This window comes from Sorangium sp. So ce295 (assembly GCF_051527405.1).
Classification (GTDB): domain Bacteria; phylum Myxococcota_A; class Polyangia; order Polyangiales; family Polyangiaceae; genus Sorangium; species Sorangium cellulosum_B.
In genome coordinates this window covers 2,012,890-2,070,560 of the sequence record NZ_CP150324.1, presented here as the reverse complement: position 1 = coordinate 2,070,560, position 57,671 = coordinate 2,012,890, and the positions used below count along the sequence as shown (strand labels likewise).

At 71.3% G+C, this 57,671-nt stretch carries 48 protein-coding genes (2 of these 48 only partly in view); 20 read left to right on the top strand and 28 right to left on the bottom strand.

Going from position 1 to position 57,671, the window contains the following annotated elements:
- The 8 genes from WMF11_RS07915 to WMF11_RS07880 all read left to right on the top strand — a co-directional run.
- Nucleotides 1–48, top strand: the 3' end of a protein-coding gene (locus WMF11_RS07915; protein ID WP_437977015.1) for an RDD family protein. Its footprint begins 522 nt before the window's first position; 48 of the gene's 570 nt are visible here — the last part of the coding sequence; the start codon falls outside the window, past its left edge; the stop codon is at nt 46–48.
- Nucleotides 49–64: 16 nt separating this feature from the next.
- Nucleotides 65–925: an RDD family protein gene (locus WMF11_RS07910; protein ID WP_437977014.1), complete on the top strand. Its 861-nt coding sequence runs from the start codon at nt 65–67 to the stop codon at nt 923–925.
- Nucleotides 922–1,902 carry a stage II sporulation protein M gene (locus WMF11_RS07905; RefSeq protein ID WP_437977013.1) on the top strand — a complete coding sequence of 327 codons (981 nt, stop codon included), beginning with the start codon at nt 922–924 and terminating at the stop codon, nt 1,900–1,902. Before WMF11_RS07910 ends, WMF11_RS07905 begins: the two co-directional genes overlap by 4 nt.
- Nucleotides 1,899–2,696, top strand: a complete 798-nt coding sequence (locus WMF11_RS07900) for a hypothetical protein (protein WP_437977012.1) — start codon at nt 1,899–1,901, stop codon at nt 2,694–2,696. Before WMF11_RS07905 ends, WMF11_RS07900 begins: the two co-directional genes overlap by 4 nt.
- Nucleotides 2,693–4,768: a DUF4350 domain-containing protein gene (locus tag WMF11_RS07895; RefSeq protein ID WP_437977011.1), complete on the top strand. Its 2,076-nt coding sequence runs from the start codon at nt 2,693–2,695 to the stop codon at nt 4,766–4,768. Before WMF11_RS07900 ends, WMF11_RS07895 begins: the two co-directional genes overlap by 4 nt.
- Complete coding sequence (locus tag WMF11_RS07890) at nt 4,765–5,730, top strand: AAA family ATPase (RefSeq protein WP_437977010.1); 966 nt, start codon at nt 4,765–4,767, stop codon at nt 5,728–5,730. The genes WMF11_RS07895 and WMF11_RS07890 overlap by 4 nt, the downstream gene beginning before the upstream one ends.
- A 5-nt stretch (nt 5,731–5,735) precedes the next feature.
- On the top strand, nt 5,736–7,031 hold the full coding sequence (locus WMF11_RS07885; protein ID WP_437977009.1) for a DUF58 domain-containing protein: 1,296 nt from the start codon (nt 5,736–5,738) through the stop codon (nt 7,029–7,031).
- A 149-nt stretch (nt 7,032–7,180) separates the two neighbouring features.
- Entirely contained in the window at nt 7,181–8,749 is a 1,569-nt protein-coding gene (locus WMF11_RS07880) for an AbgT family transporter (protein WP_437977008.1), read from the top strand.
- Between the two features lie 35 nt (nt 8,750–8,784).
- On the opposite strand, the gene WMF11_RS07875 is transcribed toward WMF11_RS07880, so the two are convergent.
- Complete coding sequence (locus tag WMF11_RS07875; protein WP_437977007.1) at nt 8,785–8,973, bottom strand: hypothetical protein; 189 nt, start codon at nt 8,971–8,973, stop codon at nt 8,785–8,787.
- Between the two features lie 641 nt (nt 8,974–9,614).
- On the opposite strand from WMF11_RS07875, the gene WMF11_RS07870 reads away from it, so the two are divergent.
- A complete protein-coding gene (locus tag WMF11_RS07870) occupies nt 9,615–10,238 on the top strand; it encodes a sugar O-acetyltransferase (protein ID WP_437977006.1) in 624 nt (207 codons plus the stop codon).
- A gap of 10 nt (nt 10,239–10,248) precedes the next feature.
- Complete coding sequence (locus WMF11_RS07865) at nt 10,249–10,824, top strand: TetR/AcrR family transcriptional regulator (RefSeq protein ID WP_437744853.1); 576 nt, start codon at nt 10,249–10,251, stop codon at nt 10,822–10,824.
- Nucleotides 10,825–10,866: 42 nt separating this feature from the next.
- Here the strand turns inward: WMF11_RS07865 and WMF11_RS07860 are convergent, their stop codons facing one another.
- The 3 genes from WMF11_RS07860 to WMF11_RS07850 all read right to left on the bottom strand — a co-directional run bounded on the left by WMF11_RS07860 (nt 10,867) and on the right by WMF11_RS07850 (nt 14,575).
- Nucleotides 10,867–11,985 (bottom strand): DUF4185 domain-containing protein, encoded by a 1,119-nt coding sequence (locus WMF11_RS07860; RefSeq protein WP_437977005.1) that lies wholly within the window; start codon nt 11,983–11,985, stop codon nt 10,867–10,869.
- 153 nt (nt 11,986–12,138) lie between these two features.
- Entirely contained in the window at nt 12,139–13,626 is a 1,488-nt protein-coding gene (locus tag WMF11_RS07855) for a sensor histidine kinase (RefSeq protein WP_437977004.1), read from the bottom strand.
- A 478-nt stretch (nt 13,627–14,104) separates the two neighbouring features.
- Nucleotides 14,105–14,575, bottom strand: a complete 471-nt coding sequence (locus tag WMF11_RS07850; RefSeq protein ID WP_437977003.1) for a GNAT family N-acetyltransferase — start codon at nt 14,573–14,575, stop codon at nt 14,105–14,107.
- Nucleotides 14,576–14,654: 79 nt separating this feature from the next.
- On the opposite strand from WMF11_RS07850, the gene WMF11_RS07845 reads away from it, so the two are divergent.
- The 4 genes from WMF11_RS07845 (at nt 14,655) to WMF11_RS07830 (ending at nt 19,989) form a co-directional block, all read left to right on the top strand.
- A complete protein-coding gene (locus WMF11_RS07845; RefSeq protein ID WP_437979290.1) occupies nt 14,655–15,428 on the top strand; it encodes an endonuclease/exonuclease/phosphatase family protein in 774 nt (257 codons plus the stop codon).
- 295 nt (nt 15,429–15,723) lie between these two features.
- A complete protein-coding gene (locus WMF11_RS07840; RefSeq protein ID WP_437977002.1) occupies nt 15,724–17,370 on the top strand; it encodes a serine/threonine-protein kinase in 1,647 nt (548 codons plus the stop codon).
- 137 nt (nt 17,371–17,507) lie between these two features.
- The gene (locus WMF11_RS07835) at nt 17,508–19,205 is read left to right on the top strand and encodes a rhomboid family intramembrane serine protease (protein WP_437977001.1); all 1,698 of its coding nucleotides are present in this window, start codon (nt 17,508–17,510) and stop codon (nt 19,203–19,205) included.
- 73 nt (nt 19,206–19,278) lie between these two features.
- On the top strand, nt 19,279–19,989 hold the full coding sequence (locus tag WMF11_RS07830) for a GNAT family N-acetyltransferase (protein WP_437977000.1): 711 nt from the start codon (nt 19,279–19,281) through the stop codon (nt 19,987–19,989).
- 204 nt (nt 19,990–20,193) lie between these two features.
- On the opposite strand, the gene WMF11_RS07825 is transcribed toward WMF11_RS07830, so the two are convergent.
- Nucleotides 20,194–21,516: a DUF6896 domain-containing protein gene (locus WMF11_RS07825; RefSeq protein ID WP_437979289.1), complete on the bottom strand. Its 1,323-nt coding sequence runs from the start codon at nt 21,514–21,516 to the stop codon at nt 20,194–20,196.
- A 132-nt stretch (nt 21,517–21,648) separates the two neighbouring features.
- Nucleotides 21,649–21,993 (bottom strand): hypothetical protein, encoded by a 345-nt coding sequence (locus tag WMF11_RS07820; protein WP_437907801.1) that lies wholly within the window; start codon nt 21,991–21,993, stop codon nt 21,649–21,651.
- A 224-nt stretch (nt 21,994–22,217) separates the two neighbouring features.
- Here WMF11_RS07820 and WMF11_RS07815 point away from each other — a divergent pair, with 224 nt between their 5' ends.
- From WMF11_RS07815 to WMF11_RS07805, 3 genes are all read left to right on the top strand, one after another.
- Nucleotides 22,218–22,928: a DsbA family oxidoreductase gene (locus WMF11_RS07815; RefSeq protein WP_437976999.1), complete on the top strand. Its 711-nt coding sequence runs from the start codon at nt 22,218–22,220 to the stop codon at nt 22,926–22,928.
- 30 nt (nt 22,929–22,958) lie between these two features.
- Nucleotides 22,959–23,870 (top strand): ribosome biogenesis GTPase YlqF, encoded by a 912-nt coding sequence (ylqF, locus tag WMF11_RS07810; RefSeq protein ID WP_437976998.1) that lies wholly within the window; start codon nt 22,959–22,961, stop codon nt 23,868–23,870.
- A gap of 180 nt (nt 23,871–24,050) precedes the next feature.
- Nucleotides 24,051–24,974, top strand: coding sequence for a DUF808 domain-containing protein (locus WMF11_RS07805; protein ID WP_437907797.1), 924 nt, complete (start codon nt 24,051–24,053; stop codon nt 24,972–24,974).
- Between the two features lie 72 nt (nt 24,975–25,046).
- Here WMF11_RS07805 and WMF11_RS07800 read toward each other — a convergent pair whose 3' ends face one another.
- From WMF11_RS07800 to WMF11_RS07780, 5 genes are all read right to left on the bottom strand, one after another.
- Nucleotides 25,047–25,493 carry a DUF3037 domain-containing protein gene (locus WMF11_RS07800; RefSeq protein WP_437976997.1) on the bottom strand — a complete coding sequence of 149 codons (447 nt, stop codon included), beginning with the start codon at nt 25,491–25,493 and terminating at the stop codon, nt 25,047–25,049.
- Nucleotides 25,471–26,331 carry a HipA family kinase gene (locus tag WMF11_RS07795; protein WP_437976996.1) on the bottom strand — a complete coding sequence of 287 codons (861 nt, stop codon included), beginning with the start codon at nt 26,329–26,331 and terminating at the stop codon, nt 25,471–25,473. The genes WMF11_RS07800 and WMF11_RS07795 overlap by 23 nt, the downstream gene beginning before the upstream one ends.
- Nucleotides 26,332–26,626: 295 nt before the next feature.
- On the bottom strand, nt 26,627–27,700 hold the full coding sequence (locus WMF11_RS07790) for a hypothetical protein (RefSeq protein WP_437976995.1): 1,074 nt from the start codon (nt 27,698–27,700) through the stop codon (nt 26,627–26,629).
- 308 nt (nt 27,701–28,008) lie between these two features.
- On the bottom strand, nt 28,009–28,173 hold the full coding sequence (locus WMF11_RS07785; RefSeq protein WP_437979288.1) for a hypothetical protein: 165 nt from the start codon (nt 28,171–28,173) through the stop codon (nt 28,009–28,011).
- A 370-nt stretch (nt 28,174–28,543) separates the two neighbouring features.
- Entirely contained in the window at nt 28,544–30,940 is a 2,397-nt protein-coding gene (locus WMF11_RS07780) for a Kelch repeat-containing protein (protein WP_437976994.1), read from the bottom strand.
- A gap of 66 nt (nt 30,941–31,006) precedes the next feature.
- Between WMF11_RS07780 and WMF11_RS07775 the strand changes: the two genes are divergently transcribed.
- Nucleotides 31,007–31,246: a hypothetical protein gene (locus tag WMF11_RS07775; protein WP_437976993.1), complete on the top strand. Its 240-nt coding sequence runs from the start codon at nt 31,007–31,009 to the stop codon at nt 31,244–31,246.
- Nucleotides 31,247–31,883: 637 nt separating this feature from the next.
- Here WMF11_RS07775 and WMF11_RS07770 read toward each other — a convergent pair.
- The 17 genes from WMF11_RS07770 to kdpF all read right to left on the bottom strand — a co-directional run bounded on the left by WMF11_RS07770 (nt 31,884) and on the right by kdpF (nt 54,444).
- Nucleotides 31,884–32,429, bottom strand: coding sequence for a dihydrofolate reductase family protein (locus WMF11_RS07770; protein WP_437976992.1), 546 nt, complete (start codon nt 32,427–32,429; stop codon nt 31,884–31,886).
- 246 nt (nt 32,430–32,675) lie between these two features.
- A complete protein-coding gene (locus WMF11_RS07765; protein ID WP_437976991.1) occupies nt 32,676–33,977 on the bottom strand; it encodes a hypothetical protein in 1,302 nt (433 codons plus the stop codon).
- A 563-nt stretch (nt 33,978–34,540) separates the two neighbouring features.
- Nucleotides 34,541–35,689, bottom strand: a complete 1,149-nt coding sequence (locus tag WMF11_RS07760; protein WP_437976990.1) for a hypothetical protein — start codon at nt 35,687–35,689, stop codon at nt 34,541–34,543.
- Between the two features lie 373 nt (nt 35,690–36,062).
- Nucleotides 36,063–36,533: a hypothetical protein gene (locus WMF11_RS07755; RefSeq protein WP_437907787.1), complete on the bottom strand. Its 471-nt coding sequence runs from the start codon at nt 36,531–36,533 to the stop codon at nt 36,063–36,065.
- Nucleotides 36,534–36,543: 10 nt separating this feature from the next.
- Complete coding sequence (locus tag WMF11_RS07750; protein WP_437907786.1) at nt 36,544–37,746, bottom strand: MFS transporter; 1,203 nt, start codon at nt 37,744–37,746, stop codon at nt 36,544–36,546.
- Between the two features lie 45 nt (nt 37,747–37,791).
- Nucleotides 37,792–39,045, bottom strand: a complete 1,254-nt coding sequence (locus tag WMF11_RS07745) for an outer membrane protein assembly factor BamB family protein (RefSeq protein WP_437976989.1) — start codon at nt 39,043–39,045, stop codon at nt 37,792–37,794.
- A gap of 29 nt (nt 39,046–39,074) precedes the next feature.
- Nucleotides 39,075–40,298 carry a DNA polymerase IV gene (locus WMF11_RS07740; RefSeq protein WP_437907784.1) on the bottom strand — a complete coding sequence of 408 codons (1,224 nt, stop codon included), beginning with the start codon at nt 40,296–40,298 and terminating at the stop codon, nt 39,075–39,077.
- A 116-nt stretch (nt 40,299–40,414) separates the two neighbouring features.
- Nucleotides 40,415–41,467, bottom strand: coding sequence for an FG-GAP repeat domain-containing protein (locus WMF11_RS07735; protein ID WP_437976988.1), 1,053 nt, complete (start codon nt 41,465–41,467; stop codon nt 40,415–40,417).
- A 323-nt stretch (nt 41,468–41,790) separates the two neighbouring features.
- On the bottom strand, nt 41,791–42,939 hold the full coding sequence (locus WMF11_RS07730) for a hypothetical protein (protein ID WP_437976987.1): 1,149 nt from the start codon (nt 42,937–42,939) through the stop codon (nt 41,791–41,793).
- 140 nt (nt 42,940–43,079) lie between these two features.
- Complete coding sequence (locus WMF11_RS07725) at nt 43,080–44,267, bottom strand: hypothetical protein (protein WP_437976986.1); 1,188 nt, start codon at nt 44,265–44,267, stop codon at nt 43,080–43,082.
- A complete protein-coding gene (locus tag WMF11_RS07720; protein WP_437976985.1) occupies nt 44,264–44,863 on the bottom strand; it encodes a hypothetical protein in 600 nt (199 codons plus the stop codon). The genes WMF11_RS07725 and WMF11_RS07720 overlap by 4 nt, the downstream gene beginning before the upstream one ends.
- Nucleotides 44,864–46,364: 1,501 nt before the next feature.
- Nucleotides 46,365–47,069 carry a response regulator gene (locus tag WMF11_RS07715; protein WP_437976984.1) on the bottom strand — a complete coding sequence of 235 codons (705 nt, stop codon included), beginning with the start codon at nt 47,067–47,069 and terminating at the stop codon, nt 46,365–46,367.
- Nucleotides 47,070–47,085: 16 nt separating this feature from the next.
- Entirely contained in the window at nt 47,086–49,818 is a 2,733-nt protein-coding gene (locus WMF11_RS07710) for a DUF4118 domain-containing protein (RefSeq protein WP_437976983.1), read from the bottom strand.
- A gap of 12 nt (nt 49,819–49,830) precedes the next feature.
- Nucleotides 49,831–50,403 carry a potassium-transporting ATPase subunit KdpC gene (gene kdpC, locus WMF11_RS07705; protein WP_437976982.1) on the bottom strand — a complete coding sequence of 191 codons (573 nt, stop codon included), beginning with the start codon at nt 50,401–50,403 and terminating at the stop codon, nt 49,831–49,833.
- 20 nt (nt 50,404–50,423) lie between these two features.
- Nucleotides 50,424–52,616 carry a potassium-transporting ATPase subunit KdpB gene (kdpB, locus tag WMF11_RS07700; protein WP_437976981.1) on the bottom strand — a complete coding sequence of 731 codons (2,193 nt, stop codon included), beginning with the start codon at nt 52,614–52,616 and terminating at the stop codon, nt 50,424–50,426.
- Nucleotides 52,613–54,355: a potassium-transporting ATPase subunit KdpA gene (gene kdpA, locus WMF11_RS07695; protein WP_437976980.1), complete on the bottom strand. Its 1,743-nt coding sequence runs from the start codon at nt 54,353–54,355 to the stop codon at nt 52,613–52,615. The genes kdpB and kdpA overlap by 4 nt, the downstream gene beginning before the upstream one ends.
- The gene (gene kdpF / locus WMF11_RS07690) at nt 54,352–54,444 is read right to left on the bottom strand and encodes a K(+)-transporting ATPase subunit F (protein WP_437907772.1); all 93 of its coding nucleotides are present in this window, start codon (nt 54,442–54,444) and stop codon (nt 54,352–54,354) included. Before kdpF ends, kdpA begins: the two co-directional genes overlap by 4 nt.
- A gap of 341 nt (nt 54,445–54,785) precedes the next feature.
- Here kdpF and WMF11_RS07685 point away from each other — a divergent pair, with 341 nt between their 5' ends.
- Nucleotides 54,786–56,207: a hypothetical protein gene (locus WMF11_RS07685; RefSeq protein WP_437976979.1), complete on the top strand. Its 1,422-nt coding sequence runs from the start codon at nt 54,786–54,788 to the stop codon at nt 56,205–56,207.
- Nucleotides 56,208–56,607: 400 nt separating this feature from the next.
- Nucleotides 56,608–57,671, top strand: partial view of an FG-GAP repeat domain-containing protein gene (locus tag WMF11_RS07680; protein WP_437976978.1) — the 5' portion only. The gene runs 10 nt beyond the window's last position; 1,064 of the gene's 1,074 nt are visible here — the first part of the coding sequence; it begins with the start codon at nt 56,608–56,610; its stop codon lies off the right edge, out of view.

Sequence of the window (57,671 nt, the reverse complement as noted above, 5' to 3'; positions counted from 1 at the left end):
ATCGCCGGCACCAAGGTCGTCGTCGCCCCGCCCAGGGCGGGCTCCTGATCGCCCTCCTCGCCGCATGATCCACCGCGAGACGCTCCGCGAGCCGCTCGACACGAGCGCCGAGATCGAGACGCCGGAGCACGTGCGGTTCCGCCACCAGATCGCGGGCCCGGCGCGGCGCGCGCTCGCGTACCTCATCGATCTGCTGGTGCGCGGCGTCATCGTCTTCGCGATCGGGATGCTCGCCGCGGTCGGCGGCGTCGCCGTGGGGCCAGCGCTGCGCGGGGCGTCGACGGGCTTCGTGCTGCTGGTCCTCTTCGCGATCGAGTGGGGGTATTATGTCTTCTTCGAGACCCTCTGGGGCGGCTGCACGCCCGGCAAGCGCGCCCTCTCGCTGCGCGTCGTCACCGACGGCGGCCAGCCGCTCCGCTTCGGGGACAGCCTGCTGCGCAACCTGCTGCGCGCCGCGGATCTCCTCCCCCCGTTCATCGATCCGCTCTCGTTCCTCGGCACGTACGCGGTCGGCCTCGCCGTCATGGGCCGTGATCCGCGCTTCCGCCGCCTCGGCGATCTCGTGGGCGGCACCCTCGTGATCGTCGAGGCGCGCCACACGGTCGCCGGCCCGCTCGTCCTCCGGCCGCCGCCGAGCCCCGCGGAGCTCTCGAGCCTGCCCGCGCGCCTCCCGCTCTCCGGCGAGGAGCTCGACGCCATCGAGCTCTTCCTCCGCCGCCTCGATCGCCTCTCGCCCGCGCGCGCGAGCGAGCTCGCGGAGATGACCGCGCCCGTGTTCGCGCGGCGCATGGGCGTCCGCTACAAGGACGCTACCCGCTTCCTCGGCGTCCTCCACCACCGCGCGCACGCGCACCGCGGCGGCCAGGAGGAGGCCGCGAGCGCCCCCAAGCCCCGCCGCAAGCGCAAGAAGGAGGTGAGCGCGTGATCGGCGCCCGCTCCCAGGACGAGTTCGTCGCGGCCCGCAGGCCGGACTGGCAGGAGCTCGATGGCCTCCTGCTCCACGACAGCGGCTCGCTCGCGAAGAAGGACGGCGCCGCCATCTCGCGCCTCGCCGCGCTCTACCGCTCGCTCTGCACCGATCTGATGCGCGCGCGCGCGGCGCGCTACACGCCCGATCTCACCGCGTACCTCGACGCGCTCGCCGCGCGCGCGCACGCGGCGCTCTACGGCGCGGAGCCCTTCCGCCTCCCCGACATCGTCTCCTTCTTCACCCGCGATTTCCCGCGCGCATTGCGCGCGAACGGCCGCTTCTTCGCGATCGCCTGCGCGCTCTTCTTCCTCCCCTCGCTCGTCGGCATCGCGGGCGCGCTCGCCTCCGACGAGTTCGCCACCCACGTGCTCCCGAGCCCGGTGCTCCAGGGCATGGCCCAGATGTACAGCGAGGGCCTCAATGGGCGCGACACGGGCACCGACACGGGCATGGCGGGGTTCTACGTCTTCAACAACGTCGGCATCGCCTTCCGCTGCTTCGCCACCGGCGTGCTCTTCGGCGCGGGCAGCATCTTCTTCCTCATCTACAACGGCCTCTTCACCGGCACCGTCGTCGGCCACGTGATGAGCGTGGGCCACGGCGGCAACATCTGGACGTTCATGTGCAGCCACGCGCCCTTCGAGCTCACCGCGATCGTGATCGCCGGCGGCGCGGGGCTCGAGATGGGCTACGCGCTCGTCGAGACGCGCGGCCGCACGCGCGTCGGCTCGCTGCGCCGCGCGGCGCCGTCGATCGTGCGCCAGATCCTCGGCGCGGCGGCGATGCTGCTGATCGCCGCGGGGATCGAGGGCTTCTGGTCCCCCTCGGGGCTCCCCCCGCCGGTGAAGTGGGCGGCCTCGGGCGTCTTCTCGCTGCTCATCGTCCTCTACCTCGCGCTCGCGGGTCGCCCCGCGAAGGAGGCCTCGCGATGAACCTCGGCGCCTCCGCGATCGTGCTGCGCCCGCGCCCGCTCTCCGAGATCCTCGATCTCGCCTGCCGCCTCTCCATGTCGCTCGCGCTCGGCCTCTACGCGCGGCTCTCGGCGATCCTCTTCCTCCCGATGCTCGCCGGCTGCCTCGCGCTGCGGTATGCGGCGGGCTGGTCGTGGCTCGCGGTGTGGGGCGTCGCGATCGCGCTCGGCGGCGTCGCGCAGGGCGTGTTCACGGTCGCGGTGGGGCGCCTGCTCTTCTCGGAGGAGCTCGGCGCGGGCCAGGTGCTCCGCCTGTTCAGGGCGCGCCTCTGGTCGTACCTGTGGATGCTCTTCTTGAGCCGCCTCCTGCTCGCCGCGGCCGCGCTCCCGATGTTCCTCGGCCTCCCCCTCGCCTGGCCGCGCCTCGTCTTCGTGCACGAGGCCAGCTTGCTCGAGGCCGCGGACGCCGGCGACGCCATCCAGCGCAGCAGCCGCTTCGTCAGCGGCCGCGTCGCCGCGGTCCTGGGCGCGCTGATCGCGCTGCTCCTCGCGCAGGCCGGCGTCGCGCTCACGGCGGAGCTGCTCGGCCAGTCGCTCGTCGACGCGATCCTCCAGCTCGGCAAGCCGTTCGGCGCGCTCGTCGACGACGGCGGCTCGCCCTTCGCGCTCGCGGGCTTCTTCGCGGGCATCCCGTACGTCGCGACCGCGCGCTTCCTCCACTACATCGACGCGCGCACGCGCGCCGACGGCTGGGACATCCAGCTCCGCTTCCTCGCGATCGCCGCGCGCGAAGGCGAGAAGAGGGCCGCCGCGTGAGCCGCCGCGCGCGCCTCTTCGCCGCCCTCGTCGCGCTCTCCGCCGGCGCGCCGCTCGCGCGGGACGCCCGGGCGGAGGACGTGGAAGAGAATGTTCACTGGGACGTGCGCGACGTCCTCGAGGACGATCGCTACCGCTTCTGCCACGAGGACGACTACCCGCTCACGCCCGAGGAGCACGCGTGGTGCCCGATCATCGCCGGATCGAGCGACGTGTGCCCGGAGCTCCCCGCCGCGTGCAAGCTGCCCCCGGTCGAGGTCTCGCGATCGGCCGGGTCCGGCCGCGGCGGCCGCGGCGGCCGGGACGCGTCCGGCAAACACCCCGCGGGCGGCGCGCCGACCGATCGCGGCCCGACCGAGGACGAGCGCCGCCGCCCCTGGCCCGACATGCGCGTCGATCTCTCGGGGATGAGCTTCTTCGCGTCGGTGCTCTTCATCGGCCTGCTCGTCGTCTTCTTCGGGGGGGTGATCCACGCGCTGCTGAAGAACCTGCTCCGCGATCGCGCGCCCGCCGACGAGGCCAAGGAGGAGAGGGCGCCCGTGCGCGGCCCCACGCCCGAGGAGACGGCGCGGCGCGAGGTCGAGACCGATGTGCAGCGCCTGCTCGCGCGCGCGCGCAGCCACGCGGCCCGCGGCGACCACGCGCGCGCGATCGACGACGCGTACGCCGCGCTCCTGCGCCGCCTCGACGGGGATGGTCTCATCGAGATCCACCCCTCTCGCACGAACGGCGACTACGTGCGCAGCCTGCGCGAGCGGCCCGATCTCAAGGTCGCGATGCGATCGATCGTGCGCGACGTGGAGGGCGTGCAGTTCGGCGTCACGCCGCCCTCCGAGCCGATCTTCCGCGCGGTGATGGACCGCGTCGTCCCGCTCGTGAGCCGCGCGCTCGCGCTCGCGCTCGCCGCCTTCGGCCTCTCCGCCGCGCTCTCCTGCACGCCGCACGGCGGCGGCGACGAGGGCGGCGGCGATCGGTCGCCCTCGGGCACCCAGGCGGTGCTCGAGGTGCTCAAGGAGCAGGGCTTCAAGGCGCGGCGCCGCGGCGAGGCGCTCACGGCGCCCGATCGCGCGCTCGCGCTGGTGGTGCTGCCGGGCGCGGCGATCGACGACGCGACGTGGAAGGACCTGTTCGCGTGGGTGAGCGACAAGGGCGGCACGCTCTTCCTCGCCGGGCTCCCGCGCCTTCCCGACGAGGTCGAGCTCGGCCTGCGCGTGGCCCAGGACGCCGAGACGTCGACGGCTCTCGCCGCGGACTGGTCGCGCGGGCTCCGCGCCTCGCTCCCGCCCGGCAAGCGCCTCGTCGAGGCGAACGGCGACGAGCCCGAGGACCTCTACATGATCTTCCGGGGCGAATCGTCCTCGACCGCGGGCGTCGTCCGCCGCCTCGGCGAGGGCAAGGTCGTCGTCGTCGCGGACGATCGCCTCGTGTCGAACGTCTCGCTCGCGGCCCCCGACAACGCGCAGCTCTTCCTTGATCTGCTCCGGTTCGCGCCGTACGCGACCGAGGTCGAGATCGTCGACGAGTGGACCGGCGTCGGCGCCGAGACGCCCTTCGAGGCCGTGCGCGAGGCGAACCTCTGGCCCGTGATCGCGCAGCTCTTCCTGCTCCTCGCGCTGCTCTACCTCTGGAAGGGCAGCGCCTTCGCGCGCCTCCGCGATCCGCCCGCCGCGGGCCGGCGCGCCTTCGCCGATCACGCGCGCGCGCTCGGCCTCGCCTACCGGCGCGCGCGCGCCTCGCGCCACGCCGCGGGCCTCTACGCGAGCTGGGCGCTCGATCGCCTGCGCGAGCGCGTGCACAAGTCCGGCCGGCGGGGCCTCATCCCGCTCGCCGAGGCGATCGCCGCCCGCACCGGCCGCCCCGAGGCCGAGGTGATGCGCGTGCTGGTCGAGGCCTCCGGCGCCCGCGAGGACGCCGCGCCCGCCTCGTCGCTCCGCGGGCCCGAGAGCGCGCGCGGCGCGCGGCCCTCGCCTCGCGCGCGCGACGGCGCCGCCGCCGATCTCGAGCTCGTGCGCGAGCTCCAGGGCTTCCTCGACGCGACCGGTCAGCGAACCTCCGATCGAAAGACGACATGAACCCGATTGAACTCCGCGATCGCTTCGATCTCCTCCGCCGCGAGGCCGGCAAGGTGCTCCTCGGCCAGGACGATCTCATCCTGCACACGCTCGTCGCCGTCCTCGCCGGCGGTCACGTGCTCATCGAGGGCGTGCCCGGCCTCGGCAAGACGCTGCTCGTGCGCACCCTCGGGCACGTGCTCGGCGCCACGTTCAAGCGCATCCAGTTCACGCCCGATCTGATGCCGAGCGACGTCACCGGCGGCAACGTCTTCAACCAGAAGGAGGACCGCTTCGTCTTCCACGAGGGGCCGATCTTCACGCAGCTCCTCCTCGCCGACGAGATCAACCGCGCGCCCGCCAAGACGCAGAGCGCGCTGCTCGAGGCGATGCAGGATCTCGCGGTCACCTCCGACGGCATCACGCGCGCGCTGCCGGATCCGTTCTTCGTCATCGCCACGCAGAACCCCATCGAGTCGCAGGGCACCTACCCGCTCCCCGAGGCCCAGCTCGATCGCTTCTTGATCCAGGTCAACGTCAAGCACCCCTCGCAGGCGGTCGAGCGGCTGATCCTCAAGAACCACGTCAACGGCTTCCACGCGGCGCGCCTCGATCGCTTCGAGATCCAGCGCATCGCCACCGCCGCCGAGCTCGTGGAGATGCGCGAGGGGCTCGCGCAGATCCGCGTGGACGACGGCATCATCGAGTACATCGCCGACATCGTCGGCCGGAGCCGCGTGCACCGCTCGGTCTACCTCGGCGCCTCGCCGCGCGCGTCGATCGGCCTGCTCGCGGTCGCGCGCGCCATGGCCGCGAGCGAGGGCCGCGAGTACGTCATCCCCGACGACGTGAAGGCGCTCGCGCCCGCGATCCTGCGCCACCGGCTCATCCTGCACCCCGACGCCGAGATCGAGGGCGTGAGCGCCGACGACTGCGTCGACGACATCCTCCGCGAGGCCAAGGTGCCGAAGACGGCGGCCTGAGCGCGATGATCCCCTCGCGCGCCCTCGTGCTGCTCGCGATCGTGCCCCTCGGGCTCGCGGTGGCGACGCTCGTCGATCGCACGCTGCTCCTGCCCATGCTCGCCGCGGACGCGGGCATCGCGCTCTGGGCCGCGATCGACGCGCTCCTCGCGCGCAGGCCGCTCGTGACGGTGAAGCGCCACGCCCCCGCGGTGCTCTCCATCGGGCGCCTCAACCTGATCACGCTCGAGATCCGCTCGCTCTCGCGCCGCAAGCTGTCGATCGAGGTCGCCGACGATCTCTTCGATCACGCCGAGAGCGACGACCTGCCCGTGAAGCTCGAGCTCCCGCCCAGGGAGCGCGCGACGGCCCGCTACCACGTGCGCCCCACCCGCCGCGGCGCGCACACGATCGGCGATCACCACGTGCGCTACCTCTCGCCGTTCGGCCTCTGGATCCGGCAGGTCACGGTGCCGGCCGAGACGCCGGTCAAGGTGTACCCCGACGTGCAGGCCGTGCGCACCTTCGAGCTCATGGCGCGCCAGGATCGCGATCCGTCGGCGCTGCGCGCCTCGCGCAAGCGCGGCGGCGAGAGCGAGTTCGAGCGCCTGCGCGAGTACCGCCGCGGCGACGAGTTCCGCTCCATCGACTGGAAGGCGACCGCGCGGCAGAAGAAGATCATCAGCCGGGAGTACCAGCTCGAGAGCAACCAGAACCTCCTCTTCCTCCTCGACGCGGGCCGCCTGATGACCGCGCAGACGCAGGGGCTCTCGCTCTTCGATCACGCGCTCAACGCGAGCTTGATGCTCTCGCACGTCGCCGCGCGCGGCGGCGACCGCGTGGGCCTGCTCGCCTTCGCCGACGGCATCAAGAGCTACGCGCCCCCGGTGAGCGGCGCGGGCGCGGCCAAGCACGTGCTCTCCGCGGGCTATGACCTCTACCCCGAGCTCGTCGAGACCAACTACGGCGCGGCGTTCCAGCACGTGGGCCTGCGCGTGCGCAAGCGGAGCCTGATCGTGCTCTTCACGCAGGTCGTCGACGACGTCGCCGCGAGCGAGCTGCTCCGCCTGATGCGCGGGGTGATGCCGCGCCACCTCCCGCTCATGGTGCTGCTGCGGGACGTGGAGATCGACGCGCTGGTCGAGGGCGGCGACGCCGACCCGTACACGCGCGGCGCCGCCGCCGAGCTCTCGAGCTTCCGCGATCGGCTCGTGCGCGACCTCAAGAACCAGGGCGCGCTGGTGCTCGACGTCGCGCCCGGGCAGCTCACCGGGCAGCTCATCAACCGGTATCTCGAGATCAAAGCGCGCCATTTGCTCTGATCTGCGGGGCGGCCCTCGCGCCGATCGCTGCTCCAGCAGCGATCGGCGCTGATCCATTGCTCCTGCACGAGCACACCGGCGCCGGCCCGAGCGACCGATCACGGTTCAGCGCGTCACGCTTCGCGGGGAGATCGCTTTAAGATGAGCGCATGCCCAGCGAGCAACCCGAGCAGTCCCCTCCCCTGCCCCGCGCCGAGCTCCGCGGGGCGAGCCGCGTCCTCGACGCGCTGGAGCGCGCCGGCAACAAGCTGCCTGATCCGGCGGTGCTCTTCGTCCTGCTGGCCGCCGTGGTCGTGGTCCTCTCCGCGGCGCTCGCGACGCTCCAGTTCAGCGAGATCGACCCGCGCACGAAGCAGCCGCTCGTGGTCCACAGCCAGCTCTCGGGCAAGGCCATCACCGAGTTCCTCTCGACCATGGTGCAGACGTTCACGGGCTTCCCGCCGCTCGGCGTGGTGCTCGTGGCCCTGCTCGGGGTCGGCATCGCCGAGCGCTCGGGGTTCATCAACGCCGGCCTGAAGAAGGTCCTCGCCGTCACGCCGAGGGTGCTGCTCACGCCGATGCTGATCCTCGTGGCCATCGCGAGCCACACCGCGGCGGACGCGGGGTACGTGCTCGTCATCCCGCTCGGCGGCGTCATCTTCCAGGCCGCCGGCCGGCACCCGCTCGCGGGCATCGCCGCGGCGTTCGCGGGCGTGTCGGGCGGCTTCAGCGCGAACTTCATCCCGTCGAGCCTCGACCCGCTGCTGCAGGGCCTCACGCAGGCCGGCGCGAGCATCCTCGACCCGAAGCGCACCGTGAACCCGCTCTGCAACTGGTTCTTCTGCAGCGCCTCCTGCCTCGTGATCGTCGCGGTCGGCTGGTACATCACCGACCGCGTGATCGAGCCGCGCGTCGCCCGGACGCCCGTGGACGCCGCGCCCGAGGCGGAGCAGCGCATGACGGCGGCGCTCACGCCCCGCGAGGCGCGCGCGCTCTGGCTGGCCCTCGCGTCGATGGCGGCCGGGGTCGCGCTGCTGGTCGCGGCGAGCGCGCCCGCCTCGTCGCCGCTGCGCGCGCCGAGCGGGCAGCTCACGGTCAGCGGCGCGCCGCTCATGAGCGCGATCGTGCCGCTCATCTTCCTCTTCTTCCTCGTCCCGGGGCTCGTCTACGGCTATGCGGCCGGCGCGTTCACGAGCCACCGCGACGTCATCGACGGCATGAGCAAGACGATGAGCACGATGGCCTATTACCTGGTCATGGCCTTCTTCGCCGCGCAGTTCATCTACCTCTTCAACCGCTCGAACCTCGGCGCGCTCCTCGCGCTGAAGGGCGCCGCGGGGCTGCAAGCACTGGCGCTCCCGAGCGCGGTGACCATCGTGGGCGTGATCCTGCTCACGGCGCTCACCAACATCCTCATCGGATCCGCGTCGGCGAAATGGGCGCTGCTCGCCCCGATCCTCGTGCCGATGCTCATGTCGCTCGGCATCTCGCCGGAGCTCACGCAGGCGGCGTACCGGATCGGGGACTCGACGACGAACATCATCTCGCCGCTGATGGTGTATTTCCCGCTCGTGGTGGTCTTCTGCCAGAAGTACGTGAAGGGCACGGGGATCGGCACGCTGGTTGCGCTGATGGTCCCTTACTCGGTGAGCTTCCTCGTCGCCTGGACGCTGTTCCTGCTCGCGTACTGGCAGCTCGGGCTCCCGCTCGGGCTGGACGCGCCCTATGTCTACCCCTGATGAATCCGGCGCGTTGAAGCGGCGAGGGAGCGCCCTCACGGGCAACCGCCGCCCGGACAGGTGTTGCAGGTGACGGTGATGCCGCCCGAGGAATCGTCGACGCGGCACGCGGGACAGCCCGGGTCGGCACATTCGCAGGTGACAGGGCCAGCTCCGCAGGGATTGGCGATGCACGTCCCGAAGAAGGCGCCGCCCTGGATCACCGAGCAGATCTGGCCGGGCATGCACTCCTGGCTGCCGGTACAGGGAAACGCGGCGCAGGGTCGCGTCTCGAGCGTCCACCCCGATGCCAGGCAGGTCGCGACCGTACGCTGGCCGTCTTCGCAATCGCCATAGAAACACGAGGGGCCGTTTTGCTGCCGGCACTCCGCCTCGGGCACCGGAATGGTCTCCGGGCAAAGCGCGGTCGGAGGCGGTCCGCCGGCGCCGCTGGTGGTCGTGCCGCCGGTCTGCGAGCCACCCGTGCTCGCGCCGCCCGAGCCGCCGCCGCCATCCAAGCTGCCACCGGATCCAGACGTCGCTCCGGCCCCCGCGCCTCCGCTGCCCCCCGATCCGCTTTCGGCGTTGGAGCTCTCTCCGCCACAGCCATGGAGCGCGGCGAGCACCAGCACAAAGCTACCACGAGCATGAATAAATGCGGTTTTTGACATGGGCACAGCGATTAACAAGCCGTGTACCAGGCGGCCAATTGCACGGGAATCCGAGCAGCTCGTGGCCCTCCTGTGCCCGCTGACCCGATCCAGACGCCAGAGGATGCCGACGTCGTGGCACACCCGTGCGCTGCTCGTGTGAGCGAGCGCCGCGCCCACAGGCTCGTCCGGCGCCCATGTGGACACCCGTTCCTATAGAGTGTACACTCGTCCATATGTCGACGCCTCACGATCCCCGGTCCATGCGCGAGCGGATGCTCGCTGGCGACCTCTACATCGCCGACGATCCCGAGATCGCCGAGCAGAGCGCGGCCGCGCTCGATCTCATGGCGGCCTACAACGCGACGTCGCCCCGGCAGCGCCCGCTGCGCCGCCGCTTGCTGGAGCAGCTGCTCGGCGCGATCGGCGAGGGCACCGAGATCCGCCCGCCGTTCTACGTGGACTACGGCTCGCGCATCACCATCGGGGCGCGCTGCTTCGCGAACTTCGGGCTGGTCGCGCTCGACGTCGCGCCGATCACGATCGGCGACGACGTGCAGATGGGCCCGAACGTGCAGCTGCTGACGCCGACCCACCCGGTGGAGCCCGAGCCCCGGCGGCAGAAATGGGAGGCGGCGAAGCCCATCACGATCGGGAACAACGTGTGGCTCGGCGGCGGCGCCATCGTGCTTCCGGGGGTGACGATCGGCGACAACACCGTGGTCGGCGCGGGCTCCGTCGTGACGCGCGACCTGCCGGCCAACGTGATCGCGGTCGGGAACCCCGCCCGCGTGATCCGCGCGCTCGACGTCGCGCACGCCGCGGGCGCCGCGCAGGCGCCGGGCGGGGCGCGAGGGTGACGGAGGCGCGATGAGCGCCGCCAGGGCGAGGCGCGCCGCCCCCGCGCGGCGGGCCCGCCGCCACGACCCAGGGCGCCGGGAGCGGCTCCTGGCGACCGCGCTCGACGTGATCGCCGAGCAGGGCGTCGCCGGCGCGTCCCACCGCTCGATCGCCCGGGCCGCCGACGTGCCGCTCGGCTCGACCACGTACCACTTCGCCTCGATCGACGAGCTGCTCGCCGCGGCGTTCACCCGGCACGCGGACGACATGGCTACCCGCTTCGAGGAGCAGATGCGCGCTGCGTGCGACCGCGGGGCCGCGGTCGAGCTCCTCGTCGAGCACCTCACCACGGCCCTGCTCGGCTCGGAGCGCGACCTGGTGCTCAGCGTCGAGCTCTATGTCGCCGCCGCCCGGAGGCCCGCGCTGCGCGCCGTCACCCAGGCCTGGATGCTGCGGAGCCGGCGCGCGCTGGAGCTCCACTTCGACCCGGTGACCGCGCGGGAGCTCGACGCGCTGATCGAGGGCCTCGTGCTGCACAGCGCCCTGTCGACGGATCCCATGGCGCCCGAGCAGATCCGGCACGCCATCCGCCGCTTCACCCGCTGACCTCCCGCAGGAGATTGCCCGTCAGGGGCGAGCGCGCGCCCGTCACTTCAGCACGACGCGGACGAGCGCGAATTCCGACCCGAACCAGCCGCTCGTCGGCCGCGAGTACGTGATGTACTGCACCCGGCCGCCGTCCTCCTCGTACTCCGCGTGGTGAACCGAGTCGTACGGCGCGCGCTCCTCGGGGGCCGTATAGAGGGTGGCCTCGTCCGACCATGGGCCGGTGAGGTCCGGGGCGGTGCGCGCCACGATCCGGTGCTCGAACGGGGGCGAGTAGACCGCGAGCCACGCCCCGAGGTGCTCACAGTACGAGACGGACATGATGGGCGCGCCGTCGAACAGCTCCGCGGCATCCCCGGCGTCGTCGCTCCAGCCATCGCCGTCGAAGTAGCGGAAGGCGCCCCGGTCGAGGGGCGTCTCGAGCGGCACGCGCGCGAGGCGGCACGGCTTGGACAGGCTGCCGTCGCACGCGAAGGTGTACAGGTCGTCGCCGTGGGCGACCAGCGCGGCACCCCAGCCGGGCTCGCCTTCCCCGAAGAGAAGGTCGGGGTGCTCCGCGCTCGCGTCCACGATCGGCCGCACGGGCGCCTCGTCGAGGCCCTCCCAGATCGCGAACGACTGGCCCACGCCGCGGAAGTTGAAGTCGCCCGGCTCCGCGTAGATGAGGCCATAGGGGATCAAGGCGCGGTCGCGCGCCGCATCGAACACCGGCGCCCCGGGCCACACCGCCCAGCGGGCGCCGCACGGCGCCTCGGCGCAGTCGTCGCCGGCATGAGCGTCGTTGAACGCCTGCTCGTCCGCGGTGGGCGCAATGAAATACCCCGGCGCCCCCGCGCCGTCGGCCGGGGACGAGAAGCCACCGATGCCGTCGGACGCGTCGAGATCGTCCGAGATGTCGAACGAGTTATGGTGCCAGTTGGTCCCGGCCTCGTCAGCCTGCGTGAGGACGGTATCGCCGTAGACCCAGACCGACTTGCCCCACGCGACAGCGCTGTCTCCACCGTCGCGCCCTTCGATCCATGAGCTCTTCTCGATGACGCCGATCTCCTCGGCAGACTCGACGCCTGGACCCGGCTCCCCGCCACACGCCGCGACGACCAGGTGCGCGAGGACGATGGGGACAGAACGGGAGAGCGTGAGGGATCGGCGTGTGGAGCGCATCACGCCATCCTCCCACGACAGCGGGCGGCGCATCGAGCCGATCGACCCGCCTGGCGCTCCGCTCGACATCGTCCTCGACGACCGACTTCGTCCTCTTCGGCTCGCGTCGCTCTGCCGGCGACCGCTTCAGCTCCGGCTGGGATCGCGTTGCCTTCAGCGAGCCCACACGTGCTCGATGGGCAGCTCGACGACGAAGGTCGAACCCGCGCCGAGCGCGCTCTCGACCCGGATCGAGCCGCCGTGGGCCTCGACGATCTGCCTGGCGATGAAGAGGCCGATGCCCACCCCGGCGTAGTCGCGCGACGAGACAGCGCGCTCGAACCGCTCGAAGATCCGCGCCGCGTTCTCCGGAGCGATGCCGATTCCATGATCGCGCACCGCGATCACGGCCGTGTCCCCACGCCGCTGTGCGCTGAGCTCGACGGGAGCGTTCGCGCCGTACTTCAGCGCGTTGGACACGAGGTTCGTCACCACCTGCTCGATCCGCAGCGCATCCCAGCGACCGAGGATCTCGCGCTCGACGCGCAGAAATAGCGAGCAGCCCGCCTGCGCCAGCACCCCCTGGAGGGGCTCGACGGCCTGACGCACCACCTCGACGAGATTGACCCCCTCGGGCTCGAGCTTGAGACGACCCGCCTTGATGCGCGACAGATCGAGCAGCTGCTCGACGAGCCGCGTCAGCCGCGCGACCTGTCGAAGGCTCCCCTCCACCGCCCGGACGGTGCCGTCGTGCCGGAGGGTCGCTGACTCGTCGCCGCCGAGCCTGCGCTCCAGCGCCTGCAGCGTGAGCTGGAGCGCGGCGATGGGCGTTCTGAGCTCGTGGGACGCGATGGAGAGGAACTCGTCTCTCTCCCGGACGGCAGCCTGCGCGGCCTCCTCACGGAGAGCGAGTCGGCCGCGATCTTCTACGGCCCTCCCCCGATCCCGGTCGACGCATTCCAGCGCGGCAGCGCTCTTCCAGATGTGGCGCACGATGAGGACGATGCAGCCGATGACGAGGAGCGACGACTCGAACGCCGAATCGTAGAGGCCGAGCTTCCGCCCCTCCACGATCACCCAGCCGAGGACGAATGGCGCGCCGAACGCGGCGAGAATCAGGCGGCGCGCCATCGCGCCGCCGGCCCCCGCGCTCGTCAACAGCTCGACGCCGCTCAGCTCGGGCCGCGCGCACAGGACGCCGGCAGACAGCACCAGAAAGAGCAGCGCCGTATGCAACGCGACCTCGGTCGTCGCCCCGACGCCATAAAGGTACCCGACCCCGAGCACATATCCGAGCACCACCAGCTGCCCGAACAGCGCGATCAGCACGACCAGCGCCGAAAAAAGCCGGCGCACGCGCCGCGCCTTCGCGTCGAGGAGCCACAGCGCCGAGCCGACGAGGACAAAGCAGATGGCCGTCGTGATAGCCATCCTCCCGAGGTGAGGGGTGCCGACGGCGCCCGGCCCCTCCCGGAAGAGAATTTGATCGATATGGAGCGGCCGGTTCAGCGCGTATTCCAGGAACGTGAGCAACCCGACGACAGCGACCCCGCCGGCGCACGCCCGCGAGAGCCGGCGCGTCCACAGGCGCGATCCCGCGCGGCAGTGGAGCCACAGCGACGCGGCGGCGGCAAGGAACGCCAGCGCCGTGTTCACCTTCATGGTCACGAAGGTCGGATGAACACTCTTGAGAGTCTGAACATCGAGCCACCAGCCCACCAGGACGGCCGCAGCGGTCACGACGGTGATGGCGCACGCGGCTCGTGGGACGATCCCAATCCAGCCGATCAGAGCTGAAGCAGGGCCTTCGCGCGGGCAGCCAGGCCCATCCAGTCCGGGGCTTCGCCCGCCCGCTTTCGACATCATTGATCAGGTAGATTGTCTTCGAACACCGCGATGCGCAACGTGCGCTAGAAGGCACACGCGGCTTTCTCGTCACGCCTCCCAGCACCGCGCTCCACGAGTCTTTTTGGCATCTTCGGGTCTGCGATACGTACAGGGGCAGCCCAGGCAAAACGGCGGGGGCCGTCCGGCCGCGCATGGAACGGCAGAGGTCGCGATCTGCTGTGGCGCGCCGAGCACGCAGAGGGCCGTCGCCATCCTCGGCCGAACTTCTACTCTATCCCCAGCGCCCGCCGGTTCAGGCCATCCGCCGGACCATCCTCGTGTGCGGGATCCCCGCCTCGTCGAAGATCGGCCCCTCCTCGACGAAGCCGAGCTTGCGATAGAACGCCGCTGCAGCGACCTGGGCGTTCAGGACCAGCGCGCGCGCGCCCTCGGCCCCGGCGACGCGGATCGCCTCCTCCATCAGCCGCCGCCCGAGGCCCGCGCCGCGAAGGTCTCTCCTGACGGCGACGCGGCCGACCTTGAGCGCGCCCTCGTACGGCACGATCCGCATCGTCGCGACGACCTCGCCGCCGTCGAGGACGACGAAGTGCCGCGCGACGGGGTCGAGCTCGTCCATCTCGATGTCCTCGGGCACGGACTGCTCGACGATGAAGACCTCGCGCCGGAGGCGGAGCGCGCCGGCGTAGAGCGGCGAGTCGCTGCGGATCCGGAGGACGTCGCCGGCCATGCCCGCTTCGTGCGCCGTCTCGGGCGCTGCGTCCACCCGATTCAGCGCGCCTTTTGGCTGCTCCGCGCAGACGCCCCGGCCTCGGAGGAGCTAGCCTGATCGGACCGTGAAGATCATGACCTTCAACATCCTCTTCGGCGGCGAGGATCGGTTCGAGGCGATCCTCGCGATCGTCGCCGCCGCGCGCCCCGATCTGCTCGTCCTCCAGGAGTGCGTGGGCTGGGAGGACGGCGCCCGGCTCCGGGCCGTCGCCGAGGCGATCGGCGCGCCCGCCGGCGAGCGGCACGCCGTCCTGGGCAACGCCAACCCGCGCCCGAACGGGAGGCGCAACCACGTCGCCGTCGTCAGCCGGGCGCCGCTCGCCGGCGCGCGCGTGCACGCGCCCGAGGCGCTGGCGCACTGCCTCGTCGAGGTCGAGCTCTCGCTGGGCGGCGAGCCGCTCGTGGTGCTCGGCACCCACCTCAACGCCGGAAGCGAGGATCGCCGGCTCACCGAGGCCCACTGGCTGCTCTCTCTCGTGCCGCCCGCCCGGTTCGCCTCGGGCCTCTGGGCGCTCGCGGGCGACCTCAACGCGCTGTCGCGCCGCGACCCCTACCCCGCGGACCTCGGCGCGCGCCTCGCGGCGGCCGGCATCGAGAAGTACGGCAGCCCGCCGCGGTTCGACACGATGGATGCGATCGAGGCGTTCGGCTGGGCCGACGCCCTGCTCCTGAGGCCGCGCTCCTCGCGCTGGTTCACCGCGCTGCGCGGGCGCGACGGCGCGCAGGTGGAGACGCGGACCGACTACGTGCTGCTGTCGCCGCGGCTCGCCGGCCGGCTCGCGCTGGCCGACGTCATCGACGTCGGCGCCGCGTCCGACCACCACGCGGTCGTCGCCGAGCTCTCCTGACACCGCGCGCCGCGTGGACGATCCGTCCACGCCTCTGCAACTGCAACAGCGAGGCACCGTTCGCTCAGCAGTCCTCACGGCGAGCGCGGTGGCGGCAGCGCCCGAGCCATGGACGGAGCGCCGGTGTGACCGGGTCGGACCGGGACGACGCCACTGGAACAGCACACGATGCGATGTCTTCGGCTCGCCATCGGCCGACAACATGATTGAATCGGCGGTATCGCGCGCGACCCGCGCGGGGGGCTCCGTTACGCATCCGTTACGCATCCGTTACGCAAACGCTTCGGTCCGCGCCATGGATTCACCCTACGGCCTGCACGCTGGCAGCATCATCGGCGGCGACTTCGAGGTCGTGCGCACGCTCGGCTCGGGCGGCACGGGCAGCGTCTATCTCTGCCGCCAGCACAGCACCGCGCGCCAGCGCGCCGTGAAGGTCATGCACCCGGTGCGCGCCGTCGACCCCGAGGAGCGCCGCCGCTTCGAGCGAGAGGCGCGAGCTCCTGGGCTCATCGGGTCGCCGCACATCGTCGAGGTGCTGATCGCCGGCGTCGACGGCGTGACGGGCCTGCCTTACCTCGCGATGGAGCTCCTCCAGGGCGAGACCCTCTCGGCCTGCGTCGAGCGGGCAGGCCCGCTCCCGATCGCGGAGGCGCACCGCGTCCTCGGGCAGCTGGGACGCGCGCTCGAGGACGCGCACGGCGCGGGCATCGTTCACCGCGATCTCAAGCCCGAGAACGTCTTTCTGGAGGAAGCCGGCGACGGCGCCGCGCCGCGGGTCAAGCTCCTCGATTTCGGCATCGCCAAGATCATCGCCGACGCGCGCGCCTCGCTGACGGCCGCCGTCGGCACGCCCCTCTGGATGGCCCCCGAGCAAGCGCGCGAGAGCCAGGGGGCGCTCCCCCAGAGCGACGTCTGGGCCTATGGGCTCGTCGCGTTCTTCGCCCTCACGGGCAAGCCCTTCTGGCAGGGCCGAGACCTCCCGGCGCTGCTCCGGGAAATCCTGTTCGCGCCCATCCCCACCGCGAGCCGGCGCGCGGGAGAGCTCGGACTGCCGCCCTTCTTCGCCGGATTCGACGCCTGGTTCTCTCGCTGTGTCGAGCGCGATCCCCTCGCCCGCTTCACCAGCGCATCCGCGATGTGCCCTGTCCTCGATCGCCTCCTCGACGGCGCCACACGCGTGGCGCCGACCGCGCCGGCGTCGACCGCGCCGGCGTCGCGCCGCCGCATTTCGCTCCCGCCGCCGGAGGCGTCGTCCGGCGCCGCGGCGGCGCGTCGCCGCAGCTCGCTCCCTCCGCCCGAGGCCTCCCCGGCCGGCATGGTCACGGCGAGGCCGCCCGCCCCCGTCGCCGCCTGCTTCAACAGCCCGCTCGCGGCCCCGCCGCTCCGGGATCACGACGATCCCGCGCCGCCTGCGAGCTCGCCGCCGCGAAGCGAGGGGGGAAGCAGGGCGACGAGGCCTTTCCTCCACGCGCTGGACGAAGATCACTGCGTCGCCACCTGGAAGGGCCTCCTCTTCCAGATCTGGCGCCGGCACACCACGGCGGCCGCGGTGAGCGAGGTCCGGAGCATCCTGCGCGAGCGCGGCAGCGAGCTGCAGGCGACGCTGGTCATCCTCGAGGAGAACACCGTCCCGGCGGGGCGGGAGGTCCGGAGCTCGCTCGCGGAGCTCTCCAGGGAGCTCGCGGCCCACGGGATGTGCGCCGCGCTCGTGTTCGAGGGCCACGGCTTCAAGGCGTCGCTCGTGCGCAACGTGGCCATCGAGTTCATCCTGCTGAGCCGCTCGCGGCTTCGTTACGAGGTGTTCAGCACCATGGACGACGCCGTCGGCTGGCTGATGCGCAATCGCCCGACGCGGGACTGGCTCAGGGAGCTGCCGGGGGTCACGGAGGCCCTCCGCCGCGAGGTGGCGGCGCACGCGGCGCGGGCGTCGCACATGCCCTAGCGAGGAGGCCGGGCGCGAAGGCCCGGGACGAGCGCGGCAGCTCGCCGGGCGCGCTCCGCCGTGCTGCGCGCGCCGCCTTTCGGCTACGCTCGCCGCGCGACCTCCCGCGGGAGGGGGAAGCAGGAGGAGGAGCGAGCGTGGTGGATCTGCCGATCATGGACCGTGCGCCCGGGGACGACGCGGCGGCGCGACGCGACCGCCTGCTCGCCGCGCTGCTCCGCGGGCCGGACGCCCTCGTGCTGCTCCGCTGCGACCCGGTCCTGGCGTTCCTCGCGGGCAGGTCGGCGCCCCTCCAGATCGCGCTCGTCACGGCGCCGGGGGACCCCACGGCCGACGAGCTCCACGCCCTGCTCGAGCCGCTCGTGAAGGCGGTGAAGCCCGGCGGGCCGCCGACGCACGTCGTGCTGGTGGGCGGCGGCGCTGCCCCGGGCCAGGCCGCGCTCGCCAAGGTCGCGCCGTTCGTGCAGCCCGTGCCGATGGGCTTCCACCACCTCGACGCGGCGGGCGGGCTCGCGCGCGTGAAGGGGCAGGCCCTGCCGGCCCTCGAGCGGGCCCACGAGCGCCTCGCCGAGGCGGGTCCGCTCGAGCATGAAGCGCTCGCGGAGGCGCTCGCCGAGGGGCAGGCGCTGGCGCAGCAGGAGCGCGCGATCGTCGACAGGCTGAGGGGCAGCCGCCGCGTCACGGCGACGCTCATGATCGCGTGCGCCGTGCTGCTCGCCGTGAGCTACGCCTTCGGCTCGGGCACCCACGAGGCGGCGCTGTGGCGCATGGGCGCCAACAGCGGCGAGGCAGTGCGTCAAGGGCACCTCTACCGGCTCCTCGCGTCGGCGTTCCTGCACGCCGACCCGATGCACCTCTTCGTCAACATGCTGGCGCTGTGGTCCTTCGGCCCGATGCTCGAGGCGCTCTTCGGCCCGCGGCGCTTCCTCCTGCTCTACGGCGCCTCGGCGCTCGGCGGGTCGCTCGCGAGCGCGATGCTGGAGGAGCGATGGAGCGTCGGCGCGTCGGGCGCGATCTGGGGCCTCATGACGGCCGGCATCGGCGTCGCGCTCCGGCCGCACGGGCTCCTGCCCCCCGCGATGATCGCGCAGATGCGCAGCCGCGCGTGGCTGCCGCTCGGGCTCAACCTCGTCTACAGCTTTCAGCCCGGCGTCGACCTGCTCGCGCACCTGGGCGGCGGCGTCGTCGGCTTCGCGCTCGTCGTCACCGTCCTCCCCCGCGGCCTCACGCCCGTGGACCGGCGCGAGCGCGCGGCGGACGCCGAGCCGAGGCCGCGCCCCCTCCTCACGGCGGCGGCCGCCCTGACGGCCGCGGCGATGGCGCTGTCCGTGGCGACGGCGTTCGCCGCCGGCCGCCCGTGGGAGCTCCGCGCGCCGCCGGCGCTGGCGCGCACCGCGGTCGCGGACACGGGCGTCGCCCTGGACCTGCCGGAGGCGCTCGCGAGCGCCGCGTCGGTCGAGGAGCTGTCCGGCGTCCGCTTCCACACGTACGGGCAGCTGCCCCGGACGCCCGTCGTGTTCCAGGTCGCGGTCTTCCCGCTCGAGGGCGCGGTGCCGCCCGACCAGCTGGACGCCCTCCTCGAGCAGGAGCGCAAGGTGCTCGACGAGCAACGGCCGGCGAACACCGTCACGAAGGGCCCGGCGGCGCGCATCACGCTGGGCGGGCGGCCGGCGGTGAGGGTCAAGAACGGGCTCAAGAACGGCGTGCAGATGGTGAGCTACGTCGTCGTGCTCGGGGACCGCGAGGTGATGCTCCAGGCCTACTCGACGGCGGATCGGCCGGCGACGTGGGAAGGGATCGAGGACAAGGTGGCGGCGACGATCGTGGCGCAGTAACACCCGGCGGGCGGCGCCCGCGGCCGGCGCCGTGAGCAAACCACCTTGCGGAGAGAGCGATCCCGTGGAGCACATGAATTCTCTGATGCAGCCGATCGGCCACCCCCTCCCCGGCTGGACGCCGCGGCCGCTGCCGCCGCGCGAGATCCTGCTCGGGCGCACGTGCCGACTCGAGCCGATCGACCCCGAGAGGCACGCGGCGGACCTCCATGCGGCCAACCTCGCGGACGCGGAGGGGCGGGGCTGGACCTACCTGCCCTATGGGCCCTTCGCGACCCTCTCGGACTACCGCGCCTGGATGGATGCCACGTGCCTGGGCGACGATCCGCTGTTCCATGCGATCATCGACGCGGCGACCGGACGGGCGGTCGGCGTCGCGGCGTACCTGCGGATCGACCCCAAGAGCGGCGTGATCGAGGTCGGACACCTCAGGTATTCACCGCTCCTTCAGAGGACGCCTGCGGCGACGGAGGCGATGTACCTGATGATGCGGCGGGCGTTCGACGAGCTCGGCTACCGGCGCTACGAGTGGAAGTGCGACGCGCTCAACGCGCCCTCGCGGGCGGCGGCGGCGAGGCTCGGGTTCCGCTTCGAAGGCGTGTTCCGGCAGGCCGCGGTGGTCAAGGGGCGCACCCGCGACACGGCGTGGCACGCGATCATCGACAAGGAGTGGCCGGCGGCGAAGGCGGCGTTCGAGCGCTGGCTCGACCCGTCGAACTTCGACGGAGCGGGCCGCCAGCGGCAGAGCCTCTCCGCGCTGATGGGCGAGGAGGAGCGGCGGTAAGCGGGGGTGACCGGGCGACGGCGAGGCGGCGCCGCGTCGCCCGGTGGTGGGGTACCGAAGGTGGAGTCTTTTGAACCGCGAGGACGCCACAAGACGCCATGAGGCGCCATAAGACGCCAAGATTATTATTTTTCTTGGCGTCTTGTGGCGTCTTGGCGGCTCCATCATTCCGGCTGGATGGGGGAATTCCCCATCACCTGCATTTCATCCCCACACCACGCGGTCGAAGTCCGGATCGATCCCTGGTCGGATCGCGTCGGCCCAGGCGCGACGTTCGTCGATCTCGTACTCGAGCGACTCATCGGCGAAGGCCTCCTGGATCTCCTCCCATCCATGACCCGGGCCCTCCGTCGTCCGCAGAACGTGGGTCTGCGTCCAGTACCTCACCGCCGCGCGCGCCTCGCCCGACCCGATCCACGAGAGCGCGGCCCGCACGGAGGCCGATTCCTCGAACGTGGCCGCGTCGTCCAGCGCGAGCAGGAGCTCTCGAAGGCACCACGCCTGACCGAGCGCCGCGAGCGCCGCGGCGACGTCCGTCCGGACCGCGGGCGTGCTCGATCGCAGCCCCCGGCGGAGCGCGGCGAGCGCGTGCGGAGGTGCGTGCTCGAGGAGCAGCAGGGCAAGCTCGCCGAGGAACGGGTTGCCCAGGTAGCCGGCGACGACCTCGACGCGCGCGAACGCCAGCACCGCCTCGACCGCGCGCTCGCGCTCGATCCCGCGGCGCAGCAGGTACCGGGCCGCGGCGTGCACGGCGTAGGGATGATGCAGCGCCGGATCCGCGCGGGTGAGCAGCCTGGCTACCGCCGGGCAAACGGGGTAGTCCGGGTGTACGTCGAGCCGCTCGATCGCGCGCCCAGAGGTCGTGTTCACCGACGCGTCGATAAGCCCCGAGCACACATCGACGAACTCCGCCGGATCGAGCGCTGCCTCGAGGGGCTCGATGAACGCGCGCGCCGTCGCCTCGCTCGCGATCCCCGCGAGCAAGTACCGCTTGTAGGCGTCGCGCTGCGCGGCGGCTCGCGCCTGGGTGGCCGCCGAGGGCCGCTCGACGGCGAGCATCTCGTGATCGCCGAGGTGCTCCGCCCAGCGAGCGCGGAGGGACGCGTCGGAGAAGTCGATCGCGGCGAACGCCCCGGCGTTCTCCTCGATCTCAGGGACGACGCGGAAGACGTGCCGATGCTCGTTGCGGACGAGCAGACCCTCCCGGGTGAGCTCGCCGATCGCGGCGGCCATGGCGTCAGCGGTCGGAAGGAATGCGAGCAGGCGCCGCTCGGGGAGCGCGGGGTCAGGGAGGCTCAGCATGCGCTGCGTGAAGAACCAAGGATCGATCGTGAGGCCGTCATCGCCGTGATCGTCGACGTCGATCGTCTCGCCGTCGGGTGCGGTCAAGCAGAGGCCGATGCCGTGAAAGTAGAACTTCCAGCCCGGCATGCCCGGTACGTCGCCACGGCGGGAGGCATGAGAGAGGCGCTCACGCTGGACACGTACCAGCCAGCGCTGCCGATCGACCTGCCGCGCGAGCGCCACGAGGAGCCACGCGTGCCACGGGTCAGGAGGCGGAGCCGCGGTGACCGGGCCCGCGCCCAGGGCGGCGCGAGCTGCGACGAGGACGGGATGCACAGGCGTCGTCGTGACGCGGCTGGGCTTGCGCGGCAAGGCTCATTCAGCGGGCGACACATCACCTCCTTTCAACGCTCGCGCGCATCGCTCAGCCAAAGCATGGTTTTCTTGAGCCGCTTGACGCACCTCGACACTGTCCAACCCCGGCTCGATCAGCTGGTTGATCCGCCTGACGATTTCGAGGTTCCCGGCTGAAAAATCGGCCGTTCCGACGCCGAGTTTTCCCGCCGCGTGAAGCTCGACGAGCTGCTCGTATGCGCCCTCGAACGAAGCGAGATCATCAAGAATCTTCTGTCGATTCCCGACCGCATGAGCCCACGCGGCGACGACATCGAGCACGTGGGCACCGTTGTAGAAATCGACCAAGAGCCTCTCAATGTCCATCACGCCTCTCCTCATCCAATTTCCCACTCCCCCCTTACGCCGGACCTCAGATGCCACCGCGGAGGTATCCGCCTCGCACTGGCGAGCAACCACGGGAGGGCTCGGCGCTCCACTCGGCTCTCCCCGGCGAGCTCGGCCCCTCCCCGACCGCCGCGCCGGCGCCCCTCCCGCCCGCGACGCACGCCGCCTGGCCGGAGGCGCCGCGCGGCCCTACCTTGACCGCCATGAAGAAGCTCCGTGTCGATGTCTGGTCCGACATCGCGTGCCCGTGGTGCTACGTCGGCAAGCGCCGGCTCGAGGCCGCGCTCGCCAGGTTCCCTCACCGGGATGCGGTCGAGGTCGTCTGGCGCGCCTTCGAGCTCGACCCCTCGGCGAAGCGCGTGCTCGGCACCGAGGTCTCCTACGCCGGGCGCCTCGCGAAGAAGTACGGCGTGCCCGTCGCCAAGGCCGAGGCGATGATCCGGCAGATGACCGAGGTGGGCGCGGCGGACGGCCTCGATCTCCGCTTCGACAAGGTCCGGGCCGGCAACACCTTCGACGCGCACCGCGTGCTCCACCTCGCGGCCGAGCGCGGCGTGCAGGACGCGGTGAAGGAGCGGCTGCTCCGCGGCTACATGACCGAGGGCGAGGCCATCGGCGAGCCGGAGGTGCTCGCGCGCCTCGCCGGCGAGGCGGGGCTCGACCCGGAGGAGGTCCGCGCGGCGCTCGCGAGCGACGCCCACGCCAGCGAGGTGCGGGCCGACGAGGCCGAGGCGCGCGCGATCGGCGTCACGGGCGTCCCCTTCTTCGCGTTCGGCGGGCGGTACGGCGTCTCCGGCGCGCAGCCGGCCGAGGCCCTCCTCGGCGTGCTCCAGAAGACGTGGGACGAGGCGGCGGGCGCGCCCGAGCAGGCGCTCCCCGAAGGGGCGGCCTGCGGCCCGGACGGGTGCGCCTGAGCCGCCGGGCGTGATAGAGCTCCGCGGCGGATGTCGATCCAATGGTATCCAGGCCACATGACCAAGGCTCGGCGCACGATCGCCGAGTCGATGCCGTCGCAGGACGTCGTCATCGAGGTGCTCGACGCCCGGATGCCGCTGGCCAGCGAGAACCCCGTCCTGGCCGAGCTGCGCGGCCAGAAGCCGTGCATCAAGGTCCTGAACAAGAGCGATCTGGCGGACCCGGCCGTCACCACGGCGTGGCTCCGCTACTTCGAGGCGGAGAACGCCGCGCCGCCTGACGAGGCCGAGCGCGGCGCCTCGCCGGGGGGCCAGGTGCTCGCGATCGCGATCTCGGCGAGCCAGTCGTCCGAGGCGCGGCGCCGGATCCCGGAGCTCTGCAAGCGCCTCGCGCCCCCCAAGAACGGCCCCGGCAAGGTGGTGCGGGCCATGATCGTGGGGATCCCCAACGTCGGCAAATCGACGCTCATCAACGCGCTCATGGAGCGCAAGGTGGCCAAGGTCGGCGACGAGCCCGCGGTCACGAAGAGCCAGCAGCTCGTCACCTTGAAGACCGGCATGGCCATCTCCGACAACCCGGGGATCCTCTGGCCCAAGATCGACGACGAGGCGGCCTCGTTCCGCCTGGCCGTGGGCGGGGCGATCCCCGACACGGCCATCGATTACCAGAGCGTCGCCCTGTTCGCGGCGGGGTACTTCCTGCGGCGCTACCCCGAGCTCCTCGTCGCCCGCTACAAGCTGAAGGAGCTGCCGGAGACGGCCGCCGCGCTGATCGAGGAGATCGGCCGCCGCCGCGGCTGCCTGCGCAGCGGCGGGTCGGTGGACCTGCACAAGGCGTCGGACATCCTGGTCCACGACTTCCGCGCCGGCCGGCTCGGGCGCATCAGCCTGGAAGAGCCGCCGGGGCTGGAGTCGCCGTCGGGGATCGAAGAGAGCGCGTGAGCCGAAGCGCGGCGCCGGCGGCCAGACCAGCCGATCGACGCGGGCGCCCAGGATCTTCGACCCGAAGGCCGCCGACGCCCGCTACCATGCCCACCGCGACGGCTGCCGTGCGGCGCCGCCCGTGACGTTCGCCACGCTCCCCACGCTCCACCCCCATTCACCCGACGAGGACCTCACTCCATGGCCGGAAGCAGCCTGCTCGCCCTGATCGACGACATCGCCACCGTGCTGGACGACGTTGCCGTGCTGACGAAGGTGGCCGCCAAGAAGACCGCCGGCGTGCTGGGCGACGATCTGGCGCTGAACGCGCAGCAGGTGACGGGCGTCAACGCCGACCGCGAGCTGCCGGTCGTGCTGGCCGTGGCGAAGGGCTCGATGCTCAACAAGGCCATCCTGGTGCCGGCGGCGCTGGCGATCAGCGCCTTCGCGCCCTGGGCCGTCACGCCCCTGCTGATGGTCGGCGGCGCCTTCCTCTGTTACGAGGGCTTCGAGAAGGTCGCCCACAAGGTGCTGCACAGCAAGCACGAGGACGAGGCGCACCACGCCGAGCTCGTGCAGGCGCTCTCCGATCCGAAGATCGACCTCGTCGAGTTCGAGAGGGACAAGATCAAGGGCGCGGTGCGCACCGACTTCATCCTGTCGGCCGAGATCATCGCGATCACGCTGGGCACCGTGGCGGCGTCGCCGTTCGGCACGCAGGTCGCCGTGCTGACCGGCATCGCCCTGCTCATGACCGTGGGCGTCTACGGCCTGGTCGCCGGCATCGTGAAGCTCGACGACGCCGGCCTCTACCTGAGCCGCCAGAGCGGCGGTCTCCAGCAGTCGCTCGGCAGCGGCATCCTGAAGGCGGCGCCGTGGCTGATGAAGGGCCTGTCGGTCGCCGGCACGGCGGCGATGTTCCTCGTCGGCGGCGGCATCCTGACGCACGGCGTGCCGTGGCTGCACCACCACATCGAGGACATGACCCAGGGCGCCGGCGCCGTGCTCGGCGCCGTGGTGCCGTCGCTCGCCAACATGATCGTCGGCGTCGCGGCCGGCGCGGTCGTGCTGGGCGTCGTGACCGCGGTGAAGCAGGCGATGAACCGCGAGAAGGACGGCCACTGACCTGGAGCGCGGGCTCGCGCCGCCTGGAGCGCGGGCTCGCGCCGCCTGGAGCGCGGGCTCGCGCCGCGCCGATCAGCCCTGTCCGGAGCGCGCTGGCCTCACCAGCGTCGCGACCAGCCGGTCGAGCGCCGCGGCCGGGTCGGCGCCGAGGCCGGCGTGGACACGCGAGGGCTGGACGACGGTGCTCGCCGGGGACACCACCCAGCCGAAGCGCTCGGCCTGGGGGAGCTCGGCGACGTACCCGCACGCCCGATCGGCGGCGCAGACGCGGCGGATGAAGTCGAGGTGACCGCGGACCGCCTCCAGGTCGAGGTCGGGCCAGAGGGCGAGCAGGCGCCGCTCGTCGGGCTCGAAGCGCGCCTCGAGGAACCCCCGGGCGCGGCAGAAGAGGACCACCCCGACGTTGACGCGCTCGCCGCGCTCCACGCGCGGGACCACGCGCAGCACGGCGTAATCGAACGGGTCGGCGGCGTCGACGTCGCGCGCGCCCGGAGGGCTACCGCCGGGCACGGGCTGCATCGAGCGCCTCCTCGACGAAGCCCCGCGGCGACGCGAGGCGGTGGGTCAGGTAGGCGGCGTACGCCGCGCGCCGCGCCGCGACCGGCGCGGCGTCGGGCTGCGGGGCATCGACCGCGTCGGGCGAGAACGCGGACCGCCGCTCGCCCGAGGGCCGGGCGCGGGGGTCCTGGTCGGCCAGCCACGCGTCCGGGATCGCGGCGACGATCCCCGCGATGCGCTCGGGCGTGAGCCGGGCGCTCAGCGCGGCGTCGGCCGCGGCGAGATCGCCCGCGAACGGGAGCAGGACGTGGCTCCTGACGAGCGGGAAGCGGTCGTCCGCGTCGGCGCGCGGGTCGGTCGCGTCGGTCCAGGCGTGGTGGACATAGAGCGCCGCGCCGTGGTCGATCAGCCAGAGGCGGCGGTGCCACAGGAGCAGGTTGGGGTTCTTGGGCGTCCGATCCACGTTGCTCATGAAGGCGTCGAACCAGACGACGGCGGCCGCAAGCCCCGGGTCGATCGCCGGGCCGGCGAGCGGCTGGAAGGCGAGCGATCCGGGCAGGTAGTCGAGGGCGAGGTTCAAGCCGGCGCTCGCCGAGAGCAGGTCGGACAGCTCCGGATCCGGCTCGGCCCGCCCGAAGGCGGGGTCGAGATCCATGAAGACGATCTCCGGCACCGGGAGCCCGAGCGCGCGCCCGATCTCCCCGGCGACGAGCTCCGCGATGAGCGCCTTCGGCCCCTGGCCGGCGCCGCGGAGCTTCAGGACATAGAGCCCGTCGTCATCGGCCTCGACGAGGGCCGGCAGCGACCCGCCCTCGCGGAGCGGGGTGACGTAGCGGGTCGTGTGGACAGTTCGGAGCATGCTTCAGCAGCGTGGCGGGTGGCGGGGGAACTCCCGCGCCCCGCCGGAAGGATGGGGCCACAAAGACGCCATGAGACGCCATGATTTTTATGTTTTTCTCGGCGTCTTTGGCGTGATTGGCGATTCAAAAGCGCCACCTTCGGCCAAAGTACGCCGGCGCGCCGCGGTTACGTGAGACGGGGAAGCTGGGTCGGGCTGGAGCGCGCAGGGGAGCGCGCCCTCGATGGTCGATGAGGCGGCCCGGGCGCTCGCTCCACGCAGCAGCGCGAGAGCGAACGCCGCAGGCGCTCGTGGATCACTCGAGGTGATCCAGCCTCGAGCCTTGCACGGGCAGGTAATCGCCGAGCAGGAAGTTCTGCAGCCCGTCCGTGAACTCGAACGGACCGACCACATGAATCACCTCGCCGCTCGCGCCGCCGGCGCCGCCCTCGCCGCTCGTGCCGCCGGCGCCGCCCTCACCGGTGGCGCCCGCCGAGCCGCCCTCGCCGCTCGTGCCGCCAGCGCCGCCCTCACCGGTGGCGCCCGCCGAGCCGCCCTCGCCGCTCGTGCCGCCAGCGCCGCCCGAGCCGCCCTCGCCGCTCGTGCCACCAGCACCGCCGGCGCCACCCGCGCCGCCGGCACCGCCCGCGCCGCCGGCACCGCCCGAACCGCTCGAGCTGGCAGACCTCGTGACGGTGATGGAGTCGACATAGACGATGGTCGGGTTGGCCCAGGGCCCCTCGGCACCTGCGTCGACCTTGATGCCGATGCGCTTTACCGCGGTACTCGCGAATTTCCCGCCAGCAGCGGCATTGGCCGCATCAGCGGCATCGACGTCGATGGTGAGGTCGGTCCACTCTTTCAGGTCGCCGAAGCTCGTCCACGCCCAGGGGACGCCCGCCCAGCTCTCTTCATCTTCGTTCCGTGCAGGTCCGTTCTGTACGTACGTCTGCACGCCACCGCCGGTGGCGGCATGAGCCTTCACACGGAACGTGACGGTAGCGCCGGTCAGGTCGACCAGCTGAGCGAAGTCGAACTGGAACAGCGTCCCCGTGGAAGCCGTGGTGAGCGGCACAGCCAGCCGGGCGCAACCCGAGCAGCTCTCCTCCGGACCGGGACCGATGTAGGGGGCGCTGCCGCCTTCGCCGCCTTCGCCGCCTTCGCCGCCCGCGCCACCGTCGCTGCCGCCCGCGCCGCCTTCGCCGCCCGCGCCACCGTCGCTGCCGCCCGCGCCGCCTTCGCCGCCTTCGCCGCCGCCCGAGCTGGTCGAGCTGCTGCTGGAGCTCGACGTCGTGCTGGAGCTGGTCCCACCGCCCGCACCGCCCGCACCACCGCTGCCGGTGGTGTCGTCATCACCGCAACCCGTCATGGCGAATGCGCCGACCAGCATCCCGCACATTGCCAAAGAAAGAACTGATCTCATCCTGACCCTCTCCTGATGTGCACCACGAGGCCACGCAGCCCGGGCCGCCGTTCGCCATGGCGGTTGCCACCGCCCGCTGGCTCCTCCGAGCCAGCCGCGTGGCGCAAGCTACCCTGGGCAGAAATTTTTCTCAACAGGCCGAACGTGTGAGCCTGGCAACCAGATGAGCCCCGTCGAGGCGCTGCGCTCAGCGCCCGCCCGACAAAAGCGCCGCGGCGGGCTCAACGACGGCGTCGCGACGGAATCGTGCGGCACACTCTCGCCGGGGCGGCCCCTCAGGCCGCGCCCCCGCGCTTCACGTCGTACCGGAGGAGCGAGACGCCGTTCGTGTACGACGTCGCGCCGAGCAGCGCCAGCTCGACCTTCCTGGAGCTGCCGCCGAAGAGCCGGACCCCGTGCCCGAAGACGATGGGATTCACCTTGAGGACGAGCTGATCGATGAGGTCGTGATCGAGGAGGAAGCCGGCGAAGGCGCCGCCCGCGCAGAGATAGATGCCTGAGAGAAATTTGTGGGTGAGCCATTCGGGCGCCGGCAGGTTCCCGAGCGCGTAGTAGAGGGCGATCTCCGCGTGGTCGAGTCATCGTCGAATCATCGTCGAGTGCAAGGCGGCGGCCGCCCACAACCTGCACGGCGCCTCGCGGGCGGAAGCGCCGCACGGCGGCGTTGTTCAGCTGCCGCACGCGGGATCTTGGCTGGTTTGCGGAAGCGGACGGCAGGCGGCGCGGCCGGCGCGCGCTGCTAGCGCCTGCGCCGCGCCGGCCGCGTCGTCGGCGGACGGGCTTGCCCGTGGACGGGGCGCCCCAACGACGTCAGGGGGTGTAGATCTCGGCGGTCGGCAGGGGGGAGCCGTCACTGCCGCCTACGATCAGCACCTTTCCGTTCCCGAGCCGGACCGCTGCATGAGCGTACCGCACATCGTTCATCTGCCCGGTCAGGTCCATGTCACCGGTCGCGGGATCGTAGATGTAGACGTTCCGGGTCACGTTCCCTGCGCTGTCGATGCCCCCGGCGAGCAGCACCTTGCCGTTGTTGAGCAGCGTCGCGGTATGCGAGCGATAGGAGAACTGCTCAGTACCGGAGGACCAGAGATCGGACGTCGGGTTATAAACCTCGACGGTCGGAGTCAAGTTCGTGGCGCATCCTCCCACCGCCAGCACCTCGCCGGTGTTCAGCAACGTCAACGTATGATAGGCGCGGCTCTTCACCATGTGATCCACGGCCGTCCATAGATCGGGCTCGTAGAGCGCGGCAACGGCGTGCTGCGCTGCGTACTCGCTCTTACCTCCCGAGAAGAGCACCTTGCCGTTCGAAAGCAGCGTCGCGGCATGATAGGCATGGGCAATCGGCATGTCGTCGGCGGGCGACCAGGCATTGTTCGCCGGATTGAACAGCGCCGAGGAGTACATGTAATCGTCGGGGGTGGCGGAGGGATTGACCCCTCCGTATACCAACACCTTGCCGTTCGGGAGCAGCGTCGCGGTGTGCCCCATGCGGTTGAGGTCTGGGCTTGTCGACGAGCCTACGGACGACCATGTGTTGGTCGCGGGATCGAACAGCTGGGCGTTCGCGGGGGACGAGACGCTCCGAATGCCCACGACCAGCACCTTGCCGTTGCCGAGCAGCGTCGCCGTATGATACTGACGTCCCACACCCATCAATGGCCCCGCCGCCCAGGTGTCGGTCGACGGATTGTACAGCTCGGTCCTCGTTCCCAACGAGTCACCGCCCGTCACGAGCACCCTGCCATCGTTGAGCAGCGTCGCGGTCGGCGCCATGCGGGCGTGAGACATCGACGTGACCGCCCCCCACGTCGTGGCCGCCGGATCGTACAGTTCGGCGCTCGAGTAGTACGTGTTCAATGGAATGCCAAAGTTGAGCCCACCCGCGAGTAGCACCTTGCCGTTGCCCAGCAGCGTCGCAGTATGATTGGTGCGGACGGTGCTCATCGACCCGGCCGCTGCCCAGAAGTTGGTTCCCGGATCGTAGACCTCGGCGCTTGCACTGACGACCATGGGGGCGCTCCACCCGCCCGTCAGGAGCACCTTGCCGTTCGGGAGCAGCGTCGCGGTATGGTCGCCGCGCTTGCTGCTCATCGGCGTCGCCGTCGTCCAGACGGGTGGCGACGAGGACGGGTCGTAGATCTCGACGCTCTGCAGGTAGTCGGCAGAACTGTCGTAACCGCCCGCGACGAGCACCTTGCCGCTCACGAGCCGCGTCGCAGTGGCGTTTTGGCGGGGCCCGGTCATTGAGGCCGTCGGCGACCATCCGCCGGTCGACGGATCGTACAGCTCGGCGGTCGCCAACGCCACACTGGAGCCGCTATGCCCCCCGGCGACCAGCACCTTGCCGTTCCCGAGCAGCGTCGCAGTGGGCCAGGAGCGGCTCGCCCCCATCGTTGAAGCGGGCGACCATCCGCCGGTCGACGGCTCGTACAGCTCGGCGGTCGCCAACGCCACACTGGAGCCGTTATGCCCCCCGGCGACCAGCACCTTGCCGTTCCCGAGCAGCGTCGCGGTGTGGGCGGCGCGGCCCGCGGCCAGCGCGCCGGTCGCCGTCCAGGTATTGAATGCCGGATCGTACAGCTCGGCGCTCGTATGGACCCCCGAGCCGCTGCCTTTCCCGCCCACGATCAGCACCTTGCCGTTGCCGAGCAGCGTCGCCGTATGATTGTAGCGGGCCGTGGCCAACGTTCCGGCCGACCACCAGGTATTGGATACCGTGTCGTACAGCTCGGCGCTCCCCATCGCATTGAGCCCGCCCACGACGAGCACCTGGCCATTCCCGAGCGGCGTCGCCGTGTAGCTGGCACGCGCTGCGCTCATGGATCCTGTCGGCGCCCATATCGGGTCGACCAGCACCTCCTCGCCGCCCGCGTCGACCCAGAGCGCGATCCTCGCGCCGCGCACCTCGAGCCGCGCCTCGACCGGCCGACCGCCGCTCGCATACGCGGCCGGCGCCGTCACCCGCAGCCGCGGCGCGCCCGCGTCGTCGACGACCTCGACCGCGTCGCCCTGCTGTCGCAGCGTCGCGCCGTCGACCTCCCACGCCGCCACCGGCGCGCCGCCGTTCGCCACGCCGGCATCGAGGAGCAGCCACTCCTCGTAACCAGCGTCGACCGCAGACCAGAACGACGTCCCGCCCTGGCGCCGATACGCCACGGCGCGCTCGACGACAGCGCCCTTGCCCTCGGCGCCGATCTCGCGCACGCCGATCTCGAAGCCGCCGGGCAGATGGAAGCGGACCTTCCCCTCTCCGCTCGCGGGCAGCGCGGCATGCAGCCCGCCGCGGCGCTCGAACAGAGCCTCGATCTCGCGGGTCGAGCCGCCTGTCGAGGCGAGCGCGAAGCCTTCGTCGATCGCGACGAACCCCTCGTCGCTCTCGAGCACCTGTGCCGCCTGGCCAGGGAAGCGAAAACGCAGCTCGTCACCCCCCGGCGGACCGGCGTCGAGCGCGCATCCGAGGCCGCTCAGGAAGATCGCTCCGGCGAGGAGCGCGGTGAGCCATATGGATGATGCGGAAGGTAAACCCCGAAGCACGAAACGGACACGCGTCATGGATACTCCCCTGGCAGGAAGAAAAGCCCATCAGGCCCCCATGGTATGGAGCGCGATGAGGCTTGCGATCGAGAGCGGTCGGGGATCGCACGCCGCACACGGGGACGCAGAGCTCGGCTTCCGGCCAAATGCCCCATCGCGGCCCACGTCCCCCGGCACGGATGCCCCCTTCTCGATCAGAAGAAAATCAGAAACTAATGTAAGCCTGAAAGGTAGCCCACATCATTTGGTCGATTCGCTTCTCGCGGTCAAGTTCAAATTTCTGCCACGTTGAGCGACGCTCCGCGCGCTTCGGGTGCGAACAGACGCAAAGGTCGCCTCTCCAGAGGCTCGCGACCCCATGCACGCCGCCACGCGCACCGCATCCAGAGGCGTCCTTCACGCGCTCGACACGCGAGAGCGGCACGACGGCCAAGCGTGCATGTACACGAGCGTCCCGCCCTTGTCGTTGAACGCGGCGTGCGGCCCGTCTCAAGCCTGTTGGCATTGTCCGCCCCGGCGACAGGCTCAGCCCCGTCGAGGTGCGGCGCTCAGCGCCCGCCGACGATCGCGCCGCCGCGGAATCGAGCGGCACGCGATCGCCGCGGGCGACCCCTTACGCGGCGCCCCCGCGCTTCACGTCGTACCGGAGGAGCGACACGCCGTTCGCGTACGACGTCGCGCCGAGCAGCGCCAGCTCGACCTTCCTGGTGCTGCCGCCGAAGAGCCGGACCCCGTGCCCGAAGACGATGGGATTCACCTTGAGGACGAGCTGATCGACGAGGTCGTGATCGAGGAGGAAGCCGGCGAAGGCGCCGCCCCCGCAGAGATAGATATCGGTCCCGTCGCCCTCCTTCAGCCGCTTCAGGGCCGCGATCTCGTCACGGTCCACGACCTCCACCTCGGCGCCCTCGCCGAAGCGGAGGGTCTTCGAGAAGATGTAATGCGCCATGTGCGGGTAGGCTCGCTTCCCCGGGACGAGCCCGAAGGGATAGCCCCACTCGTACGTCCTTCGCCCCATCACGACGGTGTCGTAGCCCTTCAGGCGCTCGACGTAATCGGCGGCGTGCTCTCCTTGCATCACCAAGCCGTTCACCGAGCCGTCCTCGTGCGAGATGAAGTTGTCGACCGTCACCGCGACGTCATAGACGATCTTTCTCATTCGAATCCTCCTTGAAGCGCTGTCCTGAGCTCGCCGTGGGTCGGCCCATCGAGCGCGCCGGGTCCTGGCGCGTCGAAGCCATTCTCATCGCGCAGCTCGCGCCAGCGCAACCAGAGAAAGCTCGCCGGGGGGCTGTCGAGCCCCTCCGGCTGGCGTTCTCACGAGTTCAGGCTGTTGTTGGATGCTCTGGCGCGCCTTGCGCGCTTCGCTGCGTCCGGCGCAGCGTGCTCCCCGGCTGGCCCGGGATCACTCGGCGATGTGGGTCAGCAACGAGCCGGCCACCGGCCTGTAGTTGCCGATCTCCATCGGCTCCGCGCCGGTCGTGAACTCGAACGGACCCACCACGTGGATCACCTCTCCACCGGAGCCGCCGCCTTCACCGCCCGCGCCGCCGACACCGGCCGAACCGCCTTCGCCGCCCGCGCCGCCGACGCCGGCCGAACCGCCTTCGCCGCCCGCGCCGCCGACGCCGGCCGTGCCGCCTTCGCCGCCCGCGCCGCCGACACCGGCCGTGCCGCCTTCGCCGCCCGCGCCGCCGACACCGGCCGTGCCGCCTTCGCCGCCCGCGCCGCCGACACCGGCCGTGCCGCCTTCGCCGCCCACGCCGCTCTCGCCGCCGGCGCCACCTTCGCCGCTCCACCCGCCTGCGCCACCTTCGCCGCTCCACCCGCCTGCGCCACCCGCACCTCCGGCGCCGCCCTCGCCGCGCTCGCCGCTCGGTGCGGCGCCTCGCGCGGCGCTCGGAGCGCCGGGTTTCGTGACGGTGATGGAGTCGACGTAGACGACGGTCGGGTTGGTCCAGGGCCCGGTGCCGCCCGCCGTGAGCTGAAGTCCGATCAACTTCACCTCCTTGCGTTCGAAGGAGGGCTTCGACCCGGCCAACGCGTCGACATCGATCGTGATCTCTTGCCAGTCTGCCAGCCCGGCGATCGGATTCCACGAGTAGCCGATGTTCGCATAGGACCGGTCCACCCCGTTCTGCACGAACGGCTGCACGCCGCCGCTGGTGCCGGCGTGGGTCTTCACACGGAACGTGACCGTGCTCCCCGTCAGATCGACCACCGAGGCGAACTCGATGAAGAACTGCGTCGCGGTATTCGCGGTCGTGAACGGCACGGACAGCCGCGCGCAGCCGGAGCAACGCTCCTCCGGGACCGAGCCGCCGCCGCCTTCGCCCGAGCTGCCGCCGCCGCCGACACCCGGGCTGCTGCCGCCATCGCCCGAACCACCGCCGCCGTCGCTCGACCCTCCGCCGCCGTCGCTCGAACCGCCGCCGCCGTCGCTCGACCCTCCGCCGCCGTCGCTCGAACCGCCGCCGCCGTCGCTCGAACCACCGCCGCCATCCGCGTTTGAACCGCCATCACCCGCGCCGCCGCCGCCGTCAGAGCCCGAGCTGGTCGAGCTCGACGACGTGCTGGAGGTGGACGAGCTCCCGCCGCCCGTCCCGCCCGCACCGCCGCTGCCGGTCGACTCGTCGTCACCGCAACCTGTCATGGCGAACGCGCCGACCAGCACCCCGTACGCCGCCAAAGAAAGAACTGATCTCATCGTGACCCCTCCTGGATAGGCCCCGGCGAGGCTGCGCGGCCGAAGCCGCCGTTCGCCGGAGCGGCTCTCACCGCACTCGATCTCTGCCGAGCCAGCCCCGCAAGGAGCGACATTATCCTGGACAGACGACTTTCTCAACAGCCCGGACGTGCGAATACGTCACCAGAACCCAACGCGCTTGGCATCGCCCGGCGCTGGCGCCGCTGCGAGCGCGGCAGCCACATGAGACCACCTGTGGAGTCGAGCAAAGCGGGGCGCGGCAGCCACATGAGACCACCTGTGGAGTCGAGCCCGAGCACAGCGCGGCATCCCGAGAGCGCCAATCAGCGCGCTCTCATGCCAATCGCTTCATCAGCGACCGTCGTCGCCGCGACGACGCCACCGAAAGCGCACCTCGTTCATTCAAGGCACCTCCGGACGCGGCAGCGCGCTCGGCTCGTCGAGCGTGCCGAGCCCCTCGCCGTCGCGCCCGGAACCGTCGTCAGATCGGTGCAGATGGATGCTTCAACACGTCTCGTGGACCTCCCTGACGGGGTACAAGGGCGCCACGGGATAGCCAGGGGTCACGGGGCGACGTGGGTCACCGTCGAGCCTTCCACGGGCTGGTAATTGTTGACCTCCATCGGCTCCTCGCTCGTCGTGAACTCGTACGGACCCATCACATGAATCACATCGACGCTGGGGCCGCCGCCTTCGCCGCCTTCGCCGCCTGCGCCGCCTGCGCCGCCTGCGCCGCCTGCGCCGCCTCCTCCGCTCGCGCTGCTGCTGCTCGCGCTGCTGCTGCTGCTGCTCGCGCTGCTGCTGCTGCTCGCGCTGCTGCTGCTGCTCGCGCTGCTGCTGCTCGCGCTGCCGCCGCCTTCGCCGCCTTCGCCGCCCGCGCCTCCGGCCCCGGCCACCCCACCCGCGCCTCCTGCGCCGCTCATACCCCCGGCGCCGCCATCGCCGCTGGTGCCGCCCGCGCCTCCGGTGCCGCTCATCCCCCCGGCGCCGCCTTCGCCCCCAGCGCCGCCTTCGCCGCGCTCCCCGCTAGGGCCGAAGAAGAAGCGCTCGCTGCTCGGAGCCCCTTCGCCTGTGCCGGGTCTCGTGACCGTGACGTAGTCGACATCGACAACGGTCGGATTGGCCCAGGGCCCCGTGTTGCCCGCCGTGACCTGAACCCCGATCATCTCCACCACGGTGCGGTTGAAGGTGGTATTCGCCGGAGCCAGCGCATCGACATCGATCTTGAGATCCGTCCACTCTCCCAGGTCGACAAGCGCGTTCCACGAGTAGCCGATGTTCGCATAATTGAGATCGGCCCCGTTCTGCACGAACGGCTGCAGACCGCCGCTCGTGCCGGCACGGGTCCTCACGCGGAACGTGACGGTCGCGCCGGTCAGGTCGACCTGCTTGTGAAAGAAGATCATGAACTGCGTGGCCTGCATCGCCCTCGTGAGCGGCACGGAGAGCCGCGCGCAGCCAGGGCAGCCATCGCCCGGATCAACGACGCCTCCACCCGTACCGCCGCCGGCACCACCACCTGCGCCGCTATCACCGGTGGTCGCTCCGCCGCTCGTGCTGCTGTTCGCGCCCGTCAAGCCCGAGGATGTGCTCGGGGGGAAGGGGAAGCCCCCGCCCGTACCGTCCTCGATCGCGGGGTTGTCCGTGCAACCCATGACGGCGAACGCGAAAACCAACAACCCACACCCCGCCGTAGAACGAACTGTTCTCATCCTAGCCCCTCCTAGATCCATCCCGCGAGGCCCCGCGGCCAATGCCGCCGTTCGCCTTCAGCGGCTCCGACCACGCCCGAGCTCCTCCGAGCCAAACAGCACCGGACGAGACTATCCTGGACAGAGCAACTTCTCAACAACACGGACGTGCGGATCCGTCGTTACAGTTCAGCTCATTTCGCGATCACCGACGCCGGCGCCAATGCGCGTGAAGAGGCCACATCATGCCACCTGCGAAGTCGCGTCCGGAGCGCGGGCGCCCGCCGGCGCCAGCGGCCGAGCTTCCCTGGCTGCTCGGCCGTGGTGCGGTGTCGAGGCGACCGCGGCGCGCGGCACCGAGAGAGAGAGAGCGGCCTCATCGGGGGCGCAGGGCTCAGCGCCCACCGGGCGACGGGGCGGCGGTGGGGTGGAGTAGCATCATGGCAATGGCGATCACATAAAACGAGAGGCCGACGAGCAGGAACGCGATGGCGACACGGTAGATCGTGGTCTTGCGATCGCGGTAGGCGAGCGAGGCGAAGACCCAGCCGCGCAGGTCGTCGCCCGGTTGCTCGGTGAGCCAGCGGATGTGCTGCACACCCCAGACGATCAGGGTCGCGGAGAGCAGGACGATCGCCACGCCGGCGATGATCAGCCCCTGCGCGTGGGGGCTGGTGCCGGCGATGAGGCGGCCGGAGAAGCCGGTCGTGGTGATGACGATGCCGCACAGACCGATGAGCACCTGAGCGCGGTTGTGGAGCACGGCGAACTGCCGCTCCAGGATCCCGTGGATGACGTCCCAGGACCCGGCGCCCACGCGCTCGATGAGCCGGTCCGCCTCCTCCTCTCTCTCGATCTTCTTCATGGCAGGCGCCCTAGCACCGCGGCGCCCGCGCCTCATCACGCCGCGCCGCGCGCGCGACGAACAGGCCGAACGCCGCGCCCGTCAGCGCGACGAGGAGCGCGCCCGAGGCCCACAGCACGGGGCGGTGCCCGTAGCGATCGACGCCCATCCCCACGACGGGCCCGAGCAGCACGAAGGCGAGGCGGAAGAGGAAGCTGCGGAGCGAGACGCAGCTCGCGCGATCCCCGTCGGGCGCGAGGCGCTGCTCCTCGTGGTGGAGCAGCGGCATGTGCAGCCCGCGCACGAGCGTCAGCAGGAAATAGAACGCGACCCCGAGCACGTGGCGCGAGAGCGCGAGGCCGAGGTACCCGATCGCGACCAGGACGACGCACGCGAGCAGCGTCCCCGTCATGCCGAGGCGGCGGCCGGCGCGCTCGCTCAGCATCGAGCCGAGCGCGGTGGTGAAGCTCGCGAGGGCCCACATGGGGCCAATCCACGCGACGGGGGCGCCGGCCTCGGTCGCGTACAGCGCCATGAGCCACGTCGGCAGGTACGACGCGAGCGCGAGCGCGACGCCGAGCAGCAGCACCGCGCGGAAGTCGGCGCGCTCGAACAGCGCGTCGCGCACGATCGCGCGCATGCGGCCCAGGTGGTCCTCGACCTTTGGCTCGGCGCGCCGGGTCTCGCCGAACCGGAGGGCGATCCCCGCCGCGAGCGCCCAGGCCGCGGCCTCCATCGCGAACGGCAGGCGGGACCAGCGCGCGTAAAGGAAGCCCGCGGCGAGCGCGGCGCTCCCCGAGGCGATCTGCGCGATCGACCGCATGCGTCCGTACCAGCGGGCGAACTCGTGCTCTTTGCCCTGCTCTCGCAGCGAGTCGAAGAGGAGCGCGGAGTCCGCCCCCGAGACGAGCGAGAACCCGACGCCGAGCACGAGCTCGGCGAGCAGCACCGACCAGAGCCCGCGCGAGAGCGCGTAGAGGACCCAGCCGGCGAGGATGCAAAAAGAGGCGATCACGAGCGCGCGTCGGTGACCCAGGCGATCGGCGATGTAGCCCGACGGGAACTCGAAGAGCGCGATGCTCAGGCTGAACGCGCCCTGCACGGCCATCATGGTGGCCACGCTCATGCCGATGTCCTGCGTCCAGAACAGCGGGAAGATGGCCGCCGGGAACATCAGCGATTGAACGCCGTGGTAGACGCAGATGCGCCAGGGGTTCTGCTGGACGGACGACATGGCGGGGAGTCGTTGAGCCCGCGCTGCCGCGGGCGCGCCGGACGCCTAGAACTCGGTCCCGATCATGTACCTGAGCTGCCCCGTCTTCAGCGAGAACACGTAGAGCGCCGTCCAGCTGGCGAAGAAGACGTCGTTCGCCGAGATCGAGATCCCGGACGAGACCTGCGACTTCTTGTGGACCTGCACGTCCCACAGCCGCTTGCCGGTGCCGGCCTCGAAGCAGGCGAGGCGCGTGCCGTCCTTGTGATCCTTCATGTCGTAAGGGACGACCAGGAACCCGCCTTCATAGGCCCCCGCATCCACCCCCGTCGGCCTCGTGGTCAGCGGGTCGACGCCGGGCACCACCATCTTCCAGAGGACCTTCTTCTTGTCCACCGCGGCCACCATGCCGACCTGGCTGCCCTTGCTCCGGCCGCCGAGCAGGAACCGCGGCCCGGGCCCGCTCGGGATGATCGCGCCGCTCACCGACATGCCCTCGACTTCATGTGACCCGGGCAGGCCGAGCTCGTCGAACTCGTGCCAGCGGGCGAACCGGTAACCGGGCGCCTCTTCCTGGATCGAGCTCGGGACCGTCTTGCAGGCCGCGCCCTTCGCGAGCTCGCGCCGCGTCCCGCTCGCCGGATCGAGCCCGTGCTTCGCGTCGTCGACCGTCTCGACGACGATGACGCCGTCGCCCTGGCACAGCCGCCTCGCCTTCTCACCGAGCAACGCCGACCACGACGGCGTCCCGGTGCGCAGATCATAGGCCTGCGCCTTGCCGAGCGCGTCGATCGAGATCAGACGGCCGGAGACGATCGCGCGCCGCGCCTCGTGATTGGCCGCGTCCTTGGTGAGCGCCGCCGTCTTCCAGATCGGCTTGCCGTCGCGCCCGTCGTAGGCCGCGATCCACTCCTCGCCGCCGGGGACGTTGCTCTTGCCGATCACGTCCGGCGCGCCGTCGCCGTTCACGTCGGCGAGCATGGGCCGATCGCTGAAGTACGTGTTCGGTCCCAGGCCGAGCAGCGGTGTCGACCGGCCCTTGGACGGCCCCGACGCGCTGAACATGAAGGCGCCGGCGGCCGCGCCGGCCACGACCATGGCCATGACGACCGACATCACGATGACCCCCGCCGCGTTGCTGGACGGCGGGGCGACCCGGACGACGTGCATGCCCTGCGGGATCGGCGCGGTGGTCGGCTTCCTGCCGCGATCGACGAGCGACCGCGCGCCGCAGTACTGGCAGGTGACTGCATCCATCGCCGGCTGAATCGGCAGCGGGGCGCCGCAGCGCGGACACCTGGAATCGACGATCCGAGCCATCGTCCCACTCTACACGAGCTCGCGACTGTCTATCTCTTCTTCTCGCTCTTCTTCTCGCGCTCACCCGGGGCCGCGCGCGACGCCGCGCGGCCCGAGGGCGGGGGCTCCAGCAGCGCCGCGCGGGTGAGCCCCATCCCACCGAAGCGCTCGGCCACCTCCGCCACGACGCCCTCGAGGCGCCGGCGGCGCTCGGAGGCGACAGGGAAGAGGCTCAGCGTCGGGCCGCCGGTCTCGCTCGTCAGGTCGCTCGCGGCGACGCCGACGAGCCGCACCGGCCGCGAGAGATCGAAGCGCGAGAGCAGCCCCTTCGCGCAGGTGTAGATCGAGTCCGTGTCGCTGACCGGCTCGGACAGCGTCGTCTGGCGCGTCCGCAGCGTGAAGTCCGAGTACTTGAGCTTCACCACCACCGCGCGGCAGGACAGGCCCGCCTTGAGCAGGCGCCGCGCCACGCGGCCCGACAGATCGAGCAGCCAGCGCTCGATCGGCTCCCTGCCCCGGAGGTCCTCCTCCACGGTCTCCTCCGCGCCGATCGACTCCGCCGCGCGGCCCGGGACGACCGCGCGCTCGTCGACGCCCGCGGCGAGCAGCCGCACGTGCTCTCCCCACGCGGGGCCGAGCAGCTCGTGGAGGCGCGGCGCGGGGCAACGCGCGAGATCACCGATCGTCGCGAGCCCCGCCGCGCGCAGCCGCTCGGCCGCGCGGGGGCCCACGCCCCACATGCGCTCGAGCGGCAGCGGCGCGAGGAACGCGGCGACGTCGCCGGGGACCACGACGAGGCCGTCGGGCTTCCGCAGGTCGCTCGCGATCTTCGCGGCGAACTTGCAGGGCGCGACGCCGGCGGAGGCCGTGAGCCCGGTCTCGTCGCGGATCGCGCGCTTGATCTGCGCCGCGATCGCCTCGCCGTCGCCGAAGAGCGCGCGGCTCGCGGTCACGTCGAGGAACGCCTCGTCGAGCGACAGCCCCTCCACGAGCGGCGTGAAGCGGCGGAAGATCGCGAAGACCTGCGCGCTCACCTCGGCGTAGCGGGCGTGCCGCACCGGCACGACGATCGCCTGCGGGCAGCGGCGGAGCGCCTCGACCATGGGCATCGCCGAGCGGGCGCCCGAGACGCGCGCCTCGTACGACGCGGCCGCGACGACGCCCCGCCGGGAGGCGCCGCCCACCAGGACGGGGCGGCCTCGCAGCGATGGATCGTCGAGCTGCTCGACCGACGCGAAGAACGCGTCCATGTCGATGTGGAGGATCTGTCGCATCGGTGCTGCTCTTCTGTACCGCCTCGCCGCCCGCGCGCCGCGGTGAATCGGGCCAGCCAGGCCGCGCGCGGGGCGGAATCATCCGTTGGCGCGCCCCGCGAGCCGCCCGGGTCGGGTCAGCCGCCGGGGGGGCCCAGGATCACCGGCCCTGGCGAGAGGACGTGGGTGCCGTTCATCAACCACACCGCAACCTGGCTCGTCCCCAGGCGTTGCCACACGACATCCGACATCAGATCGGCGTTGACGTCGCCGGCGGCGACCGCTGTCCAGCCGTCGCCGATCGGCCCGGGGATCACCGGCCCCGCGTCGAGGAGCTCGACGCCGTTCATCAGCCAGATCGCCACGAGGCCCCTCTCCTCGTTGGTCCAGAGCACGTCCGACATGCCGTCAGCGTTGAAGTCGGCCGCCCAGAGGATGTCCCATCCCTCGCCCATCGGCCCGGGGATCACCGGCCCCCGCCCGATGACCTCCGTGTTGCTCATCAGCCACACCGTCATCAGGTTGTGCACCTCGTCATTCCAGATCACATCCGCGATGCGATCGAAGTTGAAGTCGGGTATGGGGCCGATCTCCCAGTCGCCGCCCGGCCCCGGGATGAACGGGCCCGGCGCGAGCAGCTGGACGCCATCCATCAGCCACACCGTCATCAGGTTCTGCTCCTCACTGTAAAAGAGCACATCCGAGGCGAGGTTGCGGTTGAAGTCGTTCGGCCGGATCACCCAGCCGTCGCCGCGCGGCCCGGGGAGCATCGGGCCCTGCGCGAACGGCCGGCCTCCGTCCGTCAGCCAGATCGTGATCAGGTCGCGCTCATCGTGACGCCAGATCACGTCCGCCAGGCCATCTTGGTTGAAGTCGTGCCCTATGGCGAACCAGCCTCCGCCGGGCGGCCCGCGAAGGGTCGGGCCCGGCGTGAGCAGCTGGACTCCGTCCATGAACCATACGGCCATGAGGCTGCGCTCGGGGTCGATCCAGAGCAAATCCTGCTTTCCGTCGAAATTATAGTCGATCACCTCGATGACCCGCCACCCGTAGGTGCTGGCCCGCTGCTCTGCGACCCCGAGGGTGGGCGTCGCAGCCGCCGCGGCTCCGCCCTCGTCGGGCAGGTCGACGCCGGCCGCGCAGCCGAGCACGGCGTGAATCGCAGCGGCGGCACACAGATACTTGCTCACGACCACAGGACTCGTCACGCTCGCCTCTCTTGCGCCGCGTGCGCGGCACGGCCGCCGATCCCGGGGGGATGCGCGACCTCGCCCGTGGGCACGCCGCTCACGCGCCTCGTGGGACGGCAAGCGGCGGTCCATCCGCGACCGGCGTTCGAGGGCGGCGCTCTCCGCCGCATTTCAATCCTATCGCAGCGAGCGCTCGGGCCCCCATGCGAGAGCGGTGGTCGCGGCCCTCGCTGGCTCCGTACCGCATTCTTCTTCGAATTCTCGAAGAAGTGGGAAGAACGGTACAGACGTCCTCACTCGGAGCGCCGATGCCCGTGGGAACGCTACGCTTGGCAGCAGAACGTCGACGGCTCGGCCGGCAGCAGCTCGCCGATCGGCTCGCCGCCGCTCGGGGCGCAGCCGCCGGGATCCACGGCCACGACCTCCGCCGACTTGCTGCCGAGGGCGACGCCGGGCGGCGTGACCCCGCAGAATGGCGCCATGGAGCTGACGAGGATCGATGCGACCTGCTCGGCGCACGCCCCGTCGCTGTAGACCGAGGCCATGATGGTGCACGACGCGCCCTCCGGCTCGCCACAGGCGCATTCGGAGCAGCCGCGCGTGTCATCGGCGCCGCCGTAGAAGACGTGCCTGTCCAGGTACGGCGCCTCGCACGTCACATCGCCCTCGTGGAAGATGCACGTCAGTAAGCCGCCGGGCGGCGGGACCCCGGGCTGTTCCGGCGACGGCATGCAGGTGCTCCGGTCGCCCAGGCACTCCGTGTAGGCGCCGGGCACGCAGGCGAGCGCCCGGGTCTGCCAGGGATCGAGGAGCGCCGGCGGCGGGGGCTCGTCGACCCTGGGCGTGCAGGCGGCGGCGGCGGTGACCAGCACGACCGGCGCATCGATCGAGATCGACTGTACACACGGCTGCCCGCCGCAGTCCTGGCCCGCGGGGATCGCGGTCGAGGCTGTGCAGGCGCCGTCCCAGCCGTCGGGCGCGGCGAAGGTGGTCTCGACGCCGCCGGGGTCGCCGGGACACGCCGAAGATGCATGCGCCGACCAGCCCAGCGGGAGCTGGCACGAGGCTGCGGCCGCGTCGGGCGGATCGCACAGGCAGGCCGCGCAGGCGAGCGGCGCGGGCGCCAGGTCGGCGAACCCCTCATAGCCGACGTTCGGCGCGGCGGCGGGGCATGCGGGTACCTGGTCCCGCGGGCCGAACCAAAGGAGCGCCGGGCCGAACCAGCCCAGCGGCGCCGGTGGGACGCAATTGCCGGCGCAGGCGGTCTCGTCGCCACCGCCTGTCCCTGCACCGCCGCCCTCGCCTCCGCCCCCATCCCCGCCATCGCCCGCATCCCCCGTGCCCGCCTCGGGATAGGGGCACACTGCCGTCTTGCCCCACTCGCTCGGCTGACACGGGCCGTAGACCGTCGGATCTTCGCCGCAGCCCGGAAGCAAAAGAAGGCCCACCATCAGACAGAAGCAGGTGCGCATGCCGCGCAGGCTACCCGAGACCGCCCCGCGCGCACAACAACCCTCTTGTTTCATGCGGCCGATTGCGTTCGCCATTCCCATGTCCTCTCCGAATTTCTCGCCCGACGGTCGTGGCAGAGCGCGACTTTTCCAAAGGTAGTTCAGTACGCAGCCGTAATGCCCAGCCCGAAGGCTGTGCCTATCAGCGGAGACGTCCACTCGAGCGGCGCCGGCGTCGCGGTGTCGTACGCCCCACGCCTGAGCACCGCATCGTTCACAATCCCGGTCGCCTCGGCGTACCCGAGCACGGACCACCTGCTGGAGAGGGGCCAATCGGCACCGAGCCGCCCCCCGAAGCTCAAGATAGCATCGCTGCGTGAGCCCATGGTCCACGGCGTCCGAGGAGTGAATCGGACAGCACCGAGGGTGGCGAGCCCGCATCCGAACAGGAGGCGGCCTCGATAGCAGCCCACGGTCGCCGCGGTGAACGCCGTCGGCTCCACGAACATGCCTTCCACCTCCTGCGCCAGGGACACGAGCCCGCGCCCCTCCACCGCGATCGACCAGTCGTGCCGGCGAACACCGAAGGAGAGCGTCATCCCGGCCGCGGCTCCCGGCGTGATCCCCAGGCCCAGGGTCGCCCCGAGCCCCGCTTCGAACCGCAGGCGCTCCGGCGGAGCCGGCGCCGCCTCCGGCCGAGACAACGCCTGCGACGGCTCGGCCGGCCGAGCTGGCTCCGGCGCGGCGCGCTGCGCTTGCGGGGGCGACGCCGCGGGCGGCGAGGAGGGCTCCGGCGGCGAGGGCTCGGGCGACTGCGAGGAGGGCTCGGGCGGCGGCGAGGGCTCGGGCGGCGGGGATGCCCGCTCCGGCGCGCTCAGGACGCGCGCCACGATCGCCAGGGCCACGCCGGAGAGCAGCTCCTCGCAGCCGCTCCGGGTGCCGAACCCGTCAGCCCACCGGGTATCGCCCGCGCCGTCGCGCAGCGCCAGCAAGGCGGTGAGCTCCGGCCCCTCCTGCGCGATGCGGACCGTGAGCACCTGCGGCGCGTCGTCCTGGAACGGGTCGGCGCCGATCCGGCGCGCCACCTCCGCGCGCAGGAACGCGTCGCCGGGGCAGCTTTCGGCGCCCGGGCCCCGCACGACCTCGATCCGCATCGCCGCGCGCGGCGCGTCCGGCGCGGCGCGCGCGTCCCCGGCGCCGAGCAGGACGGTGGCCGCCGCCACGGCGGATCGCGCCGAGCGCCCCGCGCGCGCCGAGCGCCCCGCGCCCCGGAGCGGTCCGGTGGCGCGGCGGCCGCGGGCCGGTGGCACGCCGAGCCCCGGCCTCGGTCTCGCCCTGGACCGGCTCATCGCGCCGGCTCTCTTCCTGACGCGCCCGGCTCCGGATGGGCGAGGCGCGCCTGGACCGCCGTGCGAAGCTGCTCTCGCACGGACTTCAGCCGCCCTGCGGGGAACCGTGCCTCGTGCGCGGCGAGCTGCCGGAGCGCCCCGGCGGGATCGCCCGTGGAGAGGCGCTCTTGCGCCGCCGCGAGCAGCCGGCGCTCCTCCGCGAAGGCGTCCTCCCGCGCGCCCGCCAGCGGCGCCGCCCGCGGCGCGGCCGGGCACGGGCGCGCGGGCGCGTCGGCCGCCGGCGCCGCCGGCCGCGGTTCCGGGGTTTGCTGCGACGGCTCCGGCAGGGGTGCTGCAAGGCCGGCGCTGGTCGCGGGGAGCTCATAGGCCAGCGCCGCCTCGAAGCGGTGAGCCCAGAGGGGCCGCGGCGGGGCGAGGGCAAGCAGTACGGCCGCGGTCGCGGCGCCGCCCGCCGCGGCCGAGCCGAGGGTGCGGCCGAGCCGGGCGAGCCACGATCGCAGGCCCGGGCCGGCAGGCGCGTGCGGCACGCCGGCCGGCGGTGCGGCGGCGCTCGCGCCGCCGTCGCGCACAAGGAAGTCCGACGCCAGGGGAAACACGAGCCAGCAGGCGCGCAGCGCCTGTCGCCGCTCCGGGCGCAGCCGCTTGACCGCGGCACGGTAGTCCTCCCGGAAGGCGCAGCCGGTTGCTGGCGGTGTTGTAGTTGAGGCCGAGCTCGCGTGCGATGTCGACGAGCGGCACCTCGTAGGCCTCGTGAAGGACCAGGAGGACCCGCCGCTCGGGCGCGATCGTCAAGAGCACGTCCCTCGCGACCTCCAGCCGCTCTTGCTCCGCGATGCGCTCCTCGCTGAGCGGCGCGGGATCGACGGTCTGGTAGCGCGACGCCGGACGCAGGCCGTCCGGCACCTCGCGGCGGCGGTAGGCGCGGTCCAGGTGGTGGCTGACCTTCCGCCACGCGATCCCGAACACCCAGCGGGCCTCGGGGCTGCTGTGCTGGCGCCGGCCGTCCCGGCGCGGCGGATGGCTGGCGATCCACGCCTCGCCCTCCGGCGGGGACCAGGCGGGGTCGAACCGATCCAGGCTCTCGTACGCCGCGAGCAGGACCTCTTGCACGACGTCGTCGATGTCGGGCTCGGCGACCCCCAGGAGCCGAAGCGCGCGGGGGAGAATTTCCACCGCGGCAGCGTGAACGGAATTCCATGTGTGGTCGCGGGAGGAGCCTTCGGAGGGGAAAAGAAGTGTGCTCATATTCTGAAATTGCGCGGAGCTTTCCGGGTCTGTTTGTAAAACGCGCCTCCCGGTGCGCGGGGTTGGAGGCCACGCCCGCCCGCGGTGGGAGGCGCCCCGGTCCGCCGCGGTCGTCCCTGGCTAGCTCCGCTGCCCTCGGCGCACCGGCGGTCGCCCCTGCCTGGCTCGGCGGTGATGTCCGGAACCACATCGACGCCACCCGCGTTCCGGACACTCGCGCGGCGCATCCCGGACACCCCACTCCACTAAGTGGACTTTGCAGCGCGACCGACCGCTAGAGCGACAAACGGGTTAAAACCACGAGAAAAAGCAGGAATTTCACAGGGAGACGGGGAGGCGGGGAGCGAGAGACGGCAAGAGAAAAAAAGTCATTCTTTCTTCCTCCCCGCCTCCTCGCCTCCCTGTGAAAATTCTCCAGGTTTCAACGTGATCAATGTTCTAGTACTACAGCCGCACGTCGGTGAGCGCCGAACGAGCTGGGCTTCACCAGTGTGCGGACGAGCCATGCGTCACGATCGTCCGCCTGCTCATCAAAATCCGCGGAGATTCCGCGACGTGCGGCTGTAGTACTGGCTCTACTGCGGGAAGTTGCCCCGGATCAGCAAAAAACCGCCAACCCGCCAAGGACGCCAAGGGGAGAGGGGCATAGGCGTTAACCAAGATCGTTCGGTCACGTTCAGGGCACGAACCCCGCCCCCATCGGTCACCAACGTGAACGTTTATGTGATCGTGGACGTTCACGGCCTATCGTTGACGACCACGACCACGACCACGACCACGTAAACGTTCGGATGTAGGAGGACGCTGCGGGAAGCGTGGTTAACGCCTGTGCCGCTTCATGCCAGGCTCGACTCAAGGGCTCTTGAGCCGGTAGCCCACGCCTGGCTCCGTGATCAGGACCGACGGGCGCGCCGGATCGCGCTCCAGCTTGTGCCGGAGCTGCGCCATGTAGACGCGCAGGTAGTGCGCCTGCCCCGCGTAGGCAGGCCCCCACACCTCGCCGAGGAGCTGGCGATGGGTGAGGACCTTGCCCGCGTGCCGTATCAGCGTCGTGAGCAGCTTGTACTCGATAGGAGTCAGGTGGACCTCCTCGCCCGCCCGCAGCACGACCCGGCGCGCGAGATCGACCTCGATGTCCTGGACCGCGAAGCGGTGGCCCTCCGCCGTCGCCCCGCGCGCCGCGCTGGCGGCGTGGCGCAGCGCCACGCGCAGCCGCGCCAGGAGCTCGCCGGCGCTGAACGGCTTGGTCAGGTAATCGTCGGCGCCGCCGTCCAGCGCGTCGATCTTGTCCTGCTCCTGACCGCGGGCCGACAGCACGATGATGGGGACGGCGCTCCACTCCCGGAGCCGCCGGGTCACCTCCAGGCCGTCCATGTCCGGGAGCCCCAGATCGAGGAGCACGAGATCCGGATTGCGCGTCGTCGCCTGGGCGATCCCGTCGCTGCCCGTCTCCGCCTCCACGAGCCGGTAGCCGCGGGCCGCCAGCATCGCGCGCAGGAACCGGCGCATCTGCGGCTCGTCCTCGATCAGCAGCACGAGGGGGGACGCGTCCGACATTCGCCCAGCCACGTTATCAAGCGCCCGCCGCCGCCGGCAGCTCCGGGGCGGCGAGGTTCGGCGGGCAGCCCTCGATGGGCAGCGTCACGCGGAAGGTCGCGCCCCCGTGAGGCCGGTTCTCCGCCGTGATCCGCCCGCCGTGCGCGGTCACGATGCCACGGCAGATCGTGAGGCCGAGGCCGATGCCCCGCTGCGTGTGGCCGCGCCCCCGGTGGAACTTCTCGAAGAGGCTCTCCTCCTCGCCGGGCGGTATGCCCGGACCGCGATCCTTGATCTCGAGCGTGGCCACGTTCCCCTCGGTGAACCCCCGGATCCCGATCGGGCTGCCGGCGGGCGTGTACTTGATCGCATTCTCGAGCAGGTTGATGAGCACCTGCTCGATCAGCACACCATCCATCGGGACGAGCTCCGTCGCCCGGTCGAGCTCGATCGAGACCTCCCGGCCTTGAAGGTGCTCCTCGACCCGGTTCAGCGCAGCCCCGACGACCTCCTCCAGCGGCAGCCACTCCTTCCTGACCGCGAGCGCCCCGGACTCGAGCCGCGTCATGTCCAGCAGGTTGCGCACGAGGCGCTCCAGCCGCTGCGCCTCCTCCAGCACCGTCTGCGTCAGATCGCGGCGAGCGGCCAGGTCGAGCGCCGCCCCGTCGTTGCCGTCATCGAGCAGCGCCCCCGCCGCGCCGGTGATGGTGGCGAGCGGCGTGCGCAGATCGTGCGAGACGGAGCTCAGGAGGGCGTTGCGGAGCTCCTCCGCCTGCGCCTGCAGCCGGGCGCGCTGGGCCTGCCTCGCGAGCAGGGCGCGCTCCAGCGCAAGCGCCGTCTGCGTGGCGAAGGCGCCGAGCAGCTCGCGCCGGCTCAGGTCGAGGAACGGCCACGGTCGGCTCGGGCGGACGCTGAGGACGCCGATCGGCCCGGAGGAGCCCTGGAGCGGCAGGTGCATCGCGCTCGCGCTCGGGAGCGTATCGGTGCCGGCGCCCGCTGCCTTGCCGCGCGTATACGCCCACTCCGCGACCGCCCGCTCCTGCTCCCCCGCGACCAGATCCTCGGCCGTGCCCGCCCGGACGGCGAGGCGCCCGTCGGGGCCGGGCAGGAGGACGACGGCGTCGGCCTCGAAGACCTCGCGCACATGGCGCGCGGCGGCCAGGCCGAGCTTGTCGATCCCACGCAGGGCGGCCAGCTCCCGGCTCATCGCGTAGAGCGCCGCGGTGCGCTGCTCGCGCTCGCTCGCGCTCTCGGCCTGGCCGCGGATGCGCGCGGTGAGGCTGGCGATGACGAGGCCCACGCACAGCATGATGGCGAACGTGAGGAGGTAGCGGAGGTCGCCGACCGCGAAGGTCAGGTACGGCTTGACGAAGAAGAAATCGAAGGCGGCGACGCCGAGCACCGACGCGAGCACCGAGGGCCCGGCGCCGAAGCGGCTCGCGACGAAGACGACCCCGAGCAGGTACACCATGATCAGGTTCGCCAGATCGGAGAACGGGTGCATGAGCCACGAGACCAGCGTGCAGATCACGGCCGCGCACGCGCCCCAGGCGTAGGCCAGCGGCCGGAGCCCGCGCCGCTCCGGCGGCCCGGGCTCCGGCTTCGCCGCCTCCGCCACCCCCTGGATGACGTGGACGTCGATGTCGCCGCTCCGCCGCACGAGATCGTCGAGCAGCGAGCCGTAGACGAAGTCCTTCCAGCGGGGGTGGGTCGGCTTGCCGACGACGATCTTGCTGACGTTGTGCTGCCTGGCGTACCGCAGCACCTCCGCGGCGACCTCCGCGCCGTGGAGCTGGACCGTGGTGGCGCCGAGGCGCTCGGCGAGCGCGAGGTTCCGGTCGACCCGCGCGCGATCGGCCTCGGACAGCCGCGCCTGGGCCGGCGTCTGCACGTAGACCGCGTGCCACTCCGCCTTCAGGCCGCCGGCCATCCGCCGCGTCGCCCGGATGAGCCGCGCCGACATGGGGCTCGGGCCGACGCAGACGACGATCCGCTCGGCGACGGCCCACGTCTTCTGGATCCCGTGGGCGCGCATGTAGCCGCGCATCTGATCGTCGACGCGCTCGGCGGTGCGCCGCAGGGCGAGCTCGCGCAGGGCGATGAGGTTGCCCTTGCGGAAAAAGTTGCTCGCCGCGCGCTCGATCTGCTCCGAGAGGTAGACCTTGCCCTCGCGCAGCCGCTCGAGGAGGTCGTCCGGGGGAAGGTCGATGAGCTCGATCTCGTCGGCGCGCTCGATCATCGAGTCGGGCACCGTCTCCCGGACCACGACGCCGGTCACCTGGGCCACCACGTCGTTCAGGCTCTCGATGTGCTGGACGTTGACGGTGGTATGGACGTCGATCCCGGCGTCGAGCAGGTCCATGACGTCCTGCCAGCGCTTCGGGTGCCTGAGCCCCGGCGCGTTCGTGTGCGCGAGCTCGTCGACGACGAGGAGCTTCGGCCGGCGCTTCAGCGCGGCCTCGAGGTCGAAATCGCGCAGCGTCCTGCCGCGGTGCTCGACCTCGATCGCCGGCAGGCGCGGCAGCGGCGGGGGCTCGTCGAGGAGCGCCTCCGTCTCGGCGCGCCCGTGCGTCTCGACCCAGCCGACGACGACGTCGACCGCTTCCTCGCGGAGCGACCGCGCCGCCTCCAGCATCGCGTACGTCTTGCCGACCCCGGGCGCGGCGCCGAAGAAGATCTTGAGCTTGCCCTTCTTCCCGCGCTCCTCCTCCTCGCGGGCCGCGGCGAGCAGCGCCTCGGGATCCGGCCGATCGTCGCCTGCGTCCACCACCTCGCGCTCTCCTCAGCGGGCGCCGTCGAGGGCGAGGTTCAGGAGGAGCACGTTCACGTGGGGCTCGCCGAGGAGGCCGAGCAGGCGCCCCTCCGTGTACCGCGCGACGAGGCGGCGCACGTCGTCCTCTGCCAGATTCCGCGCGCGCGCCACGCGCCGCACCTGGTACTCCGCCGCCGCGGGGCTGATGTGCGGATCGAGTCCGCTGCCGGAGGCCGTCACCAGGTCGACCGGCACCGGCGCGGCGCCCTCGGGATCCGCGGCGCGGAGCGCGTCGACCCGGGCCTTGACCGCCTCGGCCAGGGCAGGGTTCGTGGGCCCGAGGTTGCTCCCGGCGGAGGCCTGCCCCGCGTAGGGGACAGGGCTCGTCGCCGAGGGCCGTCCCCAGAAATAGCGCGGGTCGTGGAACGGCTGGCCGAGCAGGCTCGATCCGACCACGCGGCCGCCTTGGAGCACGAGGCTGCCGTTCGCCTGATGGGGGAACGCGGCCTGCGCGATGGCGGTCGAGAGCAGCGGGTAGGCGAACCCCGTGAGGCCGGTGAGGACGAGGAGGAGGACGAGGGCGGGTCGCAGGTGCGCGAGCATGGTGTTCTTTCCTTGGGACCTCAGGTGAGGCCGAGGGCGGACAGGAGCAGATCGATCCCTTTGATCCCCACGAACGGCACGACGAGCCCGCCGAGGCCGTAGACGAGCAGGTTCCTGCGGAGCATCCGCTCCGCGCCGACGGACCGGTAGCGGATGCCCCGGAGCGCGAGCGGGATGAGCGCGACGATGACGAGCGCGTTGAAGATCACCGCGGAGAGCACCGCGCTCCGCGGCGTGGCGAGCCCCATCACGTTGAGCCGCCCGAGCGCAGGGTACGTCGAGACGAAGGCCGCCGGGATGATGGCGAAGTACTTGGCGACGTCGTTCGCCAGGCTGAAGGTCGTGAGCGCGCCCCGCGTCATCAGGAGCTGCTTGCCGATCTCGACGATCTCGATGAGCTTGGTCGGGTTCGAGTCGAGATCGACCATGTTCCCGGCCTCCTTCGCGGCCTGCGTGCCCGTGTTCATGGCGACCGCGACGTCCGCCTGCGCCAGCGCGGGGGCGTCGTTGGTCCCGTCGCCGGTCATGGCGACGAGCCGACCGCCCGCCTGGTAATCGCGGATCATCTTCAGCTTGGCTTCGGGCGTGGCCTGCGCCAGGAAGTCGTCGACGCCGGCCTCGGCGGCGATGGCGGCGGCGGTGAGCGGGTTGTCGCCCGTGATCATCACCGTCTTGATGCCCATGCGCCGGAGGTCGCCGAAGCGCTCCTTGATGCCGCCCTTCACGATGTCCTTGAGGTGGATGACGCCCAGCATCTCACCCCCCTCGGCGACCACGAGCGGCGTGCCGCCCTTCCGGGCAATGGCCTCGGTCACCGCGCGCACCGCGGCCGGGACCGCGCCGCCCTTCTCCTTGACGTAGGCCTCGATCGCGTCGAAGGCGCCCTTCCGGATCTCGCGCGCGCCGCTGTCGACGCCGCTCATCCGGGTCTGCGCGGTGAAGGGGACGAAGCGGGCGCCGAGGGCCGAGAGATCGCGCTCGCGCAGGCCGTACTTCTCCTTCGCGAGCACGACGACGCTGCGCCCTTCGGGGGTCTCGTCGGCGAGCGACGCGAGCTGCGCGGCGTCGGCGAGCGCCCTGGCCTCGACCCCGTCGGCGGGGATGAGCTCCGTCGCCTGCCGGTTGCCGAGCGTGATCGTGCCGGTCTTGTCGAGCAGCAGCACGTCGACGTCGCCCGCGGCCTCGACCGCGCGGCCCGACATGGCGATGACGTTCGCCTGGATCATGCGGTCCATGCCGGCGATGCCGATCGCCGAGAGCAGCCCGCCGATGGTGGTCGGGATCAGGCACACGAGCAGCGCCGTGAGCACGGTGATGCTGATCGGGGTCCCCTGCCCTGCCGCCCGGACGCCGAAGACCGAGTACGGCAGCAGCGTCACGGTCGCGAGGAGGAACACGATCGTGAGCGCGGCGAGCAGGATGTCGAGCGCGATCTCGTTCGGCGTCTTCTTCCGCTTCGCCCCTTCCACCATCGAGATCATCCGGTCGAGGAACGCCTCGCCGGGGTTCGCGGAGATGCGGAGGATGAGCCAGTCGGACAGGACGCGCGTCCCGCCCGTGACGGCGCTCCGGTCGCCGCCGCTCTCCCGCACCACCGGCGCGCTCTCGCCGGTGACGGCGCTCTCGTCGACCGACGCGACGCCGACGACGATATCGCCGTCACCGGGGATGATCGCGCCCGCCTCCACGAGCACGAGGTCTCCCTTCCGGAGGCTCGACGCGGGCACGGCGAGCCGCTCCGCGTCGCGCTCCGGGCGGGCGAGCTTCACGGCCTCGACGTCGCGCCGCGCCTTGCGGAGCGTGTCGGCCTGCGCCTTGCCACGGCCCTCGGCGACGGCCTCCGCGAAGTTCGCGAAGAGCACGGTGAACCAGAGCCAGAGGGAGATGGCGAGGATGAACCCGGCCGGCTCCTCGCCCTCCCCGACGAGCGCGTGCACGAACAGGGCCGTGGTGAGCGCGCTCCCGGCGAGGACCACGAACATCACCGGGTTGCGCACCTGGTGGCGCGGGTCGAGCTTGCGGAGCGCCGCGACGATCGCCGGCTTGACGATCGCCGGGTCGAGGAGCGGCCTCGCCGCGGTCTTCTTCCCCTCCACGTCGCGGGACGGGTGGCGCGGCCTCGGCGGCGGCGACAGCTCGGGGGGCGGGGGCGCGGGGGCGCCGGGCTTCGCCTTGGCGATCGCCTGGCCGGCGGTGTGAAGGTTCATGGTCATCGCGTCATCTCCAGGTGCTCGACGACCGGCCCCAGCGCGAGCGCGGGGACGAAGGTGAGCGCTCCGACGAGCAGGACGGTGCCCGTCAGCAGCCCGACGAACAGCGGCGTGTGCGTGGGCAGCGTGCCCGGGCCGGCCGGCACGAGCTTCTTCCTCGCGAGTGAGCCCGCGAGCGCGAGCACGGGGACGATCACCGCGTAGCGGCCGACGAGCATCGCGACGCCGATGGCGGTGTTGTAGAAGGGGCTGTTCGCGCCGAGGCCGCCGAAGGCGCTGCCGTTGTTGTTCGCGCCGGACGAGAACGCATAGAGCACCTCGCTGAACCCGTGCGGCCCCGGGTTGAAGACGCCCGTCTGCCCTCCCTCGGTCATCACGGCGATCGCGGTGCCGGTGAGGACCGTGATGGCCGGGAAGAGCACGACCAGGGACGCCATCTTCATCTCGAACGCCTCGATCTTCTTGCCCAGGTACTCCGGCGTGCGGCCGACCATCAGGCCGGCGACGAAGACGGCGATGACGACGAACATCAGCATGCCGTAGAGGCCCGAGCCGACTCCGCCGAAGACCACCTCGCCGAGCTGCATGAGCCAGAGGGGCACGAGCCCGCCGAGGGGCGTGAAGGAGTCGTGCATCGCGTTGACGGAGCCGTTCGAGGCCGCCGTGGTGGCTGTCGCCCAGAGGGCGGAGCTCGTGATGCCGAAGCGCGCCTCCTTCCCTTCCATGTTGCCGCCGGCCTGGAGCGCGCTCGCCGCCTGATCGACGCCCAGGGCGGAGAGCGCAGGGTTGCCCGCCTGCTCCGAGGCGACGCATGCGACGAGGAGGACAGCGAAGATGGCCGTCATCGCGGCGAGGACGGCCCAGCCCTGGCGCCTGTCGCCCACCATCCGGCCGAGCGTGTGGCACAGCGCCGCGGGGATGAGCAGGATCGCGAGCATCTCGAGGAAGTTCGAGAGGGCCGTGGGGTTCTCGAACGGGTGCGCCGAGTTCACGTTGAAGACCCCACCGCCGTTGGTCCCGAGCTGCTTGATCGCGATCTGCGACGCCGCGGGCCCCATCGGGATCACCTGATGAACGACCGCGTTACCGCCCTGGTCCTTGACGGCCTGGAGCAGCGACGCGCTCTGGTACTCGCCGAAGCCCTGCACGACCCCCTGGGACACGAGGAGGACAGCGAGCAGGAGCGAGAGCGGCAGGAGGATGTAAAGGGTGCTCCGGACGAGATCGACCCAGAAGCTCCCGACGGTATCCGCCGTCTTCCGCGTGATCCCGCGGATCAGCGCGACGAGCACGGCCATTCCGGTCGCGGCGGACACGAAGTTTTGCACGGTGAGCCCGGCCATCTGCGTCAGGTAGCTGAGCGTCGACTCGCCGCCGTACGCCTGCCAGTTCGTGTTGGAGGCGAAGCTCGCTGCGGTGTTGAACGCGAGATCGGGCGGGACGCCGGCCATGCCTTCGGGGTTCAGCGGCAGGACGCCCTGGAGCCGCTGGAGGGCATAGAGGACGAGGAGCCCGGCCAGGTTGAACGCGAGCACCGCGAAGGCGTAGTCCTTCCAGCGCATCTCCTGATCGGGACGCACGCCCGCGGCGCGGTAGACGAGCCGCTCGAGCGGCCCGAGGACGCTGGCCATGAGGCCGCGCTCGCCCTGGTAGACCCGCGCCATGTACGTGCCGAGCGGGACGGAGACGCCGATGAGGACGGCGAGGTAGAGCGCCAGTTGAAGCGCGCCGATGGCGGTCATGACAGGCGCTCCGGCTTGAGGAGGGCGAAGATCAGGTAAAACAGGAGACCCAGGGCGAGGATGCCCGAGATCCAGGTGAACGCGATCATGGCGCTCAGACCCTTTCACAGAGCTGGATGAGCCCTGCAAACAGCAAAAAACAGGAGACTGTCAGTCCCAGGTAGACCATGTCCATGGCGACCTCATCAGGGGCCATCGGACGCCGCAGGCGCCGCGGCGCCCGCGCCGACCGAGCGGGACAGAACGTAGTCCCGCGCGGGTCAAGGGACCGTCAAACCGAGGGGGCCCCTCGTCAAGAAAGTATCAAGACGGCGGGATTGCGCCGCGCGGCCTTCCCCCCGCGCCTGCGAGCGGGTTGACGACCTCTTGACGGTGCCCGACCGCCTCTTGACGGCTTCTTGACGCCGGCGGGACTAGCTTTGCGCGCGTCATGCAGAACAGGCCACCACTCTTCGTCATCCCCACGTACCGGCTGCGCGACGTGGGCGAGACCATCCACCTTTACGACGAGCACTTCTGGCGCAACGGACATGCGATCACGATGTTCGTCTTCGACGACTCGAACATCCACAACCAGCAGAAGTACTATTCGCAGCTCGAGCAGACCGCGACCTACAACGACCTCTACTACGTCGGCCCGCGCGAGAAGGAGGCGTTCATCGCCTACCTGAACCAGAGGCTCCGTGACCGCAAGCTCGAACCGCTCGTCAGGAACCTGTTCCGCCCGAGCTACGGCGGGAACCGCAACTACACCCTGATGTACACGCTGGGCAGCCGCGTGCTGAGCGCCGACGACGACATGCGCCCCTACGCGCTTGTCGAGGACAGCCCGGAGTCCCTCGAGCGGGACGAGATCTGCCGGGGCAAGCTCCTCAAGGCGAACGGCGGCGGCTTCACCCGGAAATCGTTCGATATCCTGGCTGCGTTCCTCGACGTGCTGGGCAAGCGCGTCACGGACGTCCCGTCGAACCACGTGCGCGGAGAGCTGCTCCGCGACAGCGCCATGGACCTCGAGACCAACGCCACGCAGGGCCTCGCCCGCGAGAACTCGCTTCTCCTCAGCTCGGGCGACGTGCCCGAGGACGCGGTGGTCAAGGTCGCGCAGACATTCCGGTCCGGGACGAACGATATCGACGCGATCGACTACGTGGAGTTGTTCCTCGACGACGAGGGGCAGGTGGAGCTCGACCAGCTGAGCGACGTCTACGTCCTCGTCAACTTCCGCCCCGCCGTCACCAACAAGAACTGGCGCATCGACTGCGGGGTGGCCGGCTATGACAACAGCTTCGGACTGCCGCCGTTCTTCCCGACGCGGCTCCGGTTCGAGGACTACATCTACCGGCTCTGGATCCAGCAGCAAGGCGTGGCCGCCGCCCACGTCGACGCCGCCCAGACGCACGTCAAGAGCAACTACATGCGGAGCCCGCTCGCCGCCGAGGTGTTCAACGAGGAGGTGTCGAACCTCCTCAAGCTGAAGATCAAGTCGACCCTCTCGAAGATCGAGGACCTCAGCATCGGCTTCGACTACGGCGGCGAGGTGACCGCGGAGGACTGCGACCGGATCCTCGGGCGGATCACCGCGCTCCATGCGCGGGTGCTGGGCGCGGCGGCCACGACGGTGAACCAGGAGCGCGCCGAGGCCCTGCGCCGCTTCGCCGTGACCCTCGAGAAGACCTTTTACGGCTTTGAGCCCGACTTCTTTCAGCAGAACCTCGTCCGCATCGTCGACGACGTGATCAGCCAGTTCAAGGGCTCGCTCGAGCTGTGGCCGACGCTCGTCGAGATCTGCTATCTCCAGAAGAACCGCGCCGGGCTGCCGCAGTCGCGCGTCCAGAACAAGCGGCGGCATTGACCCGCTCCGCCGCCCGCGTGGACGGGAGGCGGAGCCATGTCACCCGCCGTCGCAGGGACCCAGGATCGCTGGGTTCCTTCGTGGGTGTCGACCGAAGCGGAGAAGCCTCATGAGGTCGTGTGATGACCTCGAAAAGCGTGGCTCTTCGCGATGGCGCTCGCGTAGCGCAATGAGGCTCGGGTAGCGCCGTCGGCCGCGTCACACCATATTTGATGATGCCGTCGCAGCGCACGGCCCGGCACGAGTGGTCGCAGGTGAGAGATGCTTGCGTGGCCACCGCGGTGCACAGCGTGCGCCACGAGCAACGGCACAGTCTTCGCGCATTGGCTATTCTGGCAAGCATCGACGGCCTGGAGCCTGTGCGCGAACGCAAGAGGAAGGCAGGGGTATGCGACTCGTCATGGCGGCCAATCTCATGAGCACAATCCCTGCAATATGTGCCATGTTTGCCTGCGCGGACGGCGCCGAGCGCGAAGCGAATGGTCTGCGTTCCGAAGGCCAGAGTCCATCGCTCGGCGTGGCGGCGCAGCGGTTGGACGGCGACAGGTGGAAGACCATCTACCCGGCCGATTTCAATCGCGACGGCATGGCGGACGTGCTCTGGAACAATGCCGGACAGAACCTGATGGCCGTGTGGCTGATGAACGACAGCCAGCTCCTGGCGCCGGGTCCGAACATCCCCGGACCGATCGGCGACGGGTGGGAGGCGATTTCGGCTGGTGATTTCGACGACGACGGCATGGCGGACGTGTTCTGGTACAACAGCCGGCAGAACCTGGTGGCCATATGGCAGATGAACGGCAGCCAGCTTTTTGCACCGGGGCCCGTCATCCCCGGACCGCTCGGCGACAGGTGGGTGGCCGTGACGAGCGCTGCCGACTTCAACTTTGACGGGATGAATGACGTGGTATTGAACAACCCTCGACAGAATCTGGCGACCGTGTGGCTGATGAACGGCACCCAGCTGCTCGCGCCGGGTCCGAACATCCCCGGACCGATCGGAGACGGGTGGATCGCCTCGACAACGGCCGACTTCAACTCCGACGGTATGGCGGACATACTCTGGAACAATGCCGAACAGAACCTGATGGCTGTATGGCTGATGAACGGCACCGAGCCGCTCGCGCTGGGTCCGAACATCCCCGGACCGATCGGAGACGGATGGGTCACCATCACGGCGCTCGACGTCAACTTCGACGGCATGGCGGACGTGCTGTGGCATAACGCCGCACAGAACCTGATGGCCGTGTGGCTGATGAACGACAGCCAGCTCCTCGCGCCGGGTCCGAACATCCCCGGGCCGATCGGCGATCGGTGGGTGCCCGCATCGGGCCTTGCCGATTTCAACTTCGATGGCATGGCGGACGTGCTATGGGGCAATGCCGAACAGGACCTGATGGCCGTGTGGCAGATGAACGGCAGCCAGCTCCTCGCGCCGGGTCGGAACATCCCCGGACCGCTCGA

Excerpts from the sequence above, each read along its gene's own strand:
- kdpF (WP_437907772.1), bottom strand. The coding sequence starts at position 54,444 with ATGATCGCGTTCACCTGGATCTCGGGCATCCTCGCCCTGGGTCTCCTG.
- WMF11_RS07755 (WP_437907787.1), bottom strand. The coding sequence starts at position 36,533 with ATGAAGAAGATCGAGAGAGAGGAGGAGGCGGACCGGCTCATCGAGCGC.
- WMF11_RS07820 (WP_437907801.1), bottom strand. The coding sequence starts at position 21,993 with ATGGACATTGAGAGGCTCTTGGTCGATTTCTACAACGGTGCCCACGTG.
- WMF11_RS07880 (WP_437977008.1), top strand. The coding sequence starts at position 7,181 with ATGCCCAGCGAGCAACCCGAGCAGTCCCCTCCCCTGCCCCGCGCCGAG.
- WMF11_RS07885 (WP_437977009.1), top strand. The coding sequence starts at position 5,736 with ATGATCCCCTCGCGCGCCCTCGTGCTGCTCGCGATCGTGCCCCTCGGG.
- WMF11_RS07765 (WP_437976991.1), bottom strand. The coding sequence starts at position 33,977 with ATGAGATCAGTTCTTTCTTTGGCGGCGTACGGGGTGCTGGTCGGCGCG.
- WMF11_RS07845 (WP_437979290.1), top strand. The coding sequence starts at position 14,655 with ATGACCTTCAACATCCTCTTCGGCGGCGAGGATCGGTTCGAGGCGATC.
- WMF11_RS07890 (WP_437977010.1), top strand. The coding sequence starts at position 4,765 with ATGAACCCGATTGAACTCCGCGATCGCTTCGATCTCCTCCGCCGCGAG.
- WMF11_RS07745 (WP_437976989.1), bottom strand. The coding sequence starts at position 39,045 with ATGGCTCGGATCGTCGATTCCAGGTGTCCGCGCTGCGGCGCCCCGCTG.
- WMF11_RS07855 (WP_437977004.1), bottom strand. The coding sequence starts at position 13,626 with ATGAAGGTGAACACGGCGCTGGCGTTCCTTGCCGCCGCCGCGTCGCTG.
- WMF11_RS07840 (WP_437977002.1), top strand. The coding sequence starts at position 15,724 with ATGGATTCACCCTACGGCCTGCACGCTGGCAGCATCATCGGCGGCGAC.
- WMF11_RS07790 (WP_437976995.1), bottom strand. The coding sequence starts at position 27,700 with ATGCTGGTCGGCGCATTCGCCATGACGGGTTGCGGTGATGACGACACC.
- WMF11_RS07740 (WP_437907784.1), bottom strand. The coding sequence starts at position 40,298 with ATGCGACAGATCCTCCACATCGACATGGACGCGTTCTTCGCGTCGGTC.
- ylqF (WP_437976998.1), top strand. The coding sequence starts at position 22,959 with ATGTCGATCCAATGGTATCCAGGCCACATGACCAAGGCTCGGCGCACG.
- WMF11_RS07725 (WP_437976986.1), bottom strand. The coding sequence starts at position 44,267 with ATGAGCCGGTCCAGGGCGAGACCGAGGCCGGGGCTCGGCGTGCCACCG.
- WMF11_RS07805 (WP_437907797.1), top strand. The coding sequence starts at position 24,051 with ATGGCCGGAAGCAGCCTGCTCGCCCTGATCGACGACATCGCCACCGTG.
- WMF11_RS07860 (WP_437977005.1), bottom strand. The coding sequence starts at position 11,985 with ATGCGCTCCACACGCCGATCCCTCACGCTCTCCCGTTCTGTCCCCATC.
- kdpB (WP_437976981.1), bottom strand. The coding sequence starts at position 52,616 with ATGACCATGAACCTTCACACCGCCGGCCAGGCGATCGCCAAGGCGAAG.
- WMF11_RS07910 (WP_437977014.1), top strand. The coding sequence starts at position 65 with ATGATCCACCGCGAGACGCTCCGCGAGCCGCTCGACACGAGCGCCGAG.
- WMF11_RS07730 (WP_437976987.1), bottom strand. The coding sequence starts at position 42,939 with ATGCGCACCTGCTTCTGTCTGATGGTGGGCCTTCTTTTGCTTCCGGGC.
- WMF11_RS07815 (WP_437976999.1), top strand. The coding sequence starts at position 22,218 with ATGAAGAAGCTCCGTGTCGATGTCTGGTCCGACATCGCGTGCCCGTGG.
- WMF11_RS07875 (WP_437977007.1), bottom strand. The coding sequence starts at position 8,973 with ATGCCCGGCCAGATCTGCTCGGTGATCCAGGGCGGCGCCTTCTTCGGG.
- WMF11_RS07775 (WP_437976993.1), top strand. The coding sequence starts at position 31,007 with ATGCAGCCCGCCGCGGCGCTCGAACAGAGCCTCGATCTCGCGGGTCGA.
- WMF11_RS07770 (WP_437976992.1), bottom strand. The coding sequence starts at position 32,429 with ATGAGAAAGATCGTCTATGACGTCGCGGTGACGGTCGACAACTTCATC.
- WMF11_RS07750 (WP_437907786.1), bottom strand. The coding sequence starts at position 37,746 with ATGTCGTCCGTCCAGCAGAACCCCTGGCGCATCTGCGTCTACCACGGC.
- kdpC (WP_437976982.1), bottom strand. The coding sequence starts at position 50,403 with ATGCTCGCGCACCTGCGACCCGCCCTCGTCCTCCTCCTCGTCCTCACC.
- WMF11_RS07685 (WP_437976979.1), top strand. The coding sequence starts at position 54,786 with ATGCAGAACAGGCCACCACTCTTCGTCATCCCCACGTACCGGCTGCGC.
- WMF11_RS07795 (WP_437976996.1), bottom strand. The coding sequence starts at position 26,331 with ATGCTCCGAACTGTCCACACGACCCGCTACGTCACCCCGCTCCGCGAG.
- WMF11_RS07715 (WP_437976984.1), bottom strand. The coding sequence starts at position 47,069 with ATGTCGGACGCGTCCCCCCTCGTGCTGCTGATCGAGGACGAGCCGCAG.
- WMF11_RS07800 (WP_437976997.1), bottom strand. The coding sequence starts at position 25,493 with ATGCAGCCCGTGCCCGGCGGTAGCCCTCCGGGCGCGCGCGACGTCGAC.
- WMF11_RS07830 (WP_437977000.1), top strand. The coding sequence starts at position 19,279 with ATGAATTCTCTGATGCAGCCGATCGGCCACCCCCTCCCCGGCTGGACG.
- WMF11_RS07870 (WP_437977006.1), top strand. The coding sequence starts at position 9,615 with ATGTCGACGCCTCACGATCCCCGGTCCATGCGCGAGCGGATGCTCGCT.
- kdpA (WP_437976980.1), bottom strand. The coding sequence starts at position 54,355 with ATGACCGCCATCGGCGCGCTTCAACTGGCGCTCTACCTCGCCGTCCTC.
- WMF11_RS07900 (WP_437977012.1), top strand. The coding sequence starts at position 1,899 with ATGAACCTCGGCGCCTCCGCGATCGTGCTGCGCCCGCGCCCGCTCTCC.
- WMF11_RS07760 (WP_437976990.1), bottom strand. The coding sequence starts at position 35,689 with ATGAGAACAGTTCGTTCTACGGCGGGGTGTGGGTTGTTGGTTTTCGCG.
- WMF11_RS07865 (WP_437744853.1), top strand. The coding sequence starts at position 10,249 with ATGAGCGCCGCCAGGGCGAGGCGCGCCGCCCCCGCGCGGCGGGCCCGC.